The organism is Bradyrhizobium sp. Kon58 (assembly GCF_055807455.1).
This window is the reverse complement of record NZ_JBVVOT010000002.1, coordinates 162428-216417: the sequence shown is the minus strand read 5'-3', so window position 1 is coordinate 216417 and position 53990 is coordinate 162428. Positions and strand designations below refer to the sequence as shown.

At 64.1% G+C, this 53990-nt stretch carries 60 protein-coding genes and 3 tRNA genes (2 of these 63 running past the window's edge); 37 read left to right on the top strand and 26 right to left on the bottom strand.

Going from position 1 to position 53990, the window contains the following annotated elements; all coding sequences use genetic code 11:
* Both AC0L20_RS04810 and AC0L20_RS04805 read right to left on the bottom strand, forming a co-directional pair.
* On the bottom strand, window positions 1-1294 hold the 5' portion of the coding sequence (locus tag AC0L20_RS04810; RefSeq protein ID WP_473287630.1) for a serine hydrolase domain-containing protein. 95 nt of this gene lie to the left of the window's left edge; 1294 of the gene's 1389 nt are visible here — the first part of the coding sequence; the start codon lies at window positions 1292-1294; its stop codon lies beyond the left edge, outside the window.
* A 108-nt stretch (window positions 1295-1402) separates the two neighbouring features.
* On the bottom strand, window positions 1403-1945 hold the full coding sequence (locus AC0L20_RS04805) for a tetratricopeptide repeat protein (RefSeq protein ID WP_473287629.1): 543 nt from the start codon (window positions 1943-1945) through the stop codon (window positions 1403-1405).
* 251 nt (window positions 1946-2196) lie between these two features.
* On the opposite strand from AC0L20_RS04805, the gene AC0L20_RS04800 reads away from it, so the two are divergent.
* The 4 genes from AC0L20_RS04800 to AC0L20_RS04785 all read left to right on the top strand — a co-directional run bounded on the left by AC0L20_RS04800 (window position 2197) and on the right by AC0L20_RS04785 (window position 4888).
* Window positions 2197-2613, top strand: a complete 417-nt coding sequence (locus AC0L20_RS04800; protein WP_473287628.1) for a His-rich protein BRANT — start codon at window positions 2197-2199, stop codon at window positions 2611-2613.
* Between the two features lie 386 nt (window positions 2614-2999).
* Window positions 3000-3395, top strand: coding sequence for a hypothetical protein (locus AC0L20_RS04795; RefSeq protein WP_035961651.1), 396 nt, complete (start codon window positions 3000-3002; stop codon window positions 3393-3395).
* 289 nt (window positions 3396-3684) lie between these two features.
* On the top strand, window positions 3685-4392 hold the full coding sequence (locus AC0L20_RS04790; protein ID WP_473287627.1) for an outer membrane protein: 708 nt from the start codon (window positions 3685-3687) through the stop codon (window positions 4390-4392).
* A gap of 253 nt (window positions 4393-4645) precedes the next feature.
* On the top strand, window positions 4646-4888 hold the full coding sequence (locus tag AC0L20_RS04785) for a hypothetical protein (RefSeq protein WP_018455389.1): 243 nt from the start codon (window positions 4646-4648) through the stop codon (window positions 4886-4888).
* 39 nt (window positions 4889-4927) lie between these two features.
* Here AC0L20_RS04785 and AC0L20_RS04780 read toward each other — a convergent pair whose 3' ends face one another.
* The gene (locus AC0L20_RS04780) at window positions 4928-5182 is read right to left on the bottom strand and encodes a hypothetical protein (protein WP_018455390.1); all 255 of its coding nucleotides are present in this window, start codon (window positions 5180-5182) and stop codon (window positions 4928-4930) included.
* A 303-nt stretch (window positions 5183-5485) separates the two neighbouring features.
* Window positions 5486-5851, bottom strand: coding sequence for a hypothetical protein (locus tag AC0L20_RS04775; protein WP_473287626.1), 366 nt, complete (start codon window positions 5849-5851; stop codon window positions 5486-5488).
* Between the two features lie 102 nt (window positions 5852-5953).
* On the opposite strand from AC0L20_RS04775, the gene AC0L20_RS04770 reads away from it, so the two are divergent.
* The 7 genes from AC0L20_RS04770 (at window position 5954) to AC0L20_RS04740 (ending at window position 12776) form a co-directional block, all read left to right on the top strand.
* Entirely contained in the window at window positions 5954-6118 is a 165-nt protein-coding gene (locus tag AC0L20_RS04770; RefSeq protein ID WP_007602663.1) for a hypothetical protein, read from the top strand.
* 429 nt (window positions 6119-6547) lie between these two features.
* Window positions 6548-8245 carry a methyl-accepting chemotaxis protein gene (locus AC0L20_RS04765; RefSeq protein ID WP_473287625.1) on the top strand — a complete coding sequence of 566 codons (1698 nt, stop codon included), beginning with the start codon at window positions 6548-6550 and terminating at the stop codon, window positions 8243-8245.
* A 248-nt stretch (window positions 8246-8493) separates the two neighbouring features.
* A complete protein-coding gene (locus AC0L20_RS04760; RefSeq protein ID WP_473287624.1) occupies window positions 8494-9207 on the top strand; it encodes a class I SAM-dependent methyltransferase in 714 nt (237 codons plus the stop codon).
* Window positions 9208-9309: 102 nt separating this feature from the next.
* Window positions 9310-11148, top strand: a complete 1839-nt coding sequence (locus AC0L20_RS04755) for an outer membrane protein assembly factor BamB family protein (RefSeq protein WP_473287623.1) — start codon at window positions 9310-9312, stop codon at window positions 11146-11148.
* Window positions 11149-11223: 75 nt separating this feature from the next.
* Window positions 11224-11637, top strand: coding sequence for a GFA family protein (locus tag AC0L20_RS04750; RefSeq protein ID WP_473287622.1), 414 nt, complete (start codon window positions 11224-11226; stop codon window positions 11635-11637).
* 176 nt (window positions 11638-11813) lie between these two features.
* Complete coding sequence (locus AC0L20_RS04745) at window positions 11814-12545, top strand: Crp/Fnr family transcriptional regulator (protein ID WP_456769376.1); 732 nt, start codon at window positions 11814-11816, stop codon at window positions 12543-12545.
* Window positions 12546-12548: 3 nt separating this feature from the next.
* Complete coding sequence (locus AC0L20_RS04740) at window positions 12549-12776, top strand: DUF6894 family protein (protein WP_473287621.1); 228 nt, start codon at window positions 12549-12551, stop codon at window positions 12774-12776.
* A gap of 80 nt (window positions 12777-12856) precedes the next feature.
* Here the strand turns inward: AC0L20_RS04740 and AC0L20_RS04735 are convergent.
* Window positions 12857-12931: transfer RNA gene (locus AC0L20_RS04735), tRNA-Thr, on the bottom strand.
* 166 nt (window positions 12932-13097) lie between these two features.
* On the bottom strand, window positions 13098-13607 hold the full coding sequence (locus AC0L20_RS04730) for a hypothetical protein (RefSeq protein ID WP_473287620.1): 510 nt from the start codon (window positions 13605-13607) through the stop codon (window positions 13098-13100).
* A 283-nt stretch (window positions 13608-13890) separates the two neighbouring features.
* Between AC0L20_RS04730 and AC0L20_RS04725 the strand changes: the two genes are divergently transcribed.
* Both AC0L20_RS04725 and AC0L20_RS04720 read left to right on the top strand, forming a co-directional pair.
* A complete protein-coding gene (locus tag AC0L20_RS04725) occupies window positions 13891-14376 on the top strand; it encodes a hypothetical protein (protein ID WP_473287619.1) in 486 nt (161 codons plus the stop codon).
* Between the two features lie 41 nt (window positions 14377-14417).
* A complete protein-coding gene (locus AC0L20_RS04720; protein WP_247287089.1) occupies window positions 14418-14945 on the top strand; it encodes a hypothetical protein in 528 nt (175 codons plus the stop codon).
* Between the two features lie 61 nt (window positions 14946-15006).
* Here AC0L20_RS04720 and rlmB read toward each other — a convergent pair whose 3' ends face one another.
* A complete protein-coding gene (gene rlmB, locus AC0L20_RS04715) occupies window positions 15007-15837 on the bottom strand; it encodes a 23S rRNA (guanosine(2251)-2'-O)-methyltransferase RlmB (RefSeq protein WP_473287618.1) in 831 nt (276 codons plus the stop codon).
* Window positions 15838-16043: 206 nt separating this feature from the next.
* Between rlmB and AC0L20_RS04710 the strand changes: the two genes are divergently transcribed.
* Window positions 16044-16129: transfer RNA gene (locus AC0L20_RS04710), tRNA-Tyr, on the top strand.
* A 121-nt stretch (window positions 16130-16250) separates the two neighbouring features.
* Here the strand turns inward: AC0L20_RS04710 and AC0L20_RS04705 are convergent.
* On the bottom strand, window positions 16251-17282 hold the full coding sequence (locus tag AC0L20_RS04705) for an LLM class flavin-dependent oxidoreductase (protein WP_473287617.1): 1032 nt from the start codon (window positions 17280-17282) through the stop codon (window positions 16251-16253).
* Between the two features lie 156 nt (window positions 17283-17438).
* On the bottom strand, window positions 17439-18368 hold the full coding sequence (locus AC0L20_RS04700) for a LysR family transcriptional regulator (protein ID WP_473287616.1): 930 nt from the start codon (window positions 18366-18368) through the stop codon (window positions 17439-17441).
* A 106-nt stretch (window positions 18369-18474) separates the two neighbouring features.
* Here AC0L20_RS04700 and AC0L20_RS04695 point away from each other — a divergent pair, with 106 nt between their 5' ends.
* From AC0L20_RS04695 to AC0L20_RS04685, 3 genes are read left to right on the top strand one after another with little or no spacing between them, the layout of a single operon-like run.
* Window positions 18475-19833 (top strand): MFS transporter, encoded by a 1359-nt coding sequence (locus AC0L20_RS04695; protein ID WP_456769383.1) that lies wholly within the window; start codon window positions 18475-18477, stop codon window positions 19831-19833.
* On the top strand, window positions 19830-20327 hold the full coding sequence (locus AC0L20_RS04690) for a GAF domain-containing protein (RefSeq protein ID WP_473287615.1): 498 nt from the start codon (window positions 19830-19832) through the stop codon (window positions 20325-20327). Before AC0L20_RS04695 ends, AC0L20_RS04690 begins: the two co-directional genes overlap by 4 nt.
* Window positions 20328-20344: 17 nt before the next feature.
* Window positions 20345-21592, top strand: coding sequence for a metal-dependent hydrolase family protein (locus tag AC0L20_RS04685; protein WP_473287614.1), 1248 nt, complete (start codon window positions 20345-20347; stop codon window positions 21590-21592).
* A gap of 30 nt (window positions 21593-21622) precedes the next feature.
* Here AC0L20_RS04685 and AC0L20_RS04680 read toward each other — a convergent pair whose 3' ends face one another.
* Window positions 21623-22603, bottom strand: a complete 981-nt coding sequence (locus tag AC0L20_RS04680) for an NADPH:quinone oxidoreductase family protein (protein WP_473287613.1) — start codon at window positions 22601-22603, stop codon at window positions 21623-21625.
* A gap of 57 nt (window positions 22604-22660) precedes the next feature.
* The gene (locus tag AC0L20_RS04675) at window positions 22661-24718 is read right to left on the bottom strand and encodes an ATP-dependent helicase (protein ID WP_473287612.1); all 2058 of its coding nucleotides are present in this window, start codon (window positions 24716-24718) and stop codon (window positions 22661-22663) included.
* 128 nt (window positions 24719-24846) lie between these two features.
* Here AC0L20_RS04675 and AC0L20_RS04670 point away from each other — a divergent pair, with 128 nt between their 5' ends.
* Window positions 24847-25437 (top strand): TMEM175 family protein, encoded by a 591-nt coding sequence (locus AC0L20_RS04670; RefSeq protein ID WP_473287611.1) that lies wholly within the window; start codon window positions 24847-24849, stop codon window positions 25435-25437.
* A gap of 9 nt (window positions 25438-25446) precedes the next feature.
* On the opposite strand, the gene AC0L20_RS04665 is transcribed toward AC0L20_RS04670, so the two are convergent.
* Window positions 25447-25827 carry a YciI family protein gene (locus tag AC0L20_RS04665; protein WP_473287610.1) on the bottom strand — a complete coding sequence of 127 codons (381 nt, stop codon included), beginning with the start codon at window positions 25825-25827 and terminating at the stop codon, window positions 25447-25449.
* 197 nt (window positions 25828-26024) lie between these two features.
* On the opposite strand from AC0L20_RS04665, the gene AC0L20_RS04660 reads away from it, so the two are divergent.
* Window positions 26025-26216: a hypothetical protein gene (locus AC0L20_RS04660; RefSeq protein ID WP_473287609.1), complete on the top strand. Its 192-nt coding sequence runs from the start codon at window positions 26025-26027 to the stop codon at window positions 26214-26216.
* Window positions 26217-26225: 9 nt separating this feature from the next.
* On the opposite strand, the gene AC0L20_RS04655 is transcribed toward AC0L20_RS04660, so the two are convergent.
* Complete coding sequence (locus AC0L20_RS04655) at window positions 26226-26939, bottom strand: substrate-binding periplasmic protein (RefSeq protein ID WP_473287608.1); 714 nt, start codon at window positions 26937-26939, stop codon at window positions 26226-26228.
* A gap of 357 nt (window positions 26940-27296) precedes the next feature.
* On the opposite strand from AC0L20_RS04655, the gene AC0L20_RS04650 reads away from it, so the two are divergent.
* Window positions 27297-29708: an ATP-binding protein gene (locus AC0L20_RS04650; RefSeq protein ID WP_473287607.1), complete on the top strand. Its 2412-nt coding sequence runs from the start codon at window positions 27297-27299 to the stop codon at window positions 29706-29708.
* Between the two features lie 368 nt (window positions 29709-30076).
* A tRNA-Gly gene (locus tag AC0L20_RS04645) sits at window positions 30077-30150 on the top strand.
* A 783-nt stretch (window positions 30151-30933) separates the two neighbouring features.
* On the opposite strand, the gene AC0L20_RS04640 is transcribed toward AC0L20_RS04645, so the two are convergent.
* The 5 genes from AC0L20_RS04640 to AC0L20_RS04620 all read right to left on the bottom strand — a co-directional run bounded on the left by AC0L20_RS04640 (window position 30934) and on the right by AC0L20_RS04620 (window position 33471).
* Window positions 30934-31266: a hypothetical protein gene (locus tag AC0L20_RS04640; RefSeq protein WP_247287070.1), complete on the bottom strand. Its 333-nt coding sequence runs from the start codon at window positions 31264-31266 to the stop codon at window positions 30934-30936.
* Window positions 31267-31330: 64 nt separating this feature from the next.
* Entirely contained in the window at window positions 31331-31594 is a 264-nt protein-coding gene (locus tag AC0L20_RS04635; protein WP_018459399.1) for a GlsB/YeaQ/YmgE family stress response membrane protein, read from the bottom strand.
* Window positions 31595-31619: 25 nt separating this feature from the next.
* On the bottom strand, window positions 31620-32078 hold the full coding sequence (locus AC0L20_RS04630; protein ID WP_473287606.1) for a YidB family protein: 459 nt from the start codon (window positions 32076-32078) through the stop codon (window positions 31620-31622).
* A gap of 227 nt (window positions 32079-32305) precedes the next feature.
* The gene (locus AC0L20_RS04625; RefSeq protein ID WP_473287605.1) at window positions 32306-32512 is read right to left on the bottom strand and encodes a hypothetical protein; all 207 of its coding nucleotides are present in this window, start codon (window positions 32510-32512) and stop codon (window positions 32306-32308) included.
* A 95-nt stretch (window positions 32513-32607) separates the two neighbouring features.
* Window positions 32608-33471, bottom strand: coding sequence for a formate/nitrite transporter family protein (locus tag AC0L20_RS04620; RefSeq protein ID WP_473287604.1), 864 nt, complete (start codon window positions 33469-33471; stop codon window positions 32608-32610).
* Between the two features lie 209 nt (window positions 33472-33680).
* On the opposite strand from AC0L20_RS04620, the gene AC0L20_RS04615 reads away from it, so the two are divergent.
* From AC0L20_RS04615 to AC0L20_RS04600, 4 genes are read left to right on the top strand one after another with little or no spacing between them, the layout of a single operon-like run.
* Window positions 33681-34133 carry a DUF2231 domain-containing protein gene (locus AC0L20_RS04615; protein ID WP_473287603.1) on the top strand — a complete coding sequence of 151 codons (453 nt, stop codon included), beginning with the start codon at window positions 33681-33683 and terminating at the stop codon, window positions 34131-34133.
* Window positions 34130-35464 (top strand): PQQ-dependent sugar dehydrogenase, encoded by a 1335-nt coding sequence (locus AC0L20_RS04610; RefSeq protein ID WP_473287602.1) that lies wholly within the window; start codon window positions 34130-34132, stop codon window positions 35462-35464. The genes AC0L20_RS04615 and AC0L20_RS04610 overlap by 4 nt, the downstream gene beginning before the upstream one ends.
* Before the next feature lie 18 nt (window positions 35465-35482).
* On the top strand, window positions 35483-35686 hold the full coding sequence (locus tag AC0L20_RS04605; RefSeq protein WP_007602912.1) for a hypothetical protein: 204 nt from the start codon (window positions 35483-35485) through the stop codon (window positions 35684-35686).
* 30 nt (window positions 35687-35716) lie between these two features.
* On the top strand, window positions 35717-35887 hold the full coding sequence (locus AC0L20_RS04600; protein ID WP_473287601.1) for a hypothetical protein: 171 nt from the start codon (window positions 35717-35719) through the stop codon (window positions 35885-35887).
* Window positions 35888-35945: 58 nt separating this feature from the next.
* On the opposite strand, the gene AC0L20_RS04595 is transcribed toward AC0L20_RS04600, so the two are convergent.
* A complete protein-coding gene (locus tag AC0L20_RS04595) occupies window positions 35946-36329 on the bottom strand; it encodes a type II toxin-antitoxin system VapC family toxin (protein WP_473287600.1) in 384 nt (127 codons plus the stop codon).
* A complete protein-coding gene (locus tag AC0L20_RS04590) occupies window positions 36326-36583 on the bottom strand; it encodes a type II toxin-antitoxin system Phd/YefM family antitoxin (RefSeq protein WP_473250990.1) in 258 nt (85 codons plus the stop codon). Before AC0L20_RS04590 ends, AC0L20_RS04595 begins: the two co-directional genes overlap by 4 nt.
* A 349-nt stretch (window positions 36584-36932) precedes the next feature.
* Between AC0L20_RS04590 and AC0L20_RS04585 the strand changes: the two genes are divergently transcribed.
* From AC0L20_RS04585 to AC0L20_RS04565, 5 genes are all read left to right on the top strand, one after another.
* On the top strand, window positions 36933-38324 hold the full coding sequence (locus AC0L20_RS04585) for an MFS transporter (RefSeq protein WP_473287599.1): 1392 nt from the start codon (window positions 36933-36935) through the stop codon (window positions 38322-38324).
* Window positions 38325-38446: 122 nt separating this feature from the next.
* The gene (locus AC0L20_RS04580; RefSeq protein ID WP_473287598.1) at window positions 38447-39295 is read left to right on the top strand and encodes a 3-oxoadipate:acetyl-CoA acetyltransferase; all 849 of its coding nucleotides are present in this window, start codon (window positions 38447-38449) and stop codon (window positions 39293-39295) included.
* A gap of 114 nt (window positions 39296-39409) precedes the next feature.
* Window positions 39410-40615 (top strand): MFS transporter, encoded by a 1206-nt coding sequence (locus tag AC0L20_RS04575; protein ID WP_473287597.1) that lies wholly within the window; start codon window positions 39410-39412, stop codon window positions 40613-40615.
* 182 nt (window positions 40616-40797) lie between these two features.
* A complete protein-coding gene (locus AC0L20_RS04570) occupies window positions 40798-42027 on the top strand; it encodes a CaiB/BaiF CoA transferase family protein (RefSeq protein ID WP_473287596.1) in 1230 nt (409 codons plus the stop codon).
* Window positions 42028-42229: 202 nt separating this feature from the next.
* Entirely contained in the window at window positions 42230-43108 is an 879-nt protein-coding gene (locus AC0L20_RS04565; RefSeq protein ID WP_473287595.1) for a beta-keto acid cleavage family enzyme, read from the top strand.
* Between the two features lie 28 nt (window positions 43109-43136).
* Here the strand turns inward: AC0L20_RS04565 and AC0L20_RS04560 are convergent, their stop codons facing one another.
* Together AC0L20_RS04560 and AC0L20_RS04555 are read right to left on the bottom strand one after the other, a co-directional pair.
* Window positions 43137-43991 carry a hypothetical protein gene (locus AC0L20_RS04560; RefSeq protein WP_473287594.1) on the bottom strand — a complete coding sequence of 285 codons (855 nt, stop codon included), beginning with the start codon at window positions 43989-43991 and terminating at the stop codon, window positions 43137-43139.
* Window positions 43992-44260: 269 nt separating this feature from the next.
* The gene (locus tag AC0L20_RS04555) at window positions 44261-44674 is read right to left on the bottom strand and encodes a hypothetical protein (protein WP_473287593.1); all 414 of its coding nucleotides are present in this window, start codon (window positions 44672-44674) and stop codon (window positions 44261-44263) included.
* Between the two features lie 239 nt (window positions 44675-44913).
* Between AC0L20_RS04555 and AC0L20_RS04550 the strand changes: the two genes are divergently transcribed.
* Window positions 44914-45129: a hypothetical protein gene (locus AC0L20_RS04550; protein WP_007602925.1), complete on the top strand. Its 216-nt coding sequence runs from the start codon at window positions 44914-44916 to the stop codon at window positions 45127-45129.
* Between the two features lie 108 nt (window positions 45130-45237).
* A complete protein-coding gene (locus AC0L20_RS04545; RefSeq protein WP_473287592.1) occupies window positions 45238-45630 on the top strand; it encodes a RidA family protein in 393 nt (130 codons plus the stop codon).
* 2 nt (window positions 45631-45632) lie between these two features.
* Here the strand turns inward: AC0L20_RS04545 and AC0L20_RS04540 are convergent, their stop codons facing one another.
* Window positions 45633-46295, bottom strand: coding sequence for a TetR/AcrR family transcriptional regulator (locus tag AC0L20_RS04540; RefSeq protein ID WP_473287591.1), 663 nt, complete (start codon window positions 46293-46295; stop codon window positions 45633-45635).
* A 234-nt stretch (window positions 46296-46529) separates the two neighbouring features.
* On the opposite strand from AC0L20_RS04540, the gene AC0L20_RS04535 reads away from it, so the two are divergent.
* The 3 genes from AC0L20_RS04535 (at window position 46530) to AC0L20_RS04525 (ending at window position 49672) form a co-directional block, all read left to right on the top strand.
* Window positions 46530-47765 carry an acyl-CoA dehydrogenase family protein gene (locus tag AC0L20_RS04535; protein ID WP_018460217.1) on the top strand — a complete coding sequence of 412 codons (1236 nt, stop codon included), beginning with the start codon at window positions 46530-46532 and terminating at the stop codon, window positions 47763-47765.
* Window positions 47766-47897: 132 nt separating this feature from the next.
* A complete protein-coding gene (locus tag AC0L20_RS04530) occupies window positions 47898-48956 on the top strand; it encodes a phosphotransferase family protein (RefSeq protein ID WP_473264016.1) in 1059 nt (352 codons plus the stop codon).
* Window positions 48957-49045: 89 nt separating this feature from the next.
* Window positions 49046-49672, top strand: coding sequence for a LysE family translocator (locus AC0L20_RS04525; RefSeq protein ID WP_473287849.1), 627 nt, complete (start codon window positions 49046-49048; stop codon window positions 49670-49672).
* A gap of 62 nt (window positions 49673-49734) precedes the next feature.
* On the opposite strand, the gene AC0L20_RS04520 is transcribed toward AC0L20_RS04525, so the two are convergent.
* From AC0L20_RS04520 to AC0L20_RS04510, 3 genes are all read right to left on the bottom strand, one after another.
* Window positions 49735-50091, bottom strand: a complete 357-nt coding sequence (locus AC0L20_RS04520) for an immunity 8 family protein (RefSeq protein ID WP_473287590.1) — start codon at window positions 50089-50091, stop codon at window positions 49735-49737.
* 205 nt (window positions 50092-50296) lie between these two features.
* Entirely contained in the window at window positions 50297-51469 is a 1173-nt protein-coding gene (gene argE, locus AC0L20_RS04515) for an acetylornithine deacetylase (RefSeq protein WP_473287589.1), read from the bottom strand.
* Window positions 51470-52111: 642 nt separating this feature from the next.
* Window positions 52112-52897, bottom strand: a complete 786-nt coding sequence (locus AC0L20_RS04510) for an SDR family NAD(P)-dependent oxidoreductase (protein ID WP_473287587.1) — start codon at window positions 52895-52897, stop codon at window positions 52112-52114.
* Between the two features lie 134 nt (window positions 52898-53031).
* Here AC0L20_RS04510 and AC0L20_RS04505 point away from each other — a divergent pair, with 134 nt between their 5' ends.
* Together AC0L20_RS04505 and AC0L20_RS04500 are read left to right on the top strand one after the other, a co-directional pair.
* Window positions 53032-53730 carry a histidine phosphatase family protein gene (locus AC0L20_RS04505; RefSeq protein ID WP_473287586.1) on the top strand — a complete coding sequence of 233 codons (699 nt, stop codon included), beginning with the start codon at window positions 53032-53034 and terminating at the stop codon, window positions 53728-53730.
* A 67-nt stretch (window positions 53731-53797) separates the two neighbouring features.
* On the top strand, window positions 53798-53990 hold the beginning of the coding sequence (locus tag AC0L20_RS04500; protein WP_473287585.1) for an SDR family NAD(P)-dependent oxidoreductase. 575 nt of this gene lie beyond the right edge of the window; only the first 193 of its 768 coding nucleotides appear in the window; its start codon is at window positions 53798-53800; its stop codon lies beyond the right edge, outside the window.

Here is a 53990-nt window from a genome sequence, read left to right as displayed (position 1 = left end):
AGATGTCCCTGACCTTGCCGCGTTTGTCGCGGACGCGGCGGACCGGCTCGCCGTGGCTGGAATGGCCGGCGGCCCAGGCGAGCTTGCCGGTGTCGCGGCCGGTGACCTCGATCTCGCCGGCATCCATGAATGGATTGTTCAACTGGGGATTGGCGACCAGCACGCGGTTGCCCGCGGGCACCAGATCGGTCGCGCCCCAGATCGTCCACCAGCGCCCGGTCCAGTCGCGCACGCGGCGGTCGGGTGCTCCACGGGTCTGGAAGACGCGCAGGATCTGCATCGCGCCGTCCATCCAGAACGGCGCCGCGCCGTCGATGGAGTTGCTGATGATGCTTATCGCGAGCTCGCAGGCGGGGATGGAGCAGGTCCGGGAGATGTAGCCCTGGAAGTGGCCGCCATGGCCGAACCAGTCCCAACCGTCGAGCTTGCCGGCGTTGATACCCAAGCCGTAATAGCCCTCGAAACTCTGCGGGATGCGCCAATGATGCCGCGTCATCTCGCGGCGGCTCGCGACCGATAGCACGCTCTTTTTCGCATTGGGCGCGAGCTGCGCGAAGAAGCGCGCCGTGTCGGCGGCGGTGGCGGCGAAGCCTGTGGCGGAGGCCATCGCGCGGGTGGGATTGTCGCCGGGGATCACGCATCGCTCGCCGTACGGCACCCTTCGTGTGTGGCCGCGCGCGAACGGCGCACCTTTAGGAAGCGGCGCGTCCGGCTCGGTCTCGCGCAGGCCTGCGGGTTCGATGATCTCGCGCTTCATCCAGGCGCGGTAAGGCTCCTTCGTCACGGCCTCGATGACGAGACCGAGCAAGCCAAAACCGTGATTGGAATATTTGAAGCGTGTGCCCGGCTCGATCGCGGTCGGTAGCTTCAATTCCGCGAGCAGCTCGCTCGCGTCGAGATAAGGACGGCTGTCGATGAACTGGCCGGAATCGGCGCCGTCGCGCGTCAGTCCCGCGCTGTGCGAGAGCACCTGCGCGATCGTCGTTTCGGCGACGCGCGGATGCATGCCGGCGACATATTGGCCAATGGGATCGTCGAGCCGGATCTTGCGCTGCTCGCGCAGCTTCATGATGCCGGCCGAGGTGAAGCTCTTCGAGTGCGAGGCGATGCGGAAGCGGTGGCGCGGAGTGAGCTTCTCGCCGGTGTCGAGATTGGCGAGGCCGAACGCATGCTCGGCAACGATTTCGCCGCGATGGACGAAGGCGACCATGACGCCCGGCTGCTGGATTGTGGTGTGCTGGAATTCGATCCAGGAGCCGATGTAGTCGATCGCGGATCGCAGCCAATTGTCCATTGTGCACCGATTTGCGAGGGGAAGATGGGTGGGCAAGCTAGCCGAGAACGCAGAACGGGCACAACCCTGAGGTTGTGCCCGTTCGTCCCATTCGGAGATGCGATGTTCTTAATAGACGAGAGTCGCTCCGGTCGGCTTGTCGAGCGCGGCGGCGAGCGAACGATATTCGGAGCTGTCGGTGCCGGCGAGCGAGGCGAGCTTGTTGAGGTGATACTGCGCCTGCTCGCGGTTGCCCTGCTCGAGCTGCCAGAGGCCATAATACTGCCAGGTGCGGACGTGGTTCGGATCGTCCTTCAGCGCCAGCTCGTAATAGACCTTCGACGACTGGTAGTCGCCGAGCTTGCGATAGGAGTAGCCGATCAGATTGGCGACGTCGGCGACGTCGTCGCGCTTGAGCGACTTCAGCTGGCCGATCGCGCCGGTGTAGTCGTGATTGTCGTAGATCGTGGTGTAGGCGGTGCGATAGGCGGCGAGGAATTTCGGATCGTTGACGGAGGAGCTCTTCTTCTTGCCCTTCTTGGTCGAGGTGTCCGAGGCCGGCGGCGACGAGGGGGTGTCGCCACCTGCGGCATAGGCGCTGGTCAGAGCCGGCCCGGCCGCCAATGTCATGGCGACAAGTCCTGGCACAAGAAGCGTTGAGAGTTTTCGCATCTAAGTTCTCCCGTATGGAACGTGGCGATCCTACACGATTGCCCAAAGACCGGAACACCCATCAGGCGAAAACATTCCCGGCATCCCGGCCTATTCGCCCTGCGGGCAGATGACAAACTTGTCATCAGATGAACGGGAGCCTGCTGCGGGCTTCAGATTGGGTTCAGTGCGTGCCCCCTAGGCTCCAACCTACGATCAAAGGGTTGGCGAGAGGGCGCCCGCCTCAAGATCCTTCCAAGAGGAGACCAACCATGTTGAAGACCATTTCCGCAGCCTTGCTTGCAGCTTCCGTGATCGCAGCCCCGGCCTTCGCAGCCGAGGCCGGCAAGACCACCACGACCACGCCGGTGATCAAGGCGGACCAGAGCCAGACCAAGGTGTCCACCACCGCCGCGAAACCCGACGCCGGCCTCAAGGCCGATGCCAAGACTTCGGATGTCAAGGCTTCAGACGCCAAGGCTTCAGACGTCAAGGCTTCCGGTGTCAAGGCTTCGGACGCCAAGGTGGACACCAAGTCGAAGGCGATGAACGCCAACGCCGCGGTCACACCGGACGCGCACAAGACCGTGCGCACGCATCGCCACCACCACAAGCATCTGTCCGCGAAGAAGTCGCTGACGACGCAGCCGGACGTGACCAAGCCGGCGACGATGGAGAAGCGCAGCTAACCACTGATCCTGCGCGGCGGCGTTCTAGCATTGCCCAGCCGCCGCGTGAGGAATTCAGGCCCGGCCCGTTCGTCACGCCTTGCGCGAAAGCTCGAGGTGCTGGCGACGGGCCGGTACGACCATGCTGAAGCCCGCGAGCAACGTCCCAGGTTTGCGGCCGCAAGCAAAACCTCGAAAACAACCCCATGCACAGTAGCGGGTCGTAGATAAATCAATGGTTTAAGCGGTGGCTCATCTACGGATTTTACGAATCCGTTTGACTCGTCGGGCAAAACACCTGTAGACATGCATCATTGCAACCTTGGGGCTGAACGTCTCCGAGACTGATCGAGCGGAGAGCGTAAGCGGTGCGGCGACGAGCGAAACGCGCAGTGAGCTTGGCGTTGATGCTGGCACTGCCGCTGGCGCTCACGGGATGTTTCGGCAGCGATGGTGACCGTCCAACCCTGATGGACGGGACCCAGGCTGGCGGACCGCAGCCGTTTCCCGACAATTTCCGCGGCGACACGCTGGCCTTGATGCGCAGCTATCTGAACAACCCCGTCGGCGTGCGTGACGCCAGCATGGCCGAGCCGGTGCAGCGCGAGGTCGGCGGTCGGCAGTTCTATGTCAGCTGCCTGCACTTCACCCCACGCGAGACCGACGGCACCTACAAGGCCATGAGGGAACGCGCCGTGATCTTCGTCAACGGCCGGGCGGACCGCGTCGTCGATCGCGCCAGCGAGCTGTGCGCGGGCGCGGTTTACGTACCCTTTCCAGAACTTGAAAAGATGACGCGGTAGCGCAAAGCCCACCTTCATCGCTTGGTGATAGGACAAAGCCCGCCGGAGCTGCCGGATCACATTTCGGGGAGCTTTGAACGGCGTGGTTTTGCGTTGCGACTCATCGTTACGGCAGGTTCTGTTTCCGGCGGAAAAAAACCGTCGGTACGAGCCTGCGGGACGGAACAAAATCGCGCTGTTGCCGCTCCGTCACAGTCACGAACGATCAACGTTCCGGCATCGCCGCGAAGCAACCCAATTCACGCCACGTTGTTTCCTGAGTGTCGAATTTGAAAGAACGGGGATGATCATGAAAAGGATTTTGCTGGGTGCAGTTGCCCTGCTTGCGCTGGCCGCGCCGGCTGCCGCAGCCGACATGCAGGCGCGCACCTACACCAAGGCTCCGGCCTACACGCCGCCGCAGGTGATCTACAACTGGACCGGCTTCTACATCGGCGGCCATGTCGGCGGCGCCTTTGCCGGCGACAGCAGCTTCCAGTCGAGCGACGCGCGCTTCCTCGGCGGTGTTCAGGGCGGCTTCGACTACCAGTTCGCACCCAATTGGGTCATGGGTGTCGAGGCCCAGTATTCCTGGCTGCCGACCAACAATGGCGGCGCCACGTTCCCGCTGGGCACGCAGGTGACCTCCAATACCGACCAGCTCGGCTCGGTGACCGGTCGCATCGGCTACACCTGGGGACCGGCGCTGCTTTACGCCAAGGGCGGGTACGCCTGGCGCAACGGCGGCCTCGGCGTCAATATTGCCGGCGTTCCGCAGCCCTTCACCGCGACCGGCAACAGCAAGGACGGCTATACCGTTGGCGCTGGCCTCGAATACATGTTCGCGCCGAATTGGTCGGCCAAGGCCGAGTACCAGTATTACAACTTCGGCAGCACGACGATCACCTCCGGTCCGGCCGACGTTGTCGGCGTCCGCGGCCGGGAGGACGAGCATACCGTCAAGGTCGGCGTGAACTATCGCTTCGGCTGGGGCGGTCCGGCAGCCTCGCGCTACTGACGCGCCACCAACGATCACGATCTGACAAAGGCCGGCTCCCGCCGGCCTTTCGTTTGCCGGCTCCGGTTGCCAGCCTTCTGTCGTTTGCATTGCGTCAACCATCTGGCGCGTCATTTGCAAGCAAACGTTTTGGCGCGCGCTTTCTCACGGGCGTCATGGAGCTCGGGTAAAGCAAAAATAATTTTTGCAGCTTAGGGAACTCGCGCGCCGGAACGCGTTATATGAGAATTACCGGGCTGGTGGGACGACGGACATGCGTATCTTGGTGTCGGCTGTGGTGCTCTCGTGCTTCGTCAGTTTGCCGTGCGCTGCCCAAACAATCCTCAAATCCGAGCCTCTGATGCTGGCACCCTACGAGGTGGCCTTCGTCAAGGACGCGTCGTGCTCCTCCGGAAAGGTGCTGAAGGTCACCGGCGCGATCCGTGGGCTGCATCGCCGGAAGGCCTGCGTGGCTCTGGCGGGCGAGCAGGCCTCGCTTGCGACCGCGACGCCCTGAGCTTTTCCTGAGCTCTGGCTTCCCACCTTTGATCCGTCTTTAGGAATTCAGCTCAAGCTCCATCCTCGCTTGGCGATCGGCCTCGGCCTTGTTTCGGGCCGGGTCCTCGCCCTGTGCGGCCCGGCACGGCTTGATCTCGTAATCATTGTCGAGCACCCGCCGTGGCCCGGGGCGGTTGTCATCCGCGGTTACGTCCACGACGAGGCCACTTCGCTGCGCGAGCCTCCAGACGTCGGACTCATCAGGATAGGCCTTGCTGATCTGGGCGTCGTTGCAGAACAGGGCGTAGGGCATTCTTCCCGCTCCCGGAAAGCGCGTTAACGACTTTGCGGGGGAGGGGTTCCGATTGCCGGTCGATCACGCGGCCGTGATCGGGGTCGCCGGGGCCTGAGTCCTTAACGAGTCCTGAATCCCGAAAAAAAGAATCCCCGGGACTCATTTGGCGGAATCAGGGGATGTTTTCGGCCATGACGACCGACCTGAAAACCTCTTGCGGGCACATGCTGCTGCCCCTCACGCTGGCCCTGTTCGGCGCCTGCGCGGCCAATCTCTGGCTGGTGTGGTCCTGGCTGTAGCCCGCGACGGGAGGCCCCGGCTTTACTTTTCAGCCGGTGGCCGGGGGGAGGCGTCGCGAATGGCGGCGCGCAGTTTGGTCAGGGTGGCCGCGCAATACTCCTCCCGCTCGCGCTCGAACCGCTCCTGATGTTTGCGGAAATTGGCGATGCGGGCCTGCATCTCGGTGCGGACGTCGTGGCTCGCTACGCGCTGCGGCGGGAGAGGCAAGGGTTGGGGCGGAAGTGGCTTGCTCTCGGTGACGGTGTTGACGGGGACGATCTGCACCGACGCGGCCACTGTCGCCATCGGGATCTCCGGTGGATGCAAGTCATCCTTTTTGCCGGTGACCGATTGGACGAAGGCCATTGTCTGCGCGATCAGCGCGTCGCGTTCCGTGATCCACTTCATGGTGCACCCCTGTCGGGGTCATTCCAGCAAAGCTGGCCGGCCGAATCAAGAAGGTGTTGGGTGGGGGATTGCATATTTTTCCCGGCCGCCCGACAGTGGGGAATGGATGCCAAAGCAGACCATTCAGCCGAAGCCGAGGGCTTGAGGCTCGTCCGCGCGTTCCTGTCGCTGCCGCCCGACAAACGGGCGGAGGTGATCGCGTTCGTTGAGGAGTTGGCCCGCGCCAAACGCCGTCCCGAGGAGGGCGCCGACGTCTCGCCGGGGTGAGGGCTAGCGCTTCCGGGGATTAAGGTTGGGCTCGAACGGAGCCCCGACCACCCGAACCGGCGTCGGAGCGGTCACATCGATCACTGCCCGTTGGGCCTGCTGCTTTGCCGGAGCCGGTTCGAACAGCGCAATTGCGCCTGCCAAGGCGCTACAGCACAGCGTCACCGTCGCCAGCAGAAACATGTTTCGGTTTTCTTCCGTGATCCGCATGCGCCGACAACGGACGACGCCGCCGACCGGTTCCGGTTTTCCAAGCCTGGCTCGCACCCCGGAATAGGCTGAAGCTTACACCAAGCTTACGGCGCAAGCCCAAATAGTTAGTTTTCCGTAAGACTACCCGGAACATTCGGCATCAAATCTTAACGTCAGCCGGTTCCAATGCACGGTGCTGGGAATATGCATCGGCAGAAAATCACTGGGGCGGCTGCAATGAGCGTTTTGAACAATCTGAAAATCGTGTGGAAGGTCGCGCTGATCGTCGCCGTGATGGGCTTTGCCATGGTCGCCGTCGCGGGCTTCGGCACGCGCGAGCTCTCGGCAACGGTCGACGGCTTCGCCGAGCTTTCCGCAGCACAATCCTCGGCGCTCAACCTGACGCGGGCCCAGCGCCGCGCAGAGACCTATCATGCAGCGCTCTATGCGGTCTTCACCGAGGCGACGGAAGCGGGCAACGCCAACCGTCTCAAGACCGCGACCCAGAACCGCGACGAGATCCGCCAATACCTCGATGCAGCCGAGCAGGACGATCCCGCGCGCGCGAGCCAGATCAAGAGCATCGGCGATCAGTTGAAGGCGGTGTTCGCCGGCTGCGACCCGGTGCTGAAGGCAGGCTCACTCGCAAGCAGCCCGGAAGAGAACGCCAAGGCAGCCGAACGCGCGCACAAGGAGTGCGATCCGGTGATGGATGCGGCCCTGGGGCGCATTGCAAAGTTCGTGGGCGAGACCGCAGAGGCGGTCGCCAAACGCAAGGACGCTATCAACCGCGATGCTAAATCCGCGACCTGGACTGTGATCGGCGTCAGCGCCGGCGGCCTGATCCTGGGTATCGCGATCGCACTGTTCATCGGCCTCAATGCGATGTCCCGGCCGATTGCCCGCCTCAAGCTCGCCATGGAGGGCCTTGCCCGCAACGATCTCAAGACCGAGGTGCCCGAGAAGGACCGCCGCGACGAGATCGGCGACATGGCGAAGACGGTCGAAATCTTCAAAACCAACGGGATCGAGGTCGAGCGCCTCAAGGCTTCGCAGGTCGAAGTGGAGAAGCAGGCCTCCGATCAGCGCAAGCGCGACATGGTCAACCTTGCCGACGGCTTTGAGCGCGCGGTCGGCGAGATCATCGAGACAGTAGGCTCGGCGTCCACCGAGCTCGAAGCGTCGTCCTCGACGCTGGCCACCACCGCGCAGCGTGCGCAGGAGCTGACCTCGGTCGTCGCAATCGCCTCTGGTGAAGCCACCAGCAACGTGCAGTCGGTTGCGACCGCCACGGAGGAGCTGTCCTCCTCGGTCAACGAGATCAGTCGCCAGGTGCAGGAATCGGCACGGATGGCGGGCGAGGCCGTCACCCAGGCCCGCACCACGACGGTGCGCGTCAGCGAGCTCTCGGTTGCGGCGACGCGCATCGGCGACGTCGTCGAGCTGATCAACACCATTGCCGGCCAGACCAACCTCCTGGCGCTCAACGCCACGATCGAGGCGGCACGCGCCGGCGAGGCCGGCCGCGGCTTCGCCGTCGTCGCCTCCGAGGTGAAGACGCTGGCCGAGCAGACCGCGAAGGCGACCGGCGAGATCAGCCAGCAGATTTCCGGCATCCAGACCGCGACCCAGGAATCCGTCAACGCGATCCGCGACATCTCCGCGACGATCGAGCGGCTCTCGGAAGTGTCGTCGACCATTGCCGCGGCCGTCGAGGAGCAGGGCGCCGCGACCCAGGAGATCTCGCGCAACGTGCAGCAGGCCGCCCACGGCACCCAGCAGGTCTCCACCAACATCGCCGACGTGCAGCGCGGTGCGGCCGAGACCGGCTCGGCCTCCTCGCAGGTGCTTTCCACCGCCAAGATGTTGGCGACCGACAGCAACCGGCTGAAGGACGAAGTCGGGAAGTTCTTGCAGACGGTGCGCGCCGCGTAGGTCTGCGCGGCGGCCATCCGCCGCGCTGCGCACTCATCGCGCCAGCAGAAATCCCATTACGAATGCGAATAGCACGGCCGTCATGACGACGGCCGCGGCCGCACCGGCGGCGATCCTGGCCTTTTCTTTGGCTGTGGTGGGGCGCATGGGGGCAGAGGCGACAGACGTAAGCAGGTTCGCTTGCGGACTGTTTCGGACCGCTCGCTTTGCCTGTATAGTGCGGCTGCGCCGGAATTCACATCCCGTCCATGATCTCCAAGCGTCCACCCGCGCTCGCCCATGAGCGGTTCGCCGCTGACCGCGATAATTTCGCGGGCCTCGACCTCGCCGCACGGTTCGAGCGCATCGAAAAGACGAACCTGTGGGGTGCGGCCACCTCGGTGTCGGGCCTCGGCTCGGAGGACCCCGCGACCGCCGCGATCCGTGAGGTGCTTCCTGCACTGCTGCAACGGCTCGGCGCGCGCTCGCTGCTCGATGCGCCCTGTGGGGACGCGGGCTGGATCGGCCGCATCAAGCTGGATCTCGACTACACCGGCATCGACATCGTGCCGTCGCTGATCGCGGCCAATCGCAAGCGCGTGGCTCGTGGCGAGTCGTCCGGCCGGTTTCTCGTTGCCGACATCACGCGCGAAGCACTGCCGCGCGCGGATGTCGTTCTGTGCCGGGACTGCCTGGTGCATTTGAGCTTCGACAACATCGTTCGCGCCGTCGCGAACTTTCGCGCCAGCGGCGCGCATTTCCTGCTGGTCACGACGTTTCCCGAATGGGGAGACAATCGCGATTGCGAGGACGGCGACTGGCGGGCGTTGAACATGGAGAAGGCGCCGTTCGACTGGCCGGCACCGCGCGCGCTGATCAACGAGCGTTGCGAGGAGGGCGGTGGCGGCTGGCGCGACAAGAGCCTCGGGCTGTGGGCGATGAATGAACTGCCCGATCGTGTCCTCACTGCCCCGGAGATGTGACGGACGCGAGCGGAACGTCCGTTGCGTCAGTGATTGCCGTCGCGCTATACTTTGGGTTGCATGATGCCGTCTCGCATTGCGGGGACGATGCCGGAGCACGCCATGAGACCGAGTGTTGTGGTCCTCGCCATCCTGGTCTGGTGCTGCGCGCCCGCGCTGGCGCAGCAGGACGGCGCTGCGCTCTACGCAAGCCACTGCGCGCAATGCCACGATGGCGGCGATGGCCAGAGCCGTGTGCCAGGCCGCGGCGCCATGCAGGGGATGTCGTTCGACCACGTGCTGGGAACGCTGACTTCCGGCAGCATGGCGGCGATGGCGAAGGACCGCAGCGAATCGGAACGGCGCGCGATTGCTGCCTTCGTCACCGGCAAGGCCGCGGTGGGCGACAAAGTAGTCGATGCGGAGGGACGCTGCACGCAGCAGGTCAACTTCTTTCCGCAACCACTCGATGGTCCGCGCTGGAATGGGTGGGGTGTCGACGCTGGCAACAGCCGCTTCCAGCCGGCCGACATGGCCGGCCTGACCGCGGAAGAGGTGCCGCGCCTGCGGCTGAAATGGGCTTATGCCTTTCCCGGCGCCTCGGTGTCGTTTGCGCCGCCGACGATCGTGGGCGGTCTGCTGTTCATCGGCGGCACTGACCGCAAGGTGCACGCGCTCGATGCGCGAAGCGGCTGCACGCTGTGGACGCTGCCGACTGATGCTGCCGTGCGCGCGGCGATCAGCTTCGGGCCGCTTCCCGGCACCGATCAGTTCGCGATCTTCTTCGGTGACTTGCGCGCCAATGCCTATGCGGTGAACGCACTGACTGGCGCGCTGATCTGGAAGACAAAGATCGAGGAGCATCCGGCAGCGCGCATCACCGGAGCGCCGACGCTACATTCCGGCGTGCTCTACGTCCCGGTCTCCTCGCTCGAGGAGGCCTCCGGTTCGCAGGCCAGTTACGAATGCTGTACTTTCCGCGGCAGCGTGGTCGCGCTCGAGGCTGTGACCGGCAAGCAGGTGTGGCAGGCCTACACGATTCCGGAGGTGCCGCACCCGACTGGCAAGAATGCAAGAGGCACGCAACTGTTCGGCCCGTCCGGCGCGGCGGTGTGGTCGGCACCGACGATTGATCCGAAACGCAACGCCGTCTACGTCGCGACCAGCAATTCCTATTCGAATCCGCCGGCCGCAACCGCCGATGCGGTCCTCGCTTTCGAGCTTGCGACCGGTAAGCTGCTCTGGAAGCAGCAGGCGACCCCGAGCGACGCCTTCATTGTCGCATGCTTCGGCACGGATAAGACCAATTGTCCTGAAGATCACGGGCCTGACCACGATTTTGGCCAGTCGCCGATTCTCGTGACCTTGCGCGATGGCAGGCGCGTTCTTGCCATCGCGCAGAAGTCCGGCGTCGTGCACGCGCTCGATCCTGATGATGGCGGCAAGATTCTGTGGCAGACGCGGATCGGGAAGGGCGGTGCGCTCGGCGGCAGCGAGTGGGGCTCGGCCGCCGACCAGGATCGCATCTATGTCGCGAACTCCGACGTGCGGTTCCTGCGCGATGGCACGCGGCGGCTCGATTCCACCCAAGGCGGTGGTCTCTTCGGCCTCGACCTCGCCAGTGGAAAAATTGCGATGGAAGTACCTCCTGTCGCTTGTGGCGATCGCCTCCAATGCAGCCCTGCGCTGTCGGCTGCCGTGAGCCTGATCCCCGGTGTCGTGTTTTCCGGCGGCGTCAGCGGCTTCCTGCGCGCGTACGCGACAGCCGACGGAAAGCTGTTGTGGGAGTACGACACGGCGCGAGACTATACGACGGTGAACGGCGCCCCTGCTCACGGCGGCGCGATCGACGGCCCCGGACCGATCATCGCCGGCGGCATGCTCTACACCAATTCCGGCTACGGGCAATGGGGCGGCGTCGCCGGCAACGCATTGCTGGCGTTCGAGGTTGCGAAGGAGTGAGGATCCGTCTTGGATCGCCCTGCGCTCCAGCCGAGCGACAGAACCCGTCAGCCAACTGAGGACGAAGGAGTTTCGATGATCGGCGCGAGATGTCGCTGCGGCGCTCTGGCGCTGTCGCTTCCAGGACCTTCCAGCCTTGTCGTTGCCTGCCACTGCATTGACTGCCAGCGTCGAACCGGCGCGCCGTTCGGCGTCGGTGCGTTCTATCCGGCGGAGGGCGTCACGATCTCGGGGACGTCGAACGAATACGTCCGGACAGCCGCAAGCGGCGGCAAAGTCCGCAGCTATTTTTGCCCCGCGTGCGGTTCGACGGTCTATTGGAAGGCGGACAATCTGCCGGCGATGATCGGCGTTGCCGTCGGCGCCATCGCGGATCCGAATTTCCCGGCGCCCATCCGCTCGGTTTTCGAACAGTCGAAACATGCCTGGGTGGAAATATCAGGCGCTGAGCACTTCCAGCAGAGCAGCGCACCGAAGCATTCGAAGTGAGCGTTGCGCGTCAAATTTCGCGCCAAGGCTTCGTGACGTGATGAATTGACGCCGTTCCCGTGGTTCCGCCGAGGGTTGGAATTTGCGGCAGTCCCTCTGCTTCGCGTGAGACAATAGCTAGCGGTCAGGGTTTGGAACGAACTTGACAAAAACTCGTTTGCCGACCGGAGCTAACGATGAATAACGCGGAAATTTTTGAACCTTTCTTGAAGCGGTTGCGGGTCAGCACCGAAATTGACGAAGAGGACGAGGTCGCTATCCGTGATCTGCCAATCACGGTGAAACGGATGGCTGGCGGTCAGCCGGTCGTTTCTCTCGGAGATCGACCTTCCGCATGCTGCCTTGTCGTTGATGGCTTTATCCTGAGATCAAAGATCGTCGGCAATGGCCACCGCCAAATCATGGCCTTTCACCAACCCGGCGACATTCCCGATCTGCAGGGGCTCTTTCTGCATGTGATGGACCATGACGTCAGCACGCTTGGCGATAGCGTTCTCGGCTTCATTCCGCATGCAGCGGTGCGCTCACTTATAAGAAAGCGGCCCAACGTGGCCGAAGCGCTTTGGCGCGATACACTGACCGACGCCGCGATCTTCCGGGAGTGGATTTGCAACGTTGGTCAACGCGAAGCCACAAGCCGCGTGGCGCATCTCGTGCTTGAGCTTTACACCAGATTGAAAGCGATCGGCCGAGCGGACGGCCTGTCCTTCGATTTTCCGGCCTCTCAGGCACTCCTCGCCGACGCCGTCGGCACCAGCGTGGTTCACATGAATCGCGTCGTTCAGCAGCTGCGTGCTCAGCGCGTGTTGGACCTGGAGCGGGGAAGAATATCGATCCTTGATGAAGCCAGACTGCGCGAAATAGCAGACTTCGACGTGCTTTACCTTCATCTCAATCCGTCGCTCTGAGCCATGAAGTTCTACTTCGACATCAAGGACGATTTTTTCGCTGCGGTCGACGAGGATGGGGTGGATTTGCCCGGCCCGGAAGCCGCCGAAAAAGAGGCGATCGCAATGGCGACCTCGATTGCCAGAGACGTCGCGTCGGCAAAGGGGGCGCAGGTCCTCATTACAGTCAGGAACGAGAAGCACCCGCTGCTCGAGTTGAGTGTAACGGTCGCTCGGAAAGCTCTGACGTGATTTGCCTTGGAGATCGATTCTGGCCGTCGTCAGACGGAGGAGTGCCCCGATCTATAAGGCCGTGGTGTCGGCTAAATCGGTGGTGCCGGCTGAGGGGATTGAACCCCCGACCTTCGGTTTACAAAACCGCTGCTCTACCGCTGAGCTAAGCCGGCGACGCCTGGAGAAGCGGGGCAGGGCCGGCGTATGCCGGGGCTGTCCGCCCGTGCGCGCCGCAATATCAGACTTGACCGGAAAGTGCCAGAACCCGCGATGCCCGATGCAGACATGAATCAGGCGGCCCGAAAGCCGCCTGATCTGTCGCATTCGGTTCAAACCGCCTTACTGGCAGATGTGCCGGCGGCCGTCTTCGCCCTTGAACCAGGTGCCGGGCGTGCAGACGAAGCCGTTGCGCTGGGCGTAGGTGCGAGTGTCCCAGCCGCGGTTGTCCCAAGAATTATTCCACGAATTATCCCAACCATTGTCGTAGGCGTAGGCGTCGTTCGGGGCACGGAACGGGGCGGTTGCGATTGCGCCCGCAGTCCCGATGGCTGCGCCGGCCACGCCAGCGGCTGCTCCGACCGCGCCGGTGGCGACGTCGGTCGGCCAGAAGCCGGTGCGGCTCCTGTTCCAGTCGTTATTCCAGTCGCCGTTGGTGGTCTGGCGATAGGACACGCGACGATGCCGATAGCCGCTGTCGGTGTACGGATTTCCCGGTCCGACGTTCTGGCAGTTGGCGTTGGGGAATTGCGCCGCGCAGCGGCCGGGATTGTTGATCACGGCCTGCGCCATGGCAGAGCCCGTCACCAGGGTCGCCGCAATCGCCGTGGCTCCGAGAAGTTTGATATTCATGATTGTTTGGCTCCCATTTTGTTGACGGGGGCTAAACGCCGAGGACGCCGGACGTTCCGCTGAAACCGGCGGATTTTCGTGTGCGACAGTCAAACGGAAGTGAGCACGCGCCACGGTTCCGGACTGCAGGGGCCGGCGGCGTTAATGCTTCGCTAGTTCGCCTTGCAGCATTTGAGCGGCGCGCAATCCTTACACATTAGGCTTACCGGCAATTGGTGAGAGGGCCTTAACCCTCTCTGCGTCGCCATCGGGTAGGTTGTCGCCGGATAAATGGGATCCCCTCATGCGCGCATCTGCGCTCGCTGCCTTTCTGATCGGACTGCCCGCGACGGCGTTTGCCGGCGGCGGCTTCGATATCGTCGTTCCCGGTCGCCCCGGCGTGCCCATCATCATCAACAACATCGACGCGTCCTATACCGTGATCGAGGGGACCTGGGGCCTGGGGAAGAACGTCCAGGTGCAGCCCACGATCTATGGCGGGCGCTATGTCGCCGAGCGCCAGCCCACGGACGTCGGCCATTACTACCCGACGCTGGGCCTGCGGCCCGGCTATGGCCGGCTCGAGGTCGAGCCGCCCGCGAACCGGAAAATACCCAAGCCCGCAGAGAGTTATTACCAGAGCTGGGGCGCGCAATCGGCGCCGCTGCCGGCGCAGATGGACGTGCCCGTCAATCCGCCGCCGGTGATCCTCGCGCCCGAGATCAACGACCAGCCGCGGCGTCCTCGGCCGCGGCCGCGTGCAGAGATGCCCGGCAGGCCGCCGGGTTAAGAAACGAAAACAACAAACGAAAATCAACAGGAGAGAGAGTAATGCGTCAGATGATTTCGGGACTGGTCGCGGCGGCTGCCGTGATGTTCGCCGCCACCGCGCCCGCCGCGGCCTGCGGCTTCAATCCGTGCCAGCCGGTCGCGCCGGTCTATTCCGGCTGCAACACCGGCTGCGGCGGTTACGGAGCCGGCTATGGTTATGGCGCCTATGAGCGTCTCGCCGAGCCCACCACGCAATATTATCACGTCAACCAGGGCCCGACCTACACCGGCCCGGGCGCCTTCGCGCCGTATCCGACCTATCGTGAGGACGCGGTGGTTGCGCCCGCCAATTACGGCTACGGCCGTGGTTATGGCTATGGGCACGGCTATGGCTATCGCGCCGCCGCGGTCGAAGCGCCGGCCGCCTATCCCTACCGCCGCCCGTATTACCGCCCGTATCGCTACGGCTACGGCCCGCGCGCCGGCTATCTGCCGCGCACGCATTACGGCTATGGTCCGCGCTACGGCTACGCCCCGCGCCATGCGCCGTACTATGGCGGCCACCGCGTGCTGCGTCGCTATTACTGATCGCTTGATCGTTTGACCCAACGAGACGCCCGTCCGCGATGCGGACGGGCGTTTTGCTTTGCTAGCGCTTCATCAGCCCGAGCCGGCTGGCGCCGACATAGAGCGAGAGCACGGCGGCATTCGAGACGTTGAGGCTCTTGATCTCGCCGGGCATGTCGAGCCGCGCCACGACGCTGCAGGTCTCGCGCGTCAATTGCCGCAGGCCCTTGCCTTCCGCGCCCAGCACCAGCGCGAGCGGCTCGCGCAGGGTGACCTCGGAAAGATCCGCGCTGCCTTCACTGTCCAGCCCGACGGTCTGGAAGCCGAGCTCGTTCAGCGTGGTCAGTGCGCGGGCGAGGTTTTGCACCGTCACCATCGGGACCAGCTCCAGCGCGCCGGAGGCGGCCTTGGCCAGCACGCCGGTCGCTTCCGGACTGTGGCGCGCGGTGGTGACGATCGCCTTCACGGCGAACGCCGCCGCCGAGCGCAGGATCGCGCCGACATTGTGCGGATCGGTGATCTGGTCGAGCACCAGCACGATGCCGTCCTGCTCCAAATCCTCGATGTCTGGCGAGGGCAGGGGATCGGCCTCGGCGAGCAGGCCCTGGTGCACGGCGTCGGGCGACAGCAGCCGGTCGATCTCCTGGGGCCGGACGATTTCAGGTATGACGCGGGTTTCGATGTTCTCGTCCGCGAGGCGCTTTGCAGCGTTCTCGGTCAGCGTCAGCTTGCGGATCTGCCGCTGGGGGTTGGCGAGCGCCATGGTGACGGTGTGCCAACCATAGAGGATGACGGGACCGTCGGTGTCCGAATCGCGCTCGCGCCGAGGCGGGCGACCGGCCGATTTTCCGGGCCTGTTGAAGGGCTTAGACCCGCCGCGGGGGCCCCTCGGGTTGAATTTTCGATCCTTCATGGGCTCGCTTGTGTCACGGGTCCCGGAATATGGCAATTTGGGTGGCTTCGGGGGCGATTTTAGCTGTTCGCCTCGGTTGACTTTACCCCATCGCTTCGCCGATAACCGCGCCCGGTCGCGCCCCCATCCGGGCTGTCGCGGCCTTCACGTTCCATGGCCGTCTTCGGTCGCCGGCAAGGTCCGGCCCGATTGTGCTGCCGTCGAGCGGGGGAGTGTCCCGAGTGGCAAAGGGAGCTGACTGTAAATCAGCCGCCTTATGGCTTCGCAGGTTCGAGTCCTGCCTCCCCCACCAGCCTTCGCTCGCTTCGCGAGCTACGGCTCGGCAAGCCGGCACCGATGGTCATGGCGCGAAGTGCGCGAAGGCTGTCGCGCCGTAGCCCGTAGGGCGCAGGCGGACTGGCGCAACGCGCAAGTTACCCCATCATCTCCCGCACCATCGGCATCACCTTCCGCCCATAGAGCTCGATGCTCTTCATCAGCTTCCCATGCGGCAGCGGGCCCGCCGAATACTTCAGCTGAAAGCGCGAAATGCCGAGTGTCTTTGCCGTCTTGGCGATCTTGCGCGCGACCGTCTCCGGCGAGCCGACATAGAGCGAGCCGTGCTCGGCCTCGTTCACGAACTCGTCGCGACCCATCGGTGGCCAGCCGCGTTCCTTGCCGATGCGGTCGCGCATCGCCTTGTAGTCGGGCCACAGCTCCTCGCGCGCCTGGTCGTCGGTCTCGGCGACATAGCCTGGCGAGTGCACGCCGATCGGCTGTGCCGGGCGGCCGAACTCCCTGAACGCGCGATGATAGAGATCGACGAAGGGCGCGAAGCGCGCGGGATCGCCGCCGATGATCGCGAGCATCAAGGGCAGGTCGTAATGCGCCGCGCGCACCACCGATTGCGGGCTGCCGCCGACGCCGATCCAGGTCTTCAGCGTGCCGTTCTCGACCGGGGGATAGACCAGCTGCCCCTTGAGCGGCGGACGCAGCTTGCCTTGCCAGGTCACCGGCTTCTGCGACAGCAGTGCCGCGAACAGATCGAGCTTCTCCTCGAACAGCTCTTCGTACTTGCGCAAATCAAAGCCGAACAGCGGGAAGGATTCGGTGAACGAGCCGCGGCCGAGGATCACCTCGGCGCGCCCGTTCGAGAGTGCATCGAGCGTGGCAAAGCGTTGGAAAACGCGGATCGGATCGTCCGAGCTCAGCACCGTCACGGCCGAGCCGAGATGGATGCGCCTGGTCCGCGACGCGATTGCCGCCAGCGCGGTCTCGGGCGAGGAGATCGCGAAGTCGGCGCGGTGATGTTCGCCGAGGCCGATGAAGTCGAGGCCGAGGTCGTCGGCCAGCACTGCCTCGTCGACGACGTTGCGGATCACCTGCGCGTGCGGAAGCATCGCGCCGGAGGCGTCCCTGGTGACGTCGCCAAAGGTGTCCAGTCCGAATTCGAGCGGTGCGGTCATTGATGAGGTCTCTGCGGGCGCTGCTTGCGCGCCTGTCATTGGGGGAGGGGATTGCTTTGGCTGGAGCTAAGCAGCAGGAACTGGAACACAATGCTGCTTCGAGAAACCCATTGTTTCCCTTCTTTCGTGGTTTCGGGGGGCCCCGCCGCCCGCAGCTCAGTCGGATCTGGCGAACATCTCGACCAGCGTCTCGCGCAGCCAGCGCTGCGCCGGTACGGTGTCGTTGCGCTGGTGCCAGAACAGGCTGACGATGCGTGGCGGCGCCTTGAGCGGAAGCGGCATCGCGTGCAGGAACGGCGCGTGCCGGGATTGCGAGCGCAAATCGCTCGGCAGCACCGCGATCAGGTCGGACTGCCGCACGATTTCGTAGGCGGCGCTGTAGTGATTGACGGTCGCGACCAGGTTGCGCGACAGCCCGCGCGAGGCGAGGAAGAGGTCGTAGGACGGCAGGGTCTTGCCGGCGAGGCTCACATCGACATGCCCTGCGTTGAGGAAGCTGCGCGTGCTCAGCCGCTTCATCGCCGCGAGCGGATGACCGCGCCGCATGAAGCAGGCGTAGTCGACGGTCCACAGCGAGCGCGAGCGGATGGCGGCCGGCTGCTGCGCCTCGTTGACATAGACGCTCAACACACAATCGACCCTGTTGTCCTCGAGCTGATCGGCGATCTCCACGACGGTGTTGGGGACGGTGTGGATGCGCGCCTTCGGCGCGACCTTGCCGAAATGGTTCAGCAGGTTCGGCATCACCAGCGAGGCGACGTAATCCGACATCGACAGGCTGAATTCGGTCTGCGCACGGCGCGGATCGAACACCTGCTCGTCAAGCGCGCCGCGGACGGTTTCGAGCGCGTCGCCGATCGGCTCCCACAGCACCACGGCGCGCTGGGTCGGACGGATGCCGGTGCCGGACCTGACGAACAGGGGATCGCCGAGCGCGTCCCGCAGTCGTGCGAGCGCATTGCTGACCGCCGGCTGCGTCATCAGAAGCGCGTTGGCGGCGCGCGTGACGCTGCCCTCGGTCATCAGGGCCTCGAACACTTTCAGCAGGTTGAGGTCGAGCTTTCGGAACGACAGAACATTCACCACAGTGATGTACTAGATCATGATTATAAATTATGACGATAATCTCTCCTTGTCTATGCTTCCCCCGGGAATGAGCGGAGTGCCGGGCCGCCAGACAGAGGGGACTTTCATGTCGATGATCTCGGCGCGCATCGAGCGCCTTCCATTCGCACGCTTCCACGGGCATCTGCTGCTGATGGGCGGGCTCGGCTACATGTTCGACGCGATGGATGCAGCCGTGCTGGCGTTCATCCTGCCGGTGCTGCGCACGACCTGGAATCTGTCGAGCGTGCAGATCGGCGTGCTCGGCAGCAGCACCTATATCGGCTTCCTGTTCGGTGCGCTGCTGGCGGGCACGCTGGGTGACCTGATCGGCCGTCGTGCGGTGATGATGTCGGCGCTGGCGCTCTATTGCGTCGCATCCATCGTCAGCGCGGCGGTGAACGACTGGTCGTCCTTCTTCGCCGCCCGCGTGGTCGCGGGCATGGGCACCGGCGCGGAGAGCGCAATCATTGCGCCCTATCTGGCGGAATTCGTCGCACGGCGTTACCGCGGCAGCTTTACCGGCGCGCTGGCCGGCTTCTTCTCCTTCGGTTTCGTCGCGGCGGCCTTGCTCGGCTATTTCATCGTGCCCGCCTATGAGAACGGCTGGCGCATCGTTCTGGTGATCACCGCGGTGCCGGTCGTCATGCTGCTGTGGTGGCGCAGGGCGCTGCCGGAATCGCCGCGCTGGCTGGAAAGCCGGGGCCGCGAGAAGGAAGCCGCAGCCGTGCTGGACAGGATCGAGGCCGGCTTTGCGAGCCAAGGCCACGTCCTGCCGCAACCGGTCGTCGAAATCACGGCGCCTGCCGTGACTGGTGGGACGCTGCTTGCCAACTTTGCCGCGCTGCTCGCCGGCCGCCAGGCGCGCATCACCATCATGACCTGGATCATGTGGCTGACGATCACGTTCAGCTACTATTCCTTCTTCGTCTGGATCCCCGGCCTTCTGGTCCAGAACGGCATGAGCATCACCAAGAGCTTCGCCTATTCGATCGCTATCTATTGCGCGCAGATCCCCGGCTATTTCAGCGCCGCGTACTTCAACGAGCGCATCGGCCGGCAGGCGACGATTGCCTCCTACATGGTGCTCGGCGGCGCCAGCGCGCTCGGGCTGGCGTTCGCGCAGAGCGACCAGCACATCATGGTCGCCGGAATCTTGCTGTCCTTCTTCATGAACGGCACCTATGCCGGCGTCTATGCCTATACCGCCGAGGTATTTCCGACGGCGGTCAGAACCACCGGCGCCGGGCTCGCCTCCGCAATCGGCCGCATCGGTGCGATCGTCTCGCCGATCCTGGTCGGATATCTCTATCCCAATTTCGGCTTCGCCGGCGTGTTCGGCCTCACCACGAGCGTCCTGCTGTTAGGCGCGCTGACCGTGGTGCTGATGGGCGTGCCGACGCGCGGCCGTTCGCTGGAAGAGATTGCCGCGGGCGAAGTCGCATGAGGGAGACGAAACACCGATCCGATCCGCTGCTCTGCGCTGTCGCGGCCGCGCAGGGCAGGCCGGATCAGCCGGATGCCCTGTACTCGGCGCTGGACGACGCCCTGAAATCGGCGATCGGGCACAAGCTGTTCACGATCCTGACCTATGACGACGACACAAGGGAAGCAGCGCGGGTGTATTCCAATCTTCCCGGACCTTACCCGGCGGGCGGACGCAAACGCCTGGCGCCGGGGCCGTGGACCGAGGCCGTGCTCGACCGCGGCGAGGCCTATATCGGCCGCACCCGGGACGATCTGCGCGAGGTGTTTTCCGATCACGAGCTGATCGCTTCGCTCGGCTGCGAAAGCGTGCTCAACATGCCCGTGCGCTGGCGCGGGCGCACGCTCGGCTCGCTCAATCTGCTCCATGAGGCAGGCTGGTACGGTGAGGACGACGTCGCTGCGTGTCTTCCATTCGCCCAGCTCGCTCTGCCCGCGCTGTTCATCCAGGTCTGATCAGACAGGAAGTCGTCATGTCCCGTGTGCTCTTCAAGAACGCCGCTCTGCTCGATCCGCTCCAGCCGGACCTCCTGGAGGGGCATCACGTGCTGGTCGAGGACAATCTGATCAAGGAGGTTTCCGATCGGCCGCTCCAGGTGGAAGCCGACCGCACCGTCGATCTGAAGGGCAAGACGCTGATGCCCGGCCTGATCGACCTGCATGTGCATGCGATCGCCGTCGAGCTCAATTTGGCGCAGCAGGTGCACATGCCGAACGTGCTGGTGACGCTGCGTTCGACGCTGCTGCTGCGCGGCATGCTGCGGCGGGGCTTCACCACCGTGCGCGACGCCGGCGGCGCCGGCCACGCATTGAAGCAGGCGATCGAGACCGGTCTCACCGACGGTCCACGGCTGTTCGTCTCGGGACGTGCGCTCAGCCAGACCGGCGGCCACGGCGACATGCGGGCCCGCTCGGACTACCTCGCCAGCGACGCACCGTGCCCCTGCTGCGTGCGTGTCGGCGCGCTGGCGCGCGTTGCCGATGGTGTCGATGGCGTCCGCAGGGCGGCGCGCGAGGAACTCCAGATGGGCGCCGACCAGATCAAGATCATGGCTTCCGGCGGCGTCGCTTCACCGACCGATCCGGTCGGCGCCTTCGGCTACTCCGAGGACGAGATCCGCGCCATCGTCGAGGAGGCGCGCGGGCGTCAGACCTATGTGCTGGCCCACGCCTACACCGCTGCCGCGATCGAACGCGCGGTGCGCTGCGGGGTGCGCACCATCGAGCACGGCAATCTGGTCGATGCTCCGACCGCGCAGCTGATGGCCGAGAAGGGCGCCTATGTGGTGCCGACGCTCGTCACCTACGAGGCGCTGGCCAACGAGGGCGCCCAGTATGGCCTGCCGCCGGAGAGCGTGGCCAAGATCGCCGATGTCCGCGACGCCGGGCTGCGTTCGCTCACGATCTATCGCGATGCCGGCGTGAAGATGGGGTTCGGCAGCGACCTGCTTGGGCCGTCGCAGCGTCTGCAGAGCGACGAATTCCGCATCCGCGCCGAGATTCTCGGGCCGCGCGCCGTCATTGCCAGCGCGACATTGGTCGGCGCCGAGGTGCTCGGCATGGAAGGCAAGCTCGGCCGGGTCGCGCCCGAAGCCATTGCGGACCTGCTGGTGGTCGACGGCAATCCGCTGCGCGACGTGGCCTGCCTGCTCGGCCAAGGCGAGCACATCCCGGTGGTCATGAAGGCAGGCAAGGTCCAGTTCGACCGGCTCAACGCTTAGCTGCCGCCACATCCCGCGCGCCGGTGCGTCCTATATCGAGATACGCACGACCATCTTGCCAAGCGCCCCGCGCGTCTGCATGGTCCTGAACGCTTCCCGGAAATCATCCAGCGTGAAGACGCGACCGACCACGGGCTTCAGCTGGCCTTCGGCCAACCATGCCGTCAGCTCCGACATCAGGCGCTTCTGCACCTCGGGCTCGCGGATTGGAAGCTGCGCGAGGTCGACGCCGAGCAGGGCGCCACCCTTCAGCAGTGGCAGGTTGAACGGCAATGCAGGGATCGCGCCGGCGGCAAAACCGACCACGAGATGACGGCCGCGCCATGCGATTGAGCGAAAGGCCTGAACCGAGACTTCGCCGCCGACGGGGTCGAAGATCACGTCGGCGCCGTGTCCTCCCGTCAATTCCTTCAATGTGTCGCGCCAGTTGGTCTGCGTGTAATCAACCACGGCATCGGCGCCGTGCTGTCGCGCGAACTCGCGCTTGTCTGGTGTCGATGCCGCTGCGATCACGCGGGCGCCGAGCAGCCTGCCAATCTGGACAGCTGCGATTCCCGTGCCGCCCGCTGCGCCCAACACCAGAAGCTGTTCGCCTGCGCCGAGCGACGCGCGCGCACTCAGCGCATAGAGGGCGGTCAGGTAATTGGCACGAAACGAGGCGGCGACCTCCGCCGCGACGCCGTCCGGCAGGGGATAGAGCGCTTCGGGGGTGACGACGATCTCTTCGGCGAGCGCGCCCGACCGCGTCATGCCCATCACGCGCATGCCGGGTCGATAGCCGCCCGGTGCACCGGGCGCTTCGTCCACGATCCCTGCGAATTCAGTTCCGGGAATGAAGGGCAGTGGTTCCTTGGTCTGGTAGAGACCCTGGATCTTCAAGCCGTCGACGAATCCGATTCCCGCAGCCTCTACCCGGATGCGCAGCTGTCCGGGCCCGATGCGCGGAGACGCAACGTCCTTCAGCTCAATTTGATCGATGGACGCGTATTGCTCGACGACGACGGCTTTCATGTCGGACCTCTGTTGTTCCAGTTATCCTGACAAGTCCCGATACCAGCCTCTTGTGTCTTACCGCCACATCCCCCGCATCCTTGCCCCGATGTCGACCTTTGGCCCTTGCGCGGCAGTGCGCGCTGAGCTTGCGCCGGCTTTCGGCCAGGCGGTGCGCTCGAACAGATAGACGAGCTGCTCCGGGATGAAGCGGGTGCGCGAGGCGTAGACGTGGCGGTCGCCCTTGGCGGCCTGGCCGCGGGTGAAGAAGCGCTGCGGCACCACGAGGTGCAGATCGTCCTTGGCGCGCGTCATCGCGACATAGAGCAGGCGGCGTTCCTCCTCGAGCTCGGCGCTGGTGCCGGCGCCGAGATCCGACGGCATGCAGCCGTCGACGACGTTGAGCACGAATACCGATTTCCACTCCTGGCCCTTGGCGGAGTGGATGGTGGAGAGGATCAGATAGTCCTCGTCGCGCAAGGGTGGCCCGGATTTGTCGCTGGTCGCATCCGGCGGATCGAGCGTGAGCTCGGTCAGGAATTTCTCGCGCGAGGCATAGCCGCTCGCGATCTGCTCGAGCTGCATCAAATCGGCGCGGCGGGCCTCGGAATCCTCGTGCAGGCGATCGAGATGCGGTTCGTACCACAGCCGCACGCGTTCGAGGTCAGTCGGCCATTCCGAATAGCGCAAATTTTCGATGGTGCGGACGAAGTCGGTCCAGTCCGCGCCGGTGCGCGGCGGCACCGGGAGCTGGCCGAGCGCGGCGAGCGGATCGGTGCTCTCGGCCATCTGGTCGAGCACACGCTGCGCCGTCGCGGGTCCAATGCCCGGCAACAGATGCAGGATGCGGAAGCCGGCGACGCGATCGCGCGGATTCTCGGTGAAGCGCAGCAGCGCCAGCACGTCCTTGACATGCGCGGCGTCGAGAAACTTGAGCCCTCCGAACTTGACGAAGGGAATGTTGCGGCGGGTGAGCTCGATCTCGAGAGGACCGGAATGCGAGGACGTCCGGAACAGCACCGCCTGGTGCTTCAGGAGCGCGCCTTGCTCGCGGTTTGCCAGCACCTCCTCGACGATGTAACGGGCCTGGTCGGCCTCGTCGTGCACGGTGACGAGTTGCGGTTTTTGCGTGGCGGCGCGATCGGTCCAGAGGTTTTTTGTGAAGCGCTCGCGCGCCAGGCCGATGACGCCGTTGGCCGCCGCCAGCACGGGTTGCGTCGAGCGGTAATTGCGGTCGAGCGTGATCATCTCGGCGCGGGGCGAGAAGCTCTGCGGAAAATCCAGGATGTTGCGGACGGTGGCGGCGCGGAACGAATAGATCGACTGCGCGTCGTCGCCGACGACGGTGAGGCCGCGTCCGTCCGGCTTCAGCGCCAGCAGGATCGAGGATTGCAGGCGGTTGGTGTCCTGATATTCGTCGACCAAGACGTGATCGAAGCGGGCACCGATTTCTTCCGCGATCAGCGCATCGCTCATCATCTGTGACCAGTAGAGCAGGAGGTCGTCGTAATCGAGCACGTGCTGGGTCTGCTTGGCCTCGACATAGGCCGCGAACAGGCCCTTCAGCTCGGCCGCCCAGCCTGCGCACCAGGGATAGTGCGCCCCCAACACCTTCTCGATCTCCATCTCGGCATTGACGCAGCGCGAGTAGATCGACAGACAGGTGCCTTTGGCGGGAAAGCGGCTCTCGGTCTTCGACAATCCGCGCTCGTGCCGGACCAGGTTCATCAGGTCGGCGGAATCCTCGCGGTCGTGGATGGTGAAGGCAGGATCGACGCCGATCCGTTCGGCATATTCGCGCAGCAACCGTGCGCCGATACCGTGGAAAGTGCCGGCCCAGGCGAGCGCGTCACGCATGATCGCGGCGTTGTTTTCGCCGAGCACTTTTCGGGCGATGCGCTCGACCCGGCCGGCCATCTCGGCCGCGGCGCGGCGCGAGAACGTCATCAAGAGGATGCGGCGCGGATCGCTGCCCGCGACGATCAAATGCGCGACGCGATGCGCCAGCGTATTGGTCTTGCCGGAGCCTGCACCGGCGATGACGAGCAGGGGCGCGCCTACGGTCGCACCATCGGCCACGCCATGCTCCACGGCGCGGCGCTGCTCCGCATTGAGCGTGTCCAGATATGTCGCCACGAATCGCCCCGGTGAAACAGCCAGAGTCGGCGATCCCGCTGCGAATCGCAATGCGTCTGGACGGGACCGATGTTAAGACCTAGGGACAAGACGGCCCAAGGTTCCATTCCGAAAAAGCGCCACCCGGCATGACCGAGCTCAAATCCGACCAATTCGAGATGCGACGGCTGGAATCGCTCAGCAACACCATCTTTGGCGTCGCCATGACGCTGCTCGCCTACGACCTGCCCAGGGCCGCGGTGTTCAGCAGCGCGCCCGACTGGAACGATCTCGCCCGGGTCTATTCCGGCAAGCTCGCGGGTCTAGCGCTCAGCTTCATCATCGCCGGCGTGTTCTGGATCAGCCATCACCGGCGGCTGGCGCGCCAGCCGGTCGGCAGCCGCGGCGCGGTGATCCTCAATCTGTTCTTCCTGCTGTCGATCGTGCTGCTGCCGGTGACCAACGGCCTCTACACCAACTACCCCACGAGCAGTGCGGTCGCGGTGCTCTACGGCCTGCACCTGACTGCGATCGCTGGCCTCAATGCCTGGCTGTGGTTCAGGATCCTGGGCGGCTGGCGCCAGGAGATCATGGCTTCGCTGTTTCCGCTGCTGGTGTTCATCCCGGGCACGGTCGTTGCGGCGTTCGCGCCGCAAGTCGCGCCGTTCGTGTGGTTCATCGCCTTCGGCGGCCTGCTGATCCAGCGCTTCTATGCCTCCCCGGCCGGGACGGACGCGTAGGGCCGCGGCTCAGTCTTGCGTCGTGCCGAACCCGTCGGCCGGCACGTAAAGCTTGACCGGGCGGATTTCGTAGACCGCTGACGGATTAACCTGGCGCAGGGTCCGCGCGGCCGCGATCGCCTCCTCGTCCGTGTCGTATTCGACGAGGTGGAAGCCCAGGAGCTGCTCCTTGGTCTCGGCAAACGGGCCATCCAGCACGACGCCCGCGCCGGGGCCGCGCAAGGTGCGGGCCTTTCGGGTCTCATCCAGGCGAGCGGCCGGGCCGAAATGCCCGCTTGCCCGGAGGGGCGCCTGAACCTCGATGACTTTGGCCACAACTGCGGCGTCCTTTTCGGGCGTCCAGGACAAGATCTCGTCTTCCACGTGATAGGCCAGGATGGCGTAAAGCATCGTCACCTCGTTGATTTTCGCTGCGCGCGTCCAAAGGACGTATCACCACCGTCGCAGCCGACAATGGGGCGGGGGAAAATATTGCGTCGCGGGGTGCGGCGACGAAATCTTCCCGAAACCCGATTGCGGCCGAAAGGTGTGAACGCCGCTCGAAATCGGCGCGACTGATTGCCACCAAGAACACTTCGGAGGCGGCCATGTCGACCATCAAGATCATCTGCAAGATCATCTGCGACGCGCGTCGGGCGGGAAAGTCGGACGCTGCGGATCTGCACGACCAGAGCGGCCATCACCGCTATTACGGCAGCTCGGCCGAGAGCGGCGGCGAGCGCATCGTCGAAAGCCGGCGCGGCAAGCGCGCGCCCGCAATGAGCGTTTGCGGCTTCTAAGCTCACGTGTCACATCCCGCTCAGCACCTGCTTGATCAGGGTTTCCCGCAACCGGGCGAGTTCGCCGCTCGCCTCCATCTGCTCGATCATCCGTCCAACCTTCGGCACGAGATCGCGATGCCGTTCATGCAGATGGTGGTAGATGCTGATGCGCTCGAGTGGCGGTGAGAGCGGATGGATCCTGGCCTGGAGATTGAGTTTCTTCACCGCAGCCAACCCGCTGAAGAGGTCGGTGACCATCACGTCGAAGCGGTCGGCATCGAGCATCTTGACCATGTTGTCGAGGCTTGTCGTCGCCGTGACCCGGGTCATGCCGCGCGTACCGGCTTCCGACGAGCCGACGCCGCGTACGATGCCGATGCTGTAGTCCCTGATTGAATTCCAGCCGGCGACGTCGAACTGCAGTTTCGTGGTGAAGACAGCGGGCTCGATGTAATTGATCGCAGGTGTCACCTGGATCAGCGTCGGATAGTCGCGAGAGAGCGTTCCGATCCGCTGGACCTCGCCGTCGACCTCGCCGGTGCTCGACAGCGTGAGCGCGCGCTTGCCGGGGACATCCTCGAATTCGAGCTTGATGTTCAGCCTGGCATAGACCGCGCGTAGCATCTCGCCGCCGACATATTGATCGGGAATATCGGCGATGCGTGCGAGCCGGATGACTTCTTGCGCCTGCGACGGGCCTGCCGCGAGCAGCAACAGGCAGACCACGACTATCCGCCTCATGACGCATCTCCCTGGCCATGCCTCTTCGGCGTGCCCTGCTACCATCCGATGTCGCGCGATCTACCGGAGATGGTAGCTGCGCCGGTCCGCAACGTTGACAGCGCCTTCCCGCTGTGCGGGCGGCTCCGGACTTTCACCGATGTCATTCTAGCACGCGAGGTGGTAGTTTGCCCGGGAATCCTGCTGCTGGGCGCAAGATATGACCCCGTCGAACTCAGGCCGCCCATGGGCCGACAGGATCAAGGGCCGACAGGATCGCCACGTGTATCGCGTGACGCGGCAAAGCCTCACCGTTCGCTTTGCGCGCGGCTGCGGCCGGTAGGCCGAGCAGGTGCCGCCATTTCGGGGACGTGGTGCATGGGCAACGCAGGTGACGATGAGACCAAGCGTGGCCGCGCCATTGCGCCGGCGGCTGCGAAGCAGGATTTGACCGGCATCGGCGCCGCGCTCGCGCCTCCGATGTTCGCGGCACTCCTGTCGCGCATCTTCAACTGGTCGCGCAGCGGCGTGGGGCCCCGGCTGCTTGCCGCCGTGCTGCTGTTCTCGTCGGTCGTGACGCTGACCCTGACCGCGCTCCAGCTCTATCTGGATTACAATCGTGAGGTCGGACTGATCGAGACGCGGCTGGACGAGATCGGCCGCAGCACTACGGGCAGCCTCGGAGAGAGCCTGTGGAATCTCGACCAGAACCAGCTCAAGCTGCAGCTCGATGGCATTCTGCGGCTGCCCGCCATCCGTGCGGCGGAGGTCCGCGAGATCGCCGATCGGCCCAATCCGATCCGTGTCGAAGTCGGCGAGCGAAACACCCGTTCGATCATGACCCGGGAATTTCCGCTGAGCACGATGGTGCAGGGGACCTCGCGCGCCATCGGCACGCTCCGGGTCGAGGCGACGCTGACCGACGTCTATCAGCAATTGCTGAACAGGGCCCTCGTCATTCTGGCAAGCCAGGCGGCAAAGACGTTCCTCGTCTCGTTGTTCATCATCTACATGTTTCATCTGCTGGTGACGCGGCATCTCGTCGCCATCGCCGAGTACGTCGGCAAGTACAGCCTCGGCCGGCCGCCACCGCCGCTGCGCCTGGAGCGCCGGCCGCCTTACGAGGCCGACGAGCTGGACAAGGTGGTCGTTGCTTTCAACGCCATGTGCGCCAACCTCGAACATGCCTATGGCGAGCTGCGTGAGGCCAATGGGAATCTCGAGCGTGACCTGAAGATCCGGCGGCATGCTGAGGAGAACGCCCGCGCGAGCGAGCAGCGCTTCCGCGACTATGCGGAGACCGCATCCGACTGGTTCCGGGAGACCGGCCCGGATCACGTGTTCACCTACATTTCAGATCGGGCCGATGCTTTCGGCATGGACCACACGGCGCTGATCGGCAGGCGCCGTTCAGATGCCGCCTTCGACCGCGATGCCGAGCCGCAGAAATGGCGCGGTCACCTGGCGACGCTGGATCGCCACGAGCCGTTCCGGAAGTTCGAGTATCGCGGCCGCGATGCGGCTGGACGCGCGCGCCATTTCAGCGTCAACGGCCAGCCGGTGTTCGGCGCCGACGGGCGCTTCATGGGGTATCGTGGTTCGGCCACCGATCTGACCGAGCAGCACGAGACGGAGGAGCGGCTTCGCCAGTCGCAGAAGATGGATGCGATCGGCCAGCTCACCGGTGGCGTCGCGCATGACTTCAACAACGTGCTCACCGTCATCATCGGCACCATCGAGATCATCCGGGAGGGGCTGGCGGACAAGCCCGACCTCGCCGCGATCGCCCAGCTCATCGACGATGCGGCGGCGCGAGGCGCGGAGATCACCTCGCAACTCCTGACCTTTGCGCGTCGCCAGCCGCTGGAACCGCGCGAGATCGACGTCAACGGCCTCGTGCTCGAGACGGCGAAGCTGTTGAAGCCGACCCTGGGCGGAAACGTCGAAATCGTCACCCACCTCGCGGACGACGCCTGGCCGGCGATGGCCGATCCGTCGCAGCTGTCGTCGGCGATCATCAATCTCGCCGTCAATGCGCGCGATGCGATGCCTGGCGGCGGCACGCTGACGCTCGAGACCGCAAACCGCGAATTCGATGGTGCGAATGGTGCTGGCGACGGCGACGCCACGCGCGGCGCCTTCATCATGGTCGCGGTGGCCGACACCGGCCATGGCATCCCCGCCGATCTCCGCGACCGCGTGTTCGAGCCGTTCTTTACCACCAAAGGGGTCGGTCGCGGCACCGGGCTCGGCCTCAGCATGGTCTACGGCTTCGCCAAGCAGAGCGGCGGCAGCGTTGCAATCGAGAGTGAGGAAGGCCGCGGCACCGTGATTCGGCTGTTTCTGCCGCGCTCTGCGGGCGGAGCGCAGGCCAGGACCGGGTCGCTGCAGGCGCCCGCGGCTGCACGCGGGCACGAGACGATTCTCGTCGTCGAGGACGATCCGCTGGTGCAGGGCTATGTCATCGCCCAGCTCGGCAGCCTCGGCTATCGCACCCTCGCAGCCGGCGACGGCGCAACCGCGCTTGCGCTGGTGCAGCAGGGCGCGCAATTCGATCTGCTGTTCACCGACATCATCATGCCCGGCGGCATGAACGGGCAGGAACTGGCCGAGGCCGTGCGGCGCCTCCGCCCGGGGATGAGGGTGCTCTATACGTCCGGCTACACCGACAATGCCCTCGACCACGAGGGTCATCTCGGTCCCGGCGTTGCGTTGCTGAGGAAGCCGTACCGGAAGGCGGACCTGTCATTGAGGATCCGCGAGGTGCTCGCCGGCGAGCCGCCCGCCTGAGCAGCCGGCGCGTGACCTGCGAAAAAGGCGCGGCGGGGGAGACCCCGTCGCGCCCGATTTCTTGCTCGCTGGTCCAGGGCTGAGAGCGCCCCGATGCCAAGCCTTTATTCAAAGCTTAGCGGGCGATCCCAGCGAGGTGACAGCGCTTGGTAAGAGACACTGGATCACCTCCTTTCGTTGGTTGCGGAAGACATCAATATAGGCGGCAATGCCGGTGTTGTTAAGGGGCGGCGGCTCGGGAGGAACCAGCGGCTGTTCGCAAGGCCGGGAAGACGCTGGAAAGCCGTCTGTTGGGCAGTTGTCTTGCCTTGGGCAGTTGATCCTGGGCAGTTGAGACCGCCGCCCGGCCGTGTTAGGGAGCCCCTGTCGCGGGTGTAGCTCAATGGTAGAGCAGCAGCCTTCCAAGCTGAATACGAGGGTTCGATTCCCTTCACCCGCTCCAAGGCTTTCGATGCCAGCCCGAAGACATGGGTCACGGAACGTACCTAAGACGTGGGTGACAGCCTCGTGCCGAACGGGTTGTCGAGAGGTTGCAGGGTTTTCTGCTCGAGGTCGAAGTATCTCAGATCGTAATGCATGAAGCTGACGGGCCAAATGCCCTCGCTCAGCGCGAGGTTCTTGCAGCTGCACTCGGAGGTGTGGCTCGTGTGTCGAATACCGGCAGCGGTAAGTTGAAGGCAACGGCGAGCGCTCCCCGGACAAGGCAGCGAGCTGCCTAAGCCCAGCGCCTCTTGGCCGTAGCGTCCGGCGCCGAGCGAAGGAAACCACGCGCTCAATTGGTTCGGTCGCCGGACCTTGCCTTCTTGGGTGAAGCAACACCTCGCTCCCGGCGGGACTTCGCAGGAGCTTCAGGTTCGATCCCATTCTGCTGGTCGAACTTCCTGATCCACGATTGAATGTAGCCCGGATCGTCCGGACAAAGCTGCTCAAGTAAACGAAGGTTCTGCGCTCTGAATTCCACTAGGGTTTTCGGCAATTGTGCCTCCTCAAAACCCTGCCCATATCTAGGCTGCTGCATCGGGAAAAAGTGGTCAAGCCAAAAGGGCGCTTGAAAAGATCGGTGCGTTGATGCAGCGCCGACAGCAAAAACCCCGCCTGGGGGAAGCGGGGCTTTCTGGTGAAGCTTAGGGACGCTTCGACTGTATGACGCGCGATCGCGGAAAAAGTTCAAAGCTAGAAAGCGAACCACGCCAACACCGCCAGGGGGCTTTTAGGAGCTCAAACGTCACGTTTTCGGACTTGGCTGCGGCGCAGGTGTGGCTTGCGGAGAAGGTGCCGGATTGCTCAATTGCTGAGGCGCTGCGGCTTCGCCGCCTGCGTGAGGAACGCACGTACCGATGTTGCTGAGCAGCCGTTTGGCCTGGAGGTCGCGCACCTTTGAGTATTCGCGTCGTCGCTCGATATTGGCCGCGGCCCATCGGTCCCAAGCCTCGAAAGCGTCCGTATAGTGCTTTCGCATCTGCTCCTCGGCGGCAAGGCAATCGGCAAACTTGTCGAAAACCAGGTCGGTGTTGACCGGGGTCATGCCTCCTACCAGGACAACGAGCATCCATTTCATCTTGCCGATCGCCTTTCGCGCCGGGCGAATTCTCCGCTAACGCGCGGAATTCCGTCCACTGTGGTTAGATGGCCCGACGGCTGCGACCGGCTACAAAACCGTAGACGAAAAGCACGATGATGGCGCCTACCACTGCCCCCACGAGTCCTGCGCCTTCTCCTGGCCGGTACCAGCCGAGTGATTGGCCAAGATAGGTCGCAACGAACGCGCCTACTATTCCCAGGATCGTGGTCAGGATGAAACCCGAGGGCTCGTTGTCACCGGGCATGATGAACTTCGCGATGACGCCTGCGATGAAACCGATGATGATCGTCCAGATGATGCTCATATCTTTTCTCGAGTCTTGAGGAGTGTTATCCCGAGGATTGCGCCGGAAGACGTCCCTCGGGCGTGTATTTGTCCACCGCTGCCGGAAGCTCGCGCGACAATCGGTCGAGGATCTCCTGCTGAGACAGGCCGGTCTGCTGCTCAAGTTTTTGAAGAACGTCCGGACCGATAGCCTGCCGGAGTTCGGGCGGGGTGACTTCGCGGTTTGGCCCCTGATTGATCCAGGATTGAGCCGCATCGCCTTGCCCGTTCTGTCTGAAGTGCTCGAGCAACTCGCCGATCCCGCCGTTCAGCAGCGAACCGACGCCGCCGCCTCCCACAAGGCTCCCAAGATTGCCGAGCATGCCGCTCAGCGAATCCTTGGTGCCCGACGGCTGACCGGAGGTAGCGTTGCGAAACATGTCGGCGAGCTTGTCCCGATTTTGATAGCCGGCGATTGCGAGCATACCCAAGAGGGCGGTCATCGATGGCATTCCGCGGCTCATTTCGGGCTCCTGAGTTCGATGATGGGCAATCGTGCGTAAGCAATAGCGGCCCGCCTTGCGCTGGCCGCCACATCACTCATCGCCCACAACATACGCGGTGCTGGGAAGTTCCACGTTTCCCCAGAACCACGTTTCCTCAGAACGATGGGCTGTCAGTCATTGCCAGTCCCGAACAAATTGATGCGTCTCGCTTGACCGACTTGGCGTTTCGGGTCGGCAGAGCGACTCTATTCCTGTTCGCTATCCTTCTCCTCGCGCTGCTTCCGGGCACGATCGACTGCGCCGCCCTGGGGCTGCCCGCTGACCTTCACGCCGGGGAGATGATCGACCTTGTTGTTGGCGGCCTCTTCGGCACGCTGCAATTCACGATCGATGATGTCGCGTGATCCTTCGGCTGGTTCCTTGTCGAATGGGCTCTTGATATCAGTGCTCATGATTGATCCTGCTTGTCGCCGCACGTTAATTTGCTGAGGCAAGCTCGGCTCGCGCCCATCGTTCCTGTCGAGGCGGCAGCTTTTGTGCAGCCTCTTTATTCCCTGTGGTCGTCGATTTCGGGGGCGACCTGTCCGTAGTTCAGCAGGGCCACCAGTGTCGTTCCGCCAAGAATATTGCCGAGGAGTGTCGGTACGAAGAAGTCCGAGGCATATTGTGAGAGCGACGCCAGGCCGCTCTGGACGAGAAAGGCGCACTCGACCGAGCCCGCGATGATGTGCGCGAACTGGCCGAGCGCGACCACATAGGTCATCACGACGACGAGGTGCGGGCGCGATCCCTTCACGGCAGGCAGTAGCCACGCCATCAAGGCGATCAGCCAGCCGGCAAAGATCGCCCGGACAAGGGTCGTCGTGAACGTGCCCTCGATGGTGTGGCGGCTGAGATCCACGAAGGCGTCCACGATGCGTGGTTCGAAGATGCTGGTGTGCGCGAGCACAGATCCGACCGCCCAGGTTCCCGCGATGTTGGAGGCGAGCACCAGGCCCCACAGCTTGATCACGCTCCACAGCGTGGCGAGATCCCTGTTGTGCAACAGCGGCAGGATCGGTGTCAGCGTGTTCTCGGTGAAGAGCTGCTGCCGTCCCAGCACCACGACCAGGAAACCGACCGTGTAGCCGAGCGGAGCCACCAGGCGCCGGGTGGCCTCGTCGGAGATCAGCGCGTGAAACTCGCCCTGGACGATCAGGGACAATCCCATCGAAAGACCGGCGGCGAGGCCGGACAGCACGATAGCCCACCATCGCCGTTCCAGTTCCTGCTCACCCTCGGCGCGGATCGTCTCGTGGATGAGCGCGGCGTTCGGCCGGCTTTGGGATTCGATCTGCTCGGTCTGGCGCCGCGAAACGCCGTCGAGCTTCGAGGCTGGATTAAAGGAGGCGCCGTCGCCAGGCTGGTCCACTCCGCAGTCTCCTGAAGGGCAGGTTCATCTCAATGCCCGGATCAAGGCCCGCACCGGCAAGGGGTTCCTCGTGAGTGCTTCGACGCCGCAGCGCTGTTGAGGAGCGGCGGCGCTGAGGCCGACGATCAGGAACCTTCGCTGGAAGCGGGTGTTTTCCAACGGGGAGGGGTGGCGATCTGACAAGAGGCCAACCGTGCAAGATGCCAACCGTGCAAGATAACGTGCGCGTGCGCGCGACCGCACAAATCGCGGGCCATCCGATTCATCCGATGCTGGTGCCGATCCCGATCGCGTGCTTCATTGGAGCGCTGCTGACCGACATCGCCTATGTCGTCAGTGCCGAGATCATGTGGGCGGATTTTTCGGCCTGGCTTCTGGTCGTCGGCGTGATCTTCGGCGTGCTGGCAGCCATCGCCGGCCTGACCGATTTCCTCGGCAACCGCCTGGTGCGGGCGCAGTCGCCGGCCTGGCCGCATCTGATCGGCAACGCGCTGGCGCTGATCCTGGCCACCGTCAATGCGTTGATCCATACGCGCGATGCCTGGACCTCCGTGTGGCCGACCGGGCTCCTTCTTTCAGCCATCACCGTATTGATCCTGCCGGTCACCGGCTGGCTCGGCTGGGCCATGGTGTATCGCCACGGCGTAGGAGTTGCGCGATGAACTCCGCAATCGCTCGGGTGCTGTTGTGCGCTTCGCTGCTGTCTCTCGCCGGCTGCAACGACGGCAGTGGCGATCCGAAGGCGCAAACCGGGGCCAACCCGACGCTTCCCGACATCCAGCAATATCTGCTGCCGCCGATGCACATCGCCCGTATCGTCGGCTGGAAAAAGGACGAGACGCCGGCCGTTGCGCAGGGCTTGCAGGCCAAGGCCTTCGCGACCGGCTTGCAGCACCCCAGATTTCTCTACGTGCTTCCCAACGGCGACGTGCTGGTGGTGGAATCCAAGGCGCCGAAGGGCGCTCCGATCAAGCGGCCCAAGGAAATCGTGATGGGATACATCGAGTCCTGGGCGACATCAGGCGGCGACACCGGCGAGAGCAACCGCATCACGCTGCTGCGCGACAGCAACGGCGACGGCGTCCCGGACACGCAAAGCGTCTTCCTCGACCATCTCAACTCGCCGTTCGGCGTCGCGCTGGTCGGCAACGATCTCTATGTCGCCAACACCGATGCGATCGTCAAATATCCCTATACCGAAGGCGATACCAAGATCACCGCGCCGGGCACGGTGCTGACGCCGCTGCCGGGCGGACCGATCGACCATCACTGGACCAAGAGCCTGGTCGCAAGCCCCGACGGCTCGAAGCTCTATGCCGGCGTCGGCTCCAACAGCAACATCACCGAGAACGGCATGGAGGCCGAGCACAATCGCGCCGCCATCCTCGAGATCGACCGTGCCAGCGGCCGCTGGCGCATCTTCGCAAGCGGCTTGCGCAATCCCAACGGACTCAGCTTCGAGCCGCAGACGGGCGTGCTGTGGACAGTCGTGAACGAGCGCGACGAACTCGGCCCCGACCTCGTGCCAGACTACATGACATCGGTGAAGGACGGCGGCTTCTACGGCTGGCCCTACAGCTATTACGGCCAGCACGTCGATCCGCGCGTCAAGCCGGAGCGTCCCGACCTCGTCGCCAAGGCGATCGTGCCTGACTACGCGCTGAGCTCGCATGTCGCGCCGCTCGGAATGGCCTTCAACACGAGCGCGAGTCTGCCGGCCGCTTATCGCGGCGGCGCCTTCGTCGGCGAGCACGGCAGTTGGAACAGGCAGGTCTTGAACGGCTACAAGGTGGTGTTCGTGCCGTTCACGGACGGCAAGCCGAGCGGCCCGCCGCAGGATGTCGTCACCGGCTTCCTCAACAGCGACAACCAGGCGCGCGGGCGGCCCGTCGGCGTCGCCATCGACAAGACCGGCGCGCTGCTGGTCGCCGATGACAGCGGCAACATTGTGTGGCGCGTGACCGCCGCGCACCCGCAGCTCACGCAGCGATAGATCTCGAGGAGTTACACCATGGGCCTTGCTCAATACACGATCGTGCCGGTGCAGGACGAATGGGGCGTGCTGCACGACGGCGACGTCAGGAACAGATACAGCACCAAGGAAGCGGCCTTCGAATCGGCGGTGGCTGCCGCCTCGTTGGCGCTTCGCGAGGGACACGAAGTCCATGTCAGCGTACCCGGCCGCGAAGCCGGCGAAAACGCGCTGGGAATTTGATGGACACGCGACACACTTCAGGAGGCTGCGATGACCAAGCCCCGTGAGCCGAACGGCATTGAGCCCTCCCGCTCCGAAGACGACATCCAGCGCGACCAACTCGGGCCGCGCGGCGTGCCGAATGCGCCGGATCCGGCCAAGATGACCCCCCAACGCGACAAGAAAACGCCGAAGCACGTCGATCCCGGCCATACAGCCTGACGGCTGCCCCGCGGCTTTTCTGTTCGGCCGGTAAGTCGCCGCCCCCGACGGTCGTCGACTACGCCGCCGCAACGATATCCGTCTTGGCAAAGTCGTCGCCGACGTAAAGAAGGGCGCAGCCATGCTCCTTGGCGACATCGTAGGCGAAGCAGTCACCAAAGTTGAGACCGGCGGGACGAATGCCTTTGCCCCAACGCGAGTAGATCTGCGCCACGCGTTCGGCCGAAGCTTGGGTCACCGAGATCACGTTCAAACCGAGATCGTTAATCAGCTTCTTCATCTCTTCGTCGACGCCCCGCCGTGCCGCGACGATCAGGCTTTCTGCAACGGAAGCGGCCGAGATCAGGATTTCGTCGGCGGTCTCCAGCGCGGTGATGCAAGCATCGGCTTGCGGTTCGTCGAGCACGATCGCCATCAGTGCGGAGGTATCGACCGCGATCATTCCGGCAGTCCGTCATCGCCGAAAAGAAAGTCCTGACTGCGCGCGGCGCTCGGTCCGGGGATAGCTTTGGCCCCGCCGGTCCTTCGCGCCGCCTCGAGCACGGTCCGGCGGGCGGCGCGGTCCGGCGCAAGCTTGACCGGGACGAGCCGCACCGCGGGATGTCCATGCCGCGTCAGGATCACCTCGTCGCCGGCCTCTGCGCGGCGGACAAGATCGGTCAATTGTCCTTTTGCGTCGGTAACGGAGACCCGCATCTCATTGTCCTTCCTCAATTTTCATAAAGTGGACCATGCAATGGTCCAATGTCAACCGCCTCCCACCCCACCATCGCCGGACGCGATCTCGCGGCCGATCTCGGCATGAACCTGCCGGCGGTGTCGCCGGGACGTGGGTTCTCCCGCACCAAATAACATCACGTTAGGTTTGTCGCATAACTGGGTAATTGTGTTAGCCCGGCGAAAGCCTATCGTCGCCACCAAGCAGACACCGATCGGCAGTGACAAACGCTCGCGAAACTCCGCAGAGCGGCCGGAGAGTGCTGCCCAATTTTGAGCGAAGCCCGTCAACGGGACGTCAGTAAAAACCCAAGGGAGGAATCTTGAGATGACCGCGATCAATCAGATGAGTCAGTCCAGGAAAGCCGCTGCCAGCGGCTGGATCGGGTCGGCTCTCGAATATTATGACTTCTTCATCTACGCGACCGCCGCGTCACTGATCTTCCCGCAAATCTTCTTCCCGTCGGAGAATCCCACCGTCGCGATCGTCGCCTCGCTGGCGACCTATGGCGTCGGGTATGTAGCCCGGCCGATTGGCGCGTTCGTCCTCGGGCACTGGGGCGACACCCACGGCCGCAAGACGGTTCTCATCATCTGCATGTTCCTGATGGGCATCTCGACGATGGCCGTGGGTATCCTGCCGACCTACCAGCAGGTTGGCATCCTGGCGCCAATTCTGCTCGTCATTCTGCGCCTCGTGCAGGGATTTGCCGTTGCCGGCGAAATCTCAGGCGCAAGCTCGATGATCCTGGAGCACGCGCCGTTCGGTCGGCGGGGCTTCTATGCCAGCTTCGCCCTTCAGGGGGTGCAGGCCGGACAGATCCTCGCCGCAGCAATATTCCTGCCCTTGGCGGCCTATATGCCGACCGAGGCCTTCAACAGCTGGGGCTGGCGGATTCCCTTCCTGCTCAGCTTCTTCGTCATCGTCGCGGGCTACATCATCCGTCGCGAAGTCGACGAGACCCCTGCCTTTGCCCGCGAGGGCGAACGGGGAGAAACGCCGCGCGCGCCCATCGTTCAGGCCATCAAGCTGAGCTGGCGCGACATGCTCAGGGTCATCTGCATGGCGCTGATGAACGTCATTCCGGTGGTCGCGACCATCTTCGGTGCGGCCTATGCGGTCCAGCCCGCCTACGGCATCGGCTTTGCCAAGGATGTCTATCTGTGGATCCCGGTCCTCGGAAACATGCTGGCAGTATTCGTCATTCCCTTCGTCGGCAATCTCTCCGACAAGGTCGGCCGCAAGCCTCCGATCATCGTCGGCGCGCTTCTCTCCGGTTTGCTCGCCTTTTGCTATCTCTATGCCATCAGCATCAGGAATGTGCCGCTGGCAATATTGGTGTCGCTGCTGATGTGGGGCGTAGTCTATCAGGGCTACAACGCGATCTTTCCGAGCTTTTACCCGGAGCTGTTTCCGACGCGCACCCGCGTCTCGGCCATGGCGATCTCACAGAACATCGGAACCACCATCACCGCATTGCTTCCCGCCCTGTTTGCGACCGTCGCGCCTCCCGGCTCGACCAACATTCCGTTGACGGTGGGGGCGATTGCCTTCGCTATCACGGTCATCGCCGCGCTGGCGGCCCTGACCGCGCGGGAAACCTATCGGATCAGGATCGACGATCTCGGCAATCCCAATGCCGTTCCGATGCCGCGGGCAGATTATGACCGCCAGCGTGCCGGCGATGCGGTGAGCGGGGCTGCCACGGTTCGGACCTGACGGGTATAATAGAGGCAACTGCCGCCGCGATCGATGATGTTCGCGGCGGCAGGGCCTCACTGCAGAGTTAGGCTGCCGATTCGACTTTGTGCGCGTGAGCCCAATCAATATGAGGTTGCAATATGAACCCCGTCGTCGTCGCTGTCGCCATCACCGGCTCCGTTCCGCGCAAGAAGGACAATCCCGCGGTCCCGATCCTGCCGTCCGAACAGATCGAGTCGACGCACCAGGCCTTCGAAGCCGGTGCCACGCTCGCCCACATCCATGTCCGCAACGACGACGAGACGCCGTCCTCCGATCCCGAGCGTTTCGCCGTGGTGCAGGAGGGGATCAGGAAGCACTGTCCTGACATGATCGTTCAGTTCTCGACCGGCGGGCGGGGCCGCGATCCCTCGGCGCGCGGATCGTCGCTCTATCTGAAGCCGGACATGGCCTCGCTGTCCACGGGATCGGTGAACTTTCCGACCATCGTCTACGAGAACAGCGCCGCCCTGGTCGAGACCCTCGCCACCGGGATGAAGGCGAATGGCATCCGGCCGGAAATCGAGATCTTCGATTTGTCGCATCTGCACGGGGCCCGCCGCTTGATCGAGGCTGGGCTGATCGACGCGCGTCCGCACGTGCAGTTCGTCATGGGCGTCAAGAACGCCATGCCCGCGGACGAGCATGTCCTCGACATTCTGCTGGGCGAACTCAGGCGGCTGATCCCGAAGGCGACGTGGACGGCCGCCGGGATCGGACGCCACCAGGCCGAGGTCATGGGCTGGGCGCTCGCGCGGGGCGCCGATGCGGTCCGCACCGGACTCGAGGACAATATCAGGATCGACAAGGCGCGCCTCGCGGCCAGCAACGCCGAGCTCGTGACCATCGCCGGTGAGGCTGTCGCGCGCCACGGCCGGCGCGTGGCGACTGCGGCCGAGGCGCGATCCCTGCTCGGGATCGCGGGGCAGGGAGCTCCTGCCGCCTCCTGACATGCTCCCGGCCGCCTGCTGCCATTCGACAGCCGGCGTTTCCGTGCGCCGAGTCTCCGGGTAAGACTGCCGTCACAGGCGTGATCTGCGCCTGGCGGGCAGGCGACGGTTGGAATGCGGTTTCTGAAATCTGACAGCAGGCTCATCGGGGTCCTGCTGGTGCTCGCGGTCTCCCAGCTTGTCGGGTGGGGTACGATAGGTCTTCCCGCCATCGTCGGACGCGATCTCGCGGCCGATCTCGGCATGAGCTTGCCGGCGGTGTTCGCCGGGACGTCCGTGCTCTATGTGTCGATGGGGCTGTGCGCGCCCTGGCTCGCCAAGTCGTTTGCGCGGCACGGGGCACGAAAGGTGATGATCTCAGGCACGGTCCTCACCGTGCCGGGCTTCATACTGCTGTCCCTCGCGCGCGAGCCGATGCTGTATTTCGCCGCCTGGATCGTCCTCGGCATCGCCGGCAGCGCCACGCTTTCGACCGGCGCCTATATCATGCTGAACGAGGTCGCCGGGCGGCAGGCCAAGAATGCCATCGGCGCGCTCATGCTGGTGACGGGCCTTTCGAGCAGCATCTTCTGGCCGACGACGTCGTTCCTCAGCGGTCTGCTCGGCTGGCGCGGGACGTGCCTCGTTTATGCGGCGATGATGGTCGTCATCAACCTTCCGCTCTACGCGTTCCTCGCCCCGCGCCGGAAAATCGCCGCGGGTCGTGGGGGTGAGTCGGTAAAGCCTTTGCCGCCGCCGGCGATTCCCAGGAGCACCTTCAGCCTCGTCGTCGCCGCGATCACGCTCAATGCCTTCGTCAATTTCGGCATCGGCGCCATCATGATCGAGTTGCTCCGGGCGGAGGGGCTTCCCCCGGCGCAGGCGCTTGCGTTCGGCTCGATGCTGGGCGTGATTCAGGTCAGCGCCCGCGGGCTCGATTTTCTCGGCGGAGGGCGGTGGGACGGAATCACGACCGGGCTCGTTGCCGGCACGGCGCTCCCGGTCGCCATGCTGCTGCTGATGACGAGCGAGGGCGCGACCTGGGCGGTTGCGGCCTTCATCCTGCTCTACGGCGCCGGCAGCGGCGCGATGGCGGTGGCGCGGGCGACGATCCCGCTCGTGTTCTACGATCAGACCGAGTTCGCCAAGGCGATGTCGATGATCGCGCTGCCGCTCAATCTCGCCTCCGCGGTCTCACCGCCGCTCCTTGTCGGCCTGCTCACTCAGTTCGGCAGCCGCGGCGCGCTCGGTCTCACCTTCGTCTGCTCCTGCGCCACGGTGCTGATCCTGGTCCTGCTCGGCCGCCGGCGGCCGCAGGTGGCCGCAGCGGCCGTGACCTGAGAATATTCGCGCTGCGGAAATTCACCGCGCGGATGACCTGCGCCGGGCGGGCAGGCGGATAGCCGTATGCCCACAGTGCAGTGCTCGGACCGCCAAAATGGTGTATCCGCAGGGAGCGCGGCCCGCGATCTCGCCGCCGCGCCAAGATCAGCTCTAAGATCCAGTTCCCGGAGGAATTCGACATGTCGGCCCTGCCGCTCTCAGGCATCAAGATCCTTGACCTCACCCGCGTGCTTGCTGGGCCCCTGTCGGCCCAGATGCTGGGCGATTTGGGCGCGGAGGTGATCAAGATCGAGCGGCCGGGCACCGGTGACGACGCGCGCGCCTTCGGCCCGCCCTATCTGACCGACCCTGATGGCAAGGCCAACAACAACAACTCGTTCTACCTCTGCGCCAACCGCAACAAGAAGTCGGTCACGGTCAACATCGCCAAGCCCGAGGGGCAGGCGATCATCCGCGAGCTCGCCAAGGACGTCGACGTCTTCATGGAGAACTACAAGGTCGGCGATCTCAAGCGCTACGGCCTCGACTACGAGACCATCAAGGCGATCAATCCCGGCATTATCTATTGCTCGGTGACCGGCTTCGGTCAGACGGGGCCTTACGCGCCGCGCGCCGGCTATGACGCTATCCTGCAGGCGATGGGCGGCCTGATGAGCGTCACCGGCCATATCGACGGCGAGCCCGGTGAGGGCCCGATGAAGGTCGGCCCGTCGATCGTCGACTACATGACCGGCATGAACACCTCGATCGGGATTCTCTCGGCGCTCTACCATCGCGACGCCAATGATGGCGTGGGACAGCATATCGACGTCTGCCTGTTCGACACCGTCATCGCGTCGTTGTCGCACTGGCTGCAGATCTATCTCGTCAACGGCAAGACGCCGCCGCGCCGCGGCACCTGGGGCAATGGCGGCATGCCGGCCGGCGTGTTCCGCTGCACCGACGGCGAGCTGATGCTGGTGGTCGGCAATGACGGCCAGTTCCAGCGCACCTGCGCCGTGCTCGGCGAGCCCGAGCTCGCGAACGACAAGCGCTTCGTCAAGAACAACGACCGCGTCGTACATGGCAAGGAGATCATGGCGATCTTCGCCGGCCTGTTCCTGAAGCAGCCGGTGGCCTATTGGCTGGACAGACTGGAGGAGGCCGGCGTGCCCTCCGGCCCGATCAACAATTTCGAGCAGGTGTTTTCCGATCCCCACGTCCAGTCGCGGGGCATGCGGGTGAAGGTCGACCATCCCTTCCAGCCCGATCTCTCGCTGATCCGCAACGCGCTGACGCTCTCGGAAACCCCGATCAAGGACTACCGCGCCCCGCCGCTGCTCGGTGAGCACACCCAGGAGGTGCTCGCCGGCAAGCTCGGCTATGATGCCGCCAAGATCGAGACGCTGAAGCAGCAGGGCATCATCTGACTTTCCTCCCCTCGCCCCTTGCGGGAGAGGGTGGCTCGCCGCGTCGCGGCGAGACGGGTGAGGGGTTCTCTCCGCGAGTCGAACTCTTACTTGAGCGCGGGGACAGAACCCCTCATCCGGCGCTTCGCGCCACCTTCTCCCGCAAGGGGAGAAGGAAGAGGTCCGGTGCTCGTGGCGCGTTTTACGAAAAGGGACAGCACGCATGACCGCCACCAAAACCATCATCACCTGCGCGATCACCGGCAATCTGACAAAGCCCGAGCAATCGCCGCATCTGCCGATCACGCCCGAGCAGATCGCGACATCGGCGCTGGAAGCGGCCGAAGCCGGCGCCGCGATTGCCCATATCCATGTCCGCGATCCCGCAACGGGGCGGCCTTCCATGGAGATCGATCTCTATCGCGATGTGGTGGATCGCATTCGCGCCCGCAACACGTCTCTCGTCATCAACCTCACGACCGGTCCCGGCGGGCGCTTTGTGCCTTCGGTCGAAGACCCTCGCGTCGCCGCTGCAGGCACCACGCTGCTGCAACCCGAAAAGCGCGTCGAGCATATCGAGCTGCTCAAGCCCGACATCTGCACGCTCGATCTCAACACCATGAACTCGGGTGGCGAGGTCGTGATCAACACCCCGCGCAACGTCCGCATCATGGCCGAGCGGATGAAGGCGGCCGGCGTGCTGCCGGAGATCGAGCTGTTCGATTCCGGCGACTGCCATCTGGCCCGCGATCTCCTTGCCGACGGCACGCTGAAGGGACCGGGCCTGTTTTCGCTCGTGCTCGGCGTCAAGTACGGCTTCTCCGCCACGCCCGAGACGATGTTCTATGCCCGCAGCCTGTTGCCGCCGGGCGCGATCTGGTCCGGCTTCGGGATCGGTCGCGCTGAATTCGCGATGGTCGCGCAAGCCTATTTGCTCGGCGGCCACGTCCGCGTCGGCATGGAGGACAATCTTTATATGTCCAAGGGCGTGCTGGCGAAGTCCAATGCCGAGCTGGTCGCGCATGCCGGCGGCATCGTCAAGAGCCTGGGTGCGAGCGTCGCGACCGCCAGCGAAGCGCGCGTGATGCTCGGGCTGAGGTGAGCCCGACCGGAGGCCGCACCAGGTCGCGCTACGACCGGAATTCGGGAAGCCAAACGCCGAGCACGCCAATCGGATTGTACACTTTTTGGCGGCGGGGCGGTACGACGAGCTTCTGCTCTGCTGCGCCGAAGGTGCTGGAAACGACTCTGGCGACGCTGGTGGCTCCGACGCTGTCGCCCTCGTTGAAATAGTCGATGCCTGCGCCGCCTTCGGTGTCGGCGTCGGGCTCCGACCCCTGCACGGCATAGCCGGCCTTGGCCAAGGCGTCCTTGACCTTGATAACGACGCCCTCGGGCTGTCCGGCCGTGTGAAGATACAGGCGGAAGCGTTTGGGGTCGTTGTTGTCCTGCTTGAAGCTGCCGGTTGCCTGAGCCGTGTTGATTGCAACCGGCGGCGTGGAGCCGAGTTCGTCCCGGCTGCAGGTCCCCCCGTCCAAGCACCCCTTCACCCTTTGCGAGACCGTTGCCTTGACCAGGCTGGTGTCGGTCTTCGGGTCGATGACGTTGTCCTTCGGAATCCGCCTGACGGCGCGAAAGCCGATCGCGATCGGCCGCAGGAATGTCTGCTTGAGCGACTGGCCGTTCGAGATCTCGATTTGTAAGGTCGCCTCGTTCCCCGGTCGGGCCGGCGTCCCCTCGGGCGTGCTGGCGGCCGCTTTGTCTTCCTGGTTGATGATGCGGCTCGGCGCTTTGATCGCGCTCTCGCCTGAGCGCGACCGATGGGTGCTCTGGTCGATGTAGCGGGCGAGGTAGACCCGGTTCACGAGCACGATCTGGAGCGGATATCTGTAGGGGCTGCTCGACGACGATGCCGCCCCGCCGGCGTCCGCCGTCGCGGGATCATTGCTGTCTTTCGGCTTCAAGTCGAACGCGCGCGGCGTCACGAAGGCGAGATGCCTGCGCAGGGTCTCGTCGGTGCAGCGGTTCGGATCGTCCTTGTCGGAACAGAATTTCTCGAGCTCTCCGACCGCTTCGATGCTCGGTATTCCGTAGGTCTCGGCGACTGGGATGTTGAGCTCTATGCCGCTGTCCGACTTGAAACCGAACGTGGTCGAGAGCCAACCGAGCAGGCCGCCGTTGAATCCGCTTTGCTGCTTGATCGTGAAGCCTGGGAACGCCGCGATCGGCAGCGTGGTGCGTTTCTCCGGATGGCTCAGGATACCATCCCCGTTGGGCTCCTGATCCCAGGGCTTCGTCTGGTCGCTCGGGCGGGGCCTCGTGTTGGGAAACAGGTAGACTGCCGATAGGCTTTCTCGAGGTCGGCCGTGAGGTCTTGATGCGTCAGCTTGATCGAGCGCAGCGCCAGCGCGGTGCGCGACGGCTGCCCGTTCTCGCTGTCATCCAGGACGGCATAGATGTCGCCGACGGCGACGTCCTCTTCGGGCGGGAAGACCGGGTCGATGCCGAGCTTGCTGATGGTGGCGTTCCATTCTTCGATGACATTGGTGCTGCTCGGCCCTGTACCGAGCCATGCCAAGAGAAGGGATGAGGCGGTGGCGAACACGACGAGAGCGGCAACGATCTGGCCGATCCTTCGCCACGGCAGCGGCGGAATGGAAAAATTCATTGGATGCCCCAAGGCGAAATGGATGCATGAAATGATGGCAGCCTAACAGATGGGGAGGCACAAGCAAAGATAGCTTTGCAGGAGAGTGCAACCTTTTGCGGCCTTGGCCTCGCGTGCGATGCTCGGGCTTGCCTGAGCCTTGCGGGCAATCCCCAGATAATCCCGGTCCGTACTCACACAGGCTTCCGCTCCGCGCGCGACTCAGATTCGATCGGTCCACTCAGTCCGGGAGGGAACGCATGTCCTACACGATCGGGTTTCAGGCCAAGAACCAGAAGGCAATTCTGGCGACCGAGGCGGCAACGGCCAACCAGGCCGTCGCGATCGTTGCCGCGTTGCGGCAAAGCGCCGACGAAATAAAGTTCATCCGGTCGCCGCAGGAAGGCGACATGGGCATCGAGATGCTGCTGCTGCTTGCCAAGGAAGAGGCCGAGGAGATGCCGCAGCACGCCTAGGCGGTTCGACGGGCACACTTCGATCGGAAGCGAAGCATGGCGGCTGCAAGATGATGTAGCAAGCCGTCATCTCGCTTGCATCGAAGGTGGCAGCCCGTGAAACTTGAAATGAAACGCGAAGCGCTCCGCGTCGAACCGATCTCGACGTTCCTCGACCGCCGGCAGGCGCCGGTCTCGCCGGTCACGCGCGCCGGCAACATGATCTTCGTCGCCGGCCTGCCGCCGTTCGACCCCGACACGGGCGAGATCGCGGACGTGCCGATCGAACGGCAGAGCGAGCTCGTCATGGAGCAGATGAAGCTGTGCCTTCAGACGGCGGGCGCGAGCCTTGACAACGTCATGAAGTGCAACGTCTACTGCACCTCGACCAAACACTTCGCCGCGTTCAACGCGGTCTATGCGCGCTATTTCCCGCACGATCCGCCGGCGCGGATCTTCGTCTGCACGCCGGAATGGTTCGGCCCCTTCGACGTCGAGATCGACTGCATCGCGATGATGTGAGGTTAGCGTGCCGCCACCTTTGACGGCGGCCTGGCCTCCACCTTTCCCGCGGTCAGCGCCATCGTCGCGACGCTGACGACGCGCGCGACCACGTCCTCGACGTCGTCGAGATCGCATTTGCCTTCGGATAATTTCGTCAGCCGCTCGCTCTCGCGGATGGTGTGGTGCGCCATGGCGAGCGCGAAATTCAGGCCCCAGTAGATATCGACGTCGCTGCGGTCGGGCAGGGATCTTCGCATCGCGCCGGCGAATTTGCGCAAATGGTCGATCTCGCGGTTCTTGATGCGGCGGATCGGCGGCACGGATTCGATCGAGGCGCGGATCATGAAGCGTGCCGCGCTCGAGCGCTGGTTCTCCGGGCCAAGGCAGCCGCGCAGCGTCGGGCCGACCAGGGCGTGCAGGATCACTTCGATCGGCGCGCGGCCGCCGCCTTGTTCTTCCGCCGCCTTCAATTCGCGCAGACGCTCGCGGTTGGTGGCGATCGAGCGTGTCACGAACAGCTCCGCGATCAACTCGTCCTTCGAGCCGAAATGATAGTTCACCGCCGCGAGGTTGACATTGGCCTCCGCGACGATGTCGCGCAGCGTCACGTCGCCGAACCCGCGATCGGCATAGAGCCGTTCGGCGGCGGCGAGAATGGCAGTCCGGGTATGATCGCTGGCCATGGGAGCCCCTCGGGGAGGGAGTTGCAATTCAAACAGTTGTATGAAACTATCGTTTGAAGGCCGGGAAAGTCAATCCGCAATCAGGAGTCATTCGCAAACGCGCGAATGGGTTCCGGAGCCGCAAGCCGCGCATTCGCACTTGCGGGTCGCACAATGCGGGTGGACAGTCCGGCGCAAAACAAGTTCGCCAAAACAAATTCGCCAAAACGAGTTGGCAAAGACGAGGAGCGTCCCATGGATTTCGATCTGTCGCCGAAGCAGAAGGAATGGCTCGACCGCGTGCAGTCCTTCATGGCCAAGCACGTGCGCCCGGCGGTGCCGGTTTATGATGAGCAGGATCGCAGCGGCGAACGCTGGAAGGTGATTCCGGTGCTGGAAGACCTCAAGAAGAAGGCGAAGGCCGAAGGCCTCTGGAACATGTTCATGCCGCCGAACGAGCATGAGGACGACGAATTCCGCGGCGCGGGACTGACTAATCTCGAATACGCGCTGCTTTCGGAGCAGATGGGCCACATCTCCTGGGCTTCGGAAGTCTTCAATTGTTCCGCGCCCGACACCGGCAACATGGAAGTGTTCATGCGCTACGGCTCCAAGGAGCAGAAGCGCAAATGGCTGCGTCCGCTGATGGACGGCGAGATCCGCTCCGCCTTCCTGATGACGGAGCCGGCGGTGGCCTCGTCTGACGCCACCAACATCGAGACCAGCATCGTGAAGGATGGCGACCACTACGTCATCAACGGCCGCAAATGGTGGTCGTCCGGCGTCGGCGATCCCCGCTGCAAGATCGCGATCCTGATGGGCAAGACCGATTTCAAGGCGGCCAAGCACCAGCAGCAGTCGCAGATCCTGGTTCCGCTCGACACCCCCGGCATCAAGGTCGAGAAGATGCTGCCCGTGTTCGGCTTCGACGACGCGCCGCATGGCCACGCCCAGGTCCTGCTCGAGAACGTGCGGGTGCCGAAGGAGAACATCCTGCTCGGTGAAGGCCGCGGCTTCGAGATCGCGCAGGGCCGTCTCGGTCCCGGCCGAATCCATCACTGCATGCGCACCATCGGCAAGGCCGAGGAGGCGCTGGAGAAAATGGTGAAGCGGCTCACCTCGCGCACCGCCTTCGGCAAGCGGATCGTCGAGCATTCGGTGTGGGAGCAGCGCATCGGCGAAGCCCGCACCAACATCGAGATGACGCGGCTGTTGTGCCTCAAGGCTGCCGACATGATGGACAAGGTCGGCAACAAGACCGCGCAGGCCGAGATCGCCATGATCAAGGTCGCAGCTCCCAACATGGCGCTGAAGATCATCGACGAGGCGATCCAGGCCTTCGGCGGTGCAGGCGTCTCGGACGAAGCCGGCCTTGCCAAGGACTACGCTCACATCCGCACGCTCCGTCTCGCGGACGGCCCGGACGAGGTGCACAATCGCGCCATTGCCAGGCTCGAGGTTCGGAAGTATGCAAACTCTTCCAGTCATTAAGCGGGAGAGCATTCTGGCGCTCCCGATTTGAAGAAACGACAGGGCATGATCCGTGATCGGATGACCGCTTGACGCAAGTGCGCTGGGGGTTACCGATTAGGATCATGTTCGGACTGAAGAGGGAGCGTCATCGTGGCTGACGGCGTCAGGAAAGACGAAGAATTCTCGGGCACCAAACCGGTCGAGGAGCGTCATCGTATCGACGAGATGCGGCTCGAAGCCTGGATGCGCGACAACGTCGAAGGCTATGAGGGCCCGCTGGTCGTGCTCCAGTTTAGGGGTGGCCAGTCCAACCCGACCTACCGGCTCGATACGCCGAACCGCTCCTACGTGATGCGCCGAAAGCCGTTCGGCAAATTGCTGCCGTCGGCGCATGCGGTCGATCGCGAATACCGGGTTATCGCGGCGCTGGGAAAGCAGGGCTTTCCGGTCGCGAAGGCCTATGCGCTGTGCCAGGACGACAGCATCATCGGTTCAGCGTTTTACATCATGTCGATGGAAGACGGCCGGGTGTTCTGGGATCCGACGCTGCCGAGCCAGACGCCGGATGATCGTCGAAAGATCTTCACCAGCAAGATCGAGACGCTGGCCAAGCTCCATATGTTCGATCCCGTCGCGATCGGTCTTGGCGACTTCGGCAAGCCGGGCAATTATTTCGCGCGCCAGATCGACCGCTGGACCAAGCAGTACCGCGCGTCCGAGACCCAGACCATTCCGGAGTTCGAGAAGGTCGCCGAATGGCTGCCGAAGACCGTGCCGGAGCAGGCCCGCGTCTCGATCGTCCACGGCGACTATCGCCTCGACAACATGATTTTCCATGCGACGGAACCGCGCGTGCAGGCCGTGCTCGATTGGGAATTGTCGACGCTCGGCGATCCCATGGCTGACTTCACCTATCTGCTGATGCAGTGGGTGATGCCCGGCCTGGACGGTGCCGACCTCAAGGCGCTCAACATCCCGAGCGTGGAAGAGGCCGCACAGATCTATTGCAACGTCACCAAGATGACGGTGCCTGACCTCAACTGGTATTTTGCTTACAACCTGTTCCGCCTCGCCGGCATCACGCAAGGCATCGCTGGCCGCGTCCGCGACGGCACCGCGGCGAATGCCAAGGCGCTCGAATCCGCCAAGCGCACCGTGCCGCTGTCGAAGGCGTCATGGGAATACGCGCAGAAGGCCGGCGCGGTTTAGGGAATCCAAAGGCGCGGCCGATCCGGCAGCGCCTTTGCTTGCGTTCCTCTCGTGTCTGGACACGGGACAGAATGACGAGAGATACCGGCATGATCGACCACACCACGCTCATCACCTACATCCTCATCGTTCTCGGCTTCGTCTTCATTCCCGGTCCGGCGACACTCCTCACCATGGCGCGCGCCGCGAGCTCGGGAACCAGGGTCGGCATCGCGACGGGCGCGGGAATTGCGGCCGGTGACGTGGTCCACACCACCATGGCAATCGTCGGTCTCTCTGCGATCATCGCAACGTCGGCGCTCCTGTTCAGCGTCGTCAAATACGCGGGCGCAGGCTTTCTGATCTACCTCGGCATTCGCGCCATGCTCGACAAGACACCGCTCGAGGTGAACGGCGGCGCGCCCGCGATCAGCGCTGCGCGGGCGTTCCGGCAGGCCGTGCTGACCGAGGTGCTCAATCCCAAGACCGCGCTGTTCTTCCTCGCGTTCCTGCCGCAGTTCGTGAAGCCGGAGCACGGCTCGATCGCACTTCAGCTCGCGACCCTCGGCATCGTTTTCGTGCTGCTCGGCCTGCTTAGTACCGTCGTCTTCGCCATCGGCGCCGGCCGCCTCGGCAATTTGCTACGCCGCCATCCAGCCGTCGTAAAATGGCAGGGCAAGGTGGTCGGGACGATCTACTGCGCGATCGGCGTGCGGCTGGCCTTGCAGGAGCGCTGAGGGGTATCCGCCGCTCTCGTGTCCCGGACAGAGCCGGGACCCCAGTTACGTCGCCAAGGTGTTCAGTTCTGGGGAATGTAGTCTTCAAATTCCCACTTCCCGAGGCGGGCCACTTTTTCTGCCGCTTCCTTCCAGGACTTTCCCGAGCATTCAGCGCAATAAGCTTCGACAAACTCTCGCAGTCGAGCATAGTTAAATTGCCTTACGAACACATGATGCTGTCCGATCGTGATGTCCTGCTTCATATTGGAGCTGTACCAGTCGGGTGTGCAGAGCATGAAATCGAACGACTCTTGTCCCCGCCCATCAGCGGGGCCGACCATAGCCGTTACCAAAATCCCAAATGGCCCGCTTGGCGCAAACGCCTCGAGCGGATCCGCATCAGTGCTGTCTAGAAACCTCAGTTTTGCCGTAACCATGGGCGCTCCATTGTAGGTGGTTCGTAGCCCGGATGAGCGTAGCGATATCCGGGACAGCGGTCCCGCATGTCGCTACGCTCATGCGGGCTACGGGTGTCTCCAGACGCTCGTCATTGCGAGCGAAGCGAAGCAATCCAGAATCTTCGCACGGTGGCAGTCTGGATTGCTTCGTCGCAAGAGCTCCTCGCAATGACGAGGGGGCACCTCACCCCTTCACGCAATGCGCGATCAGCTTCTCCACAAAGCCTGCGCATTTCTCCAGCTCCGCCATTTCCACGAACTCGTCCGGCGTGTGGGCCTGTGCGATCGAGCCGGGGCCGATCACGACTGACGGGATATCGGCCATGCTGGCGAACAGGCTTGCTTCCGTGCCGAACGCGACCTTGGCGTGATCGTTGCGCCCCGCAAGGCTCTTGGCCAGCGTGACGATGGTCGCATCGGCCGCCGTGTCGAGCGCGGGATAGTCGAGGATCTCCTCGAAATCGATTCCGCACTCCGGATGTCTGGCTTTCATCGCGGGCTCGATCTCGGCCTTGGCCCAGGCAACGATCGCATCCGTGACCTCGCGCGACTCGGTGATGCCGATGCCACGGCATTCGAAATCAACCGTGCAGCTATCCGGCACGATGTTCAGCGCGGCACCACCATGCACGATGCTGGTGAGCAGCGTCGAGTGCGGGACGTCGTAGAGGCTGTCGGCCGCTCGCACGGCTGCGAGCGCCACGGCGCGCCGTCGAATCTCGACGATCAGCTCGGCAGCGTATTCGATGGCGTTGACTCCGTCAGGCGCGATCGAGGAGTGGCGGGCGAGCCCCTTAAACGTTGCGCGCACGCCGTGCTTGCCCTTGTGTCCGATGATGACTTTCATCTCGGTCGGCTCGCCGATGAAGGCGCCGAGCGGCTTGATCCGTTTCTTCGCGACCTCGCGCAGCATCGGCCGCACGCCGACGCAGCCGATCTCCTCGTCATAGGAAATGGCGAGATGGATCGGTGTTGCGAGCTTCGCTTCCAGCATCTCCGGCACCATGGCGAGGCACACCGCGACAAAGCCCTTCATGTCGGTGGTGCCGCGGCTATAGAGCTTGCCGTCGCGCTCGATCAGCTTGAACGGATCATGGCTCCAGTCCTGACCGACCACGGGCACCACGTCGGTATGTCCCGACAGCACCAGGCCGGGGCGATTCTCGGGTCCAATGGTGACCCATAGCGAGGCCTTCTGTCCGGTCTCGTCGACGATGCGCTCGCCCTTGACGCCGAGCGCGGCGAGATAACTCTCGATATGCGCGATCAGGGGCAGGTTGGAGCGATCGCTGATCGTGTCGAAGCCGACGAGGTCGGCGAGCAGCTTGCGAATACGGTCGGGTCTTGAGCTTGGCATTGTCACGTTCTTGTCAGGGGGATGGAAGCTGAGATGCTTGCACGAACCATACCAACGTCATGCTCCTGTGGGCAAATCAATGTCGGTTCCGTAGCCCGGGTGAGCGAAGCGAGACCCGGGGCAGCCCGTGGTCGGAATCCCAGATGTCGCTTCGCTCATCCGGGCTACAAGACCTTGCGGTGCCTGTCGGGCAAAACACCCCAATTGTCGGTCAACGCTGGGCGCAACCCTGCGCCCCCGTTCGTTGAGCGTAAGACGACGAAGCTAAGCTCGGGCGCAATGAGCCGCGAGAGGGCAAAGGTGTGTCTGCAAATGGGATTGCGAATTGAAGTGCGACGCTGCACCCACAGGCTCCGTCGTTGCGAGCGCAGCGAAGCAATCCAGACTGCCGTCGCGGAAAGACTCTGGATTGCTTCGCTGCGCTCGCAATGACGGTGCTGAAGGAGGCGCGCACTATCTCCCCAACGTCGTCCCGGCGAAGGCCGGGACCCATAACCACAGGGAGCAGTTTTGCGAAGACCAGTTGTTCGGGATCGGCACCGTGCGCAAGCCGATAGACCTCGCGGTATGGGTCCCGGCCTTCGCCGGGACGACGCTGAGAATCTGACGGTGCCGTGCAAGACAGAGGCGAGAACCCGCCTGCTAAACCGGCTTGCCCGTATACGGCATCGACGCTGTCAGTCCGCCGTCCACCGGGAAGGCCTGGCCATTGACATACGACGCCTCGTCGCTGGCCAGAAACAGTCCCATCGCGGCGAGCTCGTGCGGCTGGCCGGGGCGCTTGAGCGGATTGAGCTGGCCGATCTTGTCGGCGGTGCCGCGCTCCTTGGCGCGGTCGAAGATCGGTTTGGTCATGCCAGTCTCGATCAGGCCCGGGCACACCGCGTTGATGCGCACACCGGTGCCGGTGAGCGAATACGCCGTGGTCTGCACCAGGGAGATGACGCCGGCCTTGCTCGCGGCATAGGGGTGACCGCTGGCGCCGGCCTTGAGGCCCGCGACGGATGCGGTCAGCACGATCGCGCCGGACTGCTGCTTCACCATGTGCGGCATCGCATGCTTCACCGCGAGAAACGGCCCGATCAGATTGATGCGCAAAACCTCCTGCCATTGCTCGACGGTCTGCTCGCCGAGCGGAACGAGTCCGCCGGAGACGCCGGCATTGGCCCAGATCACGTCGAGCCGGCCATGCGTCTTCACCGCCTTGTCGATCACGGCCATGACGTCCTGTTCGGAGCCCGCGTCCGCCATCATGGCCTCCGCGACACCGCCGGCCTTCTTCACCTCGTCGACGGTCTCCTTCACCGCCTCGCTGCGATCGACAGCGATCAGCCTGGCGCCTTCCCTGGTGAACAGCAGCGCAGCCGCGCGGCCGATGCCGCTGCCCGCACCGGTGATGATGACGGATTTGCCTTGCAGACGGCCCATGCGGTTTCTCCCTTTGGTTCGCACGCGACGCTTGCCGCGCGACGGAATTTCAAACAAGATTTCAAACGGTAAAGTGTCTTGAGACACGTTCGCTACTGACGTACAGCGACATCAAACGGGATGGAAGGGTTTCGATGGCAGGTGCAGACAAGCCCAAAGTGGTCACGACACGCTGGTGGTGGGTCCGTCACGCGCCCGTGCGCAATGACGGCGGCAACATCTACGGTCAGTCCGATCTCGCCTGCGACACCAGCGATACCTACGTCTTCAATGCTGTTGCCAAGGTGCTGCCACGCAAGGCGGTCTGGTATTCGAGCAACCTGATGCGCACGCATCAGACCGCCGAAGCGATCTGGGCAGCAGGCTTCCCGAGGCCCGCATCGATGACATGGGAAGCGGACCTCGCCGAACAAAATCTCGGCCGCTGGCAGGGCATGAACCGCGCCGAGTTCATCGCCAGCCGTCCCGTCGGCTCGAGCTGGTTTGCCGACATCAACGAGCCTGCGCCCGGCGGCGAAAGCTTCATGGACCTCTACAACCGTGCCCGCCGCACTATCGAGCGGATCAACAATGAGGCCGCCGGGCAGGACGTGATCGCCGTCGCGCATGGCGGCACCATCAAGGCGGCGCTGGGGCTGGCGCTCGACAATCAGCCGGAGCGGGGGCTCACGTTCGATATCGACAATTGTTCGGTGACGCGTCTCGACTATTTCGCAAGCCCAGAACGCAGTGTCTGGCGGCTGCCAATGGTGAACCAGCAGCCGTGGATCGCGGACGACGCGCATGCGGCGATGCATCAACCCGCGGGACCGGAAGTCAAGAAGCTTGCCTGAGCAATTGCCCCGTCGCGCGGATGCGGCGTAAGTTTCAAGCAATCAAAACGTACTCTGGGAGAGAAACATGACCTTGTTCGACATGAAGGGGAAAGTCGCCGTCATCACCGGCTCGACGCGCGGCATCGGGCTTGCGATCGCCGAGCGCATGGCCGAGCACGGCGCCAAGGTGGTGATCTCCTCGCGCAAGGCCGATGTTTGCGACCAGGTCACCAAGAGCATCAACGACAAGTTCGGCAAGGGCACGGCGCTGGCGATCG

Coding starts and splice junctions, on each gene's coding strand:
- AC0L20_RS04805 (WP_473287629.1), bottom strand. CDS start 1,945: ATGCGAAAACTCTCAACGCTTCTTGTGCCAGGACTTGTCGCCATGACA.
- AC0L20_RS04800 (WP_473287628.1), top strand. CDS start 2,197: ATGTTGAAGACCATTTCCGCAGCCTTGCTTGCAGCTTCCGTGATCGCA.
- AC0L20_RS04795 (WP_035961651.1), top strand. CDS start 3,000: ATGCTGGCACTGCCGCTGGCGCTCACGGGATGTTTCGGCAGCGATGGT.
- AC0L20_RS04790 (WP_473287627.1), top strand. CDS start 3,685: ATGAAAAGGATTTTGCTGGGTGCAGTTGCCCTGCTTGCGCTGGCCGCG.
- AC0L20_RS04785 (WP_018455389.1), top strand. CDS start 4,646: ATGCGTATCTTGGTGTCGGCTGTGGTGCTCTCGTGCTTCGTCAGTTTG.
- AC0L20_RS04780 (WP_018455390.1), bottom strand. CDS start 5,182: ATGCCCTACGCCCTGTTCTGCAACGACGCCCAGATCAGCAAGGCCTAT.
- AC0L20_RS04775 (WP_473287626.1), bottom strand. CDS start 5,851: ATGAAGTGGATCACGGAACGCGACGCGCTGATCGCGCAGACAATGGCC.
- AC0L20_RS04770 (WP_007602663.1), top strand. CDS start 5,954: ATGGATGCCAAAGCAGACCATTCAGCCGAAGCCGAGGGCTTGAGGCTC.
- AC0L20_RS04765 (WP_473287625.1), top strand. CDS start 6,548: ATGAGCGTTTTGAACAATCTGAAAATCGTGTGGAAGGTCGCGCTGATC.
- AC0L20_RS04760 (WP_473287624.1), top strand. CDS start 8,494: ATGATCTCCAAGCGTCCACCCGCGCTCGCCCATGAGCGGTTCGCCGCT.
- AC0L20_RS04755 (WP_473287623.1), top strand. CDS start 9,310: ATGAGACCGAGTGTTGTGGTCCTCGCCATCCTGGTCTGGTGCTGCGCG.
- AC0L20_RS04750 (WP_473287622.1), top strand. CDS start 11,224: ATGATCGGCGCGAGATGTCGCTGCGGCGCTCTGGCGCTGTCGCTTCCA.
- AC0L20_RS04745 (WP_456769376.1), top strand. CDS start 11,814: ATGAATAACGCGGAAATTTTTGAACCTTTCTTGAAGCGGTTGCGGGTC.
- AC0L20_RS04740 (WP_473287621.1), top strand. CDS start 12,549: ATGAAGTTCTACTTCGACATCAAGGACGATTTTTTCGCTGCGGTCGAC.
- AC0L20_RS04730 (WP_473287620.1), bottom strand. CDS start 13,607: ATGAATATCAAACTTCTCGGAGCCACGGCGATTGCGGCGACCCTGGTG.
- AC0L20_RS04725 (WP_473287619.1), top strand. CDS start 13,891: ATGCGCGCATCTGCGCTCGCTGCCTTTCTGATCGGACTGCCCGCGACG.
- AC0L20_RS04720 (WP_247287089.1), top strand. CDS start 14,418: ATGCGTCAGATGATTTCGGGACTGGTCGCGGCGGCTGCCGTGATGTTC.
- rlmB (WP_473287618.1), bottom strand. CDS start 15,837: ATGAAGGATCGAAAATTCAACCCGAGGGGCCCCCGCGGCGGGTCTAAG.
- AC0L20_RS04705 (WP_473287617.1), bottom strand. CDS start 17,282: ATGACCGCACCGCTCGAATTCGGACTGGACACCTTTGGCGACGTCACC.
- AC0L20_RS04695 (WP_456769383.1), top strand. CDS start 18,475: ATGTCGATGATCTCGGCGCGCATCGAGCGCCTTCCATTCGCACGCTTC.
- AC0L20_RS04690 (WP_473287615.1), top strand. CDS start 19,830: ATGAGGGAGACGAAACACCGATCCGATCCGCTGCTCTGCGCTGTCGCG.
- AC0L20_RS04685 (WP_473287614.1), top strand. CDS start 20,345: ATGTCCCGTGTGCTCTTCAAGAACGCCGCTCTGCTCGATCCGCTCCAG.
- AC0L20_RS04680 (WP_473287613.1), bottom strand. CDS start 22,603: ATGAAAGCCGTCGTCGTCGAGCAATACGCGTCCATCGATCAAATTGAG.
- AC0L20_RS04670 (WP_473287611.1), top strand. CDS start 24,847: ATGACCGAGCTCAAATCCGACCAATTCGAGATGCGACGGCTGGAATCG.
- AC0L20_RS04665 (WP_473287610.1), bottom strand. CDS start 25,827: ATGCTTTACGCCATCCTGGCCTATCACGTGGAAGACGAGATCTTGTCC.
- AC0L20_RS04660 (WP_473287609.1), top strand. CDS start 26,025: ATGTCGACCATCAAGATCATCTGCAAGATCATCTGCGACGCGCGTCGG.
- AC0L20_RS04655 (WP_473287608.1), bottom strand. CDS start 26,939: ATGAGGCGGATAGTCGTGGTCTGCCTGTTGCTGCTCGCGGCAGGCCCG.
- AC0L20_RS04650 (WP_473287607.1), top strand. CDS start 27,297: ATGGGCAACGCAGGTGACGATGAGACCAAGCGTGGCCGCGCCATTGCG.
- AC0L20_RS04640 (WP_247287070.1), bottom strand. CDS start 31,266: ATGAAATGGATGCTCGTTGTCCTGGTAGGAGGCATGACCCCGGTCAAC.
- AC0L20_RS04635 (WP_018459399.1), bottom strand. CDS start 31,594: ATGAGCATCATCTGGACGATCATCATCGGTTTCATCGCAGGCGTCATC.
- AC0L20_RS04630 (WP_473287606.1), bottom strand. CDS start 32,078: ATGAGCCGCGGAATGCCATCGATGACCGCCCTCTTGGGTATGCTCGCA.
- AC0L20_RS04625 (WP_473287605.1), bottom strand. CDS start 32,512: ATGAGCACTGATATCAAGAGCCCATTCGACAAGGAACCAGCCGAAGGA.
- AC0L20_RS04610 (WP_473287602.1), top strand. CDS start 34,130: ATGAACTCCGCAATCGCTCGGGTGCTGTTGTGCGCTTCGCTGCTGTCT.
- AC0L20_RS04605 (WP_007602912.1), top strand. CDS start 35,483: ATGGGCCTTGCTCAATACACGATCGTGCCGGTGCAGGACGAATGGGGC.
- AC0L20_RS04600 (WP_473287601.1), top strand. CDS start 35,717: ATGACCAAGCCCCGTGAGCCGAACGGCATTGAGCCCTCCCGCTCCGAA.
- AC0L20_RS04595 (WP_473287600.1), bottom strand. CDS start 36,329: ATGATCGCGGTCGATACCTCCGCACTGATGGCGATCGTGCTCGACGAA.
- AC0L20_RS04590 (WP_473250990.1), bottom strand. CDS start 36,583: ATGCGGGTCTCCGTTACCGACGCAAAAGGACAATTGACCGATCTTGTC.
- AC0L20_RS04585 (WP_473287599.1), top strand. CDS start 36,933: ATGACCGCGATCAATCAGATGAGTCAGTCCAGGAAAGCCGCTGCCAGC.
- AC0L20_RS04580 (WP_473287598.1), top strand. CDS start 38,447: ATGAACCCCGTCGTCGTCGCTGTCGCCATCACCGGCTCCGTTCCGCGC.
- AC0L20_RS04575 (WP_473287597.1), top strand. CDS start 39,410: ATGCGGTTTCTGAAATCTGACAGCAGGCTCATCGGGGTCCTGCTGGTG.
- AC0L20_RS04570 (WP_473287596.1), top strand. CDS start 40,798: ATGTCGGCCCTGCCGCTCTCAGGCATCAAGATCCTTGACCTCACCCGC.
- AC0L20_RS04565 (WP_473287595.1), top strand. CDS start 42,230: ATGACCGCCACCAAAACCATCATCACCTGCGCGATCACCGGCAATCTG.
- AC0L20_RS04555 (WP_473287593.1), bottom strand. CDS start 44,674: ATGAATTTTTCCATTCCGCCGCTGCCGTGGCGAAGGATCGGCCAGATC.
- AC0L20_RS04550 (WP_007602925.1), top strand. CDS start 44,914: ATGTCCTACACGATCGGGTTTCAGGCCAAGAACCAGAAGGCAATTCTG.
- AC0L20_RS04545 (WP_473287592.1), top strand. CDS start 45,238: ATGAAACGCGAAGCGCTCCGCGTCGAACCGATCTCGACGTTCCTCGAC.
- AC0L20_RS04540 (WP_473287591.1), bottom strand. CDS start 46,295: ATGGCCAGCGATCATACCCGGACTGCCATTCTCGCCGCCGCCGAACGG.
- AC0L20_RS04535 (WP_018460217.1), top strand. CDS start 46,530: ATGGATTTCGATCTGTCGCCGAAGCAGAAGGAATGGCTCGACCGCGTG.
- AC0L20_RS04525 (WP_473287849.1), top strand. CDS start 49,046: ATGATCGACCACACCACGCTCATCACCTACATCCTCATCGTTCTCGGC.
- AC0L20_RS04520 (WP_473287590.1), bottom strand. CDS start 50,091: ATGGTTACGGCAAAACTGAGGTTTCTAGACAGCACTGATGCGGATCCG.
- argE (WP_473287589.1), bottom strand. CDS start 51,469: ATGCCAAGCTCAAGACCCGACCGTATTCGCAAGCTGCTCGCCGACCTC.
- AC0L20_RS04510 (WP_473287587.1), bottom strand. CDS start 52,897: ATGGGCCGTCTGCAAGGCAAATCCGTCATCATCACCGGTGCGGGCAGC.
- AC0L20_RS04505 (WP_473287586.1), top strand. CDS start 53,032: ATGGCAGGTGCAGACAAGCCCAAAGTGGTCACGACACGCTGGTGGTGG.